This is a genomic window from Flavobacterium algoris (assembly GCF_048158525.1).
In the GTDB taxonomy this organism is placed as follows: Bacteria; Bacteroidota; Bacteroidia; order Flavobacteriales; family Flavobacteriaceae; genus Flavobacterium; species Flavobacterium algoris.
Window position 1 is genome coordinate 1 of the sequence record NZ_JBLNKT010000017.1, and the last position, 57,671, is coordinate 57,671.

Here is a 57,671-nt window from a genome sequence, read left to right on the forward strand (position 1 = left end):
CTCTAACAATTTGAAGCTTTAAAGACATACTGTAATCGCGTTGGGTGCGTTTTACATAATTTATGTTTTCTTCCATAACGATCTTTTTTGTGTATCGCTATTTCAGGACGGGACAGAGCATGAATTTAAAACGATTGTCCTTAACTCTTCAATTGTAAGCACGGGTGCCAAAATGAAAATCTTAAGAAATATTGATTCATTTGATAACAAAATGATAAGTAAAGTTCAAACTTTAATGAATACAAGAAATGCTTTTGCGCACCTGCCATTAGCAAAATCTGCAACAATAACTATTACCAATAAAGAAGGAAACCTTGTTTGGAATTTAGAGAACATATCAACTCAATTAGACATAATGAATTCAAGCGGTGAGATTAAGAAAAAAAATACTAAAGAATTAATTGTAGAATATCAGAATGTTTTAGCTGAAGTCAATACATACTTAGAATCATATTTTACACATAGTATTTAAATAATTAACCTTAACTCAATTTGTTATAGCCAATCGAGGTATATCGCATATCGCGATATGCGATATGAAATCGTAAGCTATTGTTTTATAAGTAAATATTAAGTAATATTGCATATCGCAATATGCAATATAAAGAAAATGTCACAAATAAAAAATAATCTAAAGCCACAAGACATAGTAATCCTCCTAAAGATTATCGCTTTAGGAAACAAAGACTGGTTTCACCATACACTGGCAGAAGAATTGGGAATGAGCCAATCAGAAGTCAGCCAATCTCTCAATCGTTCAAAATATGCAGGCTTAATTGATGACGCAAGAAAAAAAGTAAACCGTATAGCATTCAATGAATTTATTATCCATGGCATAAGCTATGCGTTTCCACAACACCCTGGACCAATAGTAAGAGGTGTGCTGACAGCGCATTCTGCAGAACCGTTAAATAAAATTATAAATGCCTCAGAAAAATATGTTTGGCCTTACGCTAGAGGAAATGATAGAGGTCAAGCCATCGAACCGTTATTCAATACAGTAGTAGAAGCAGTACTAAAAGACAACATACTATACGAATTACTAGCAATGGTCGATGCATTGAGAGTCGGTAGAGTAAGAGAAAAAGAAATAGCGAAAAAAGAACTGGAAAAAAGAATACTAAATGCACAATAAAATAATAAATCTAGCTTTAGTAGCTCAAGTAGCAATAGGCCTGGAAGAACTGAGAGAAAAAATGGTATTCATTGGTGGAGCAGTGATTAGCTTGTACACCGATGACCCAGCTGCAGAAGAAATCAGACCGACTTCAGATATAGACATGACCATAAACTTAGCTAACTATAACGAATGGGCACAAATGCAAGAACGCTTGGCAGAATTAAAATTTTATCCAGATCCTGAAGGACATTCTATTTGTTCATACAAATATGATAAAATAGCAATAGACATAATGCCCGCAGAAGACAGTAGCATCGGAGTTTCTAATATATGGTACAAGCCAGGCTTTAAATACCTACAACAAATTGAATTGCCAGAAGGAGTTAATATAAACATTTTACCTTCACCCTACTTCCTTGCCACAAAATTAGAAGCATTTAAAGACAGAGGCGCAAATGATTTCTACGGTAGTCACGATTACGAAGACATCATCTACCTATTAGACAACAGAACCTCAATTGTAGAAGAAATACTAACTGCCGATGAAGATGTTAGAACATACATAAAACAAGAAATAAACGTCATAAAAAACCATCCGCAAGCAAACGAAATTTTAGCTATGCACATCCATCCATTGGTAAGAGAAGAAAGGTTTGTAATGTTGATGGAGAAAATTGAAAAAATTACAAAATAAAAAAAATAACCCAGAAGCTTTTTACTACTGATTTAACGCTTTAAAAATAAAATAAATGAGTACAACTAGTATTATAAGATATGCTATTCTTTTTTACTAGTAAGCTACTAGTTCACAACTTATAGCCTGCAATATCGCTTTATTTATAAATGCGGTGATTAACGTACAGTTATCACCGCATTTTTGCGGTAAATATAAAATATAATCACCGCATTAGTACAAAAAACAAAGTATGCAATTCGGGAATTTCGCTATTCAATTCGGGAATCGAACACCACACCATTTGCAACCCAACCAACCATCAAATAGATTTGCCTCTCGATTCAATTACTGAATCAGTCAAATGTAAATCTAAAACAGCCATAATGAAATTGTTTGCTGAATCGTTGATGTCCGAGTTAGAACATCAATTAAAATCAATCCACCTGGAAACAGAAAATCAGTTACAATCCGCTGAGTTGGCAATAAAGAGTACCATTGCAGTCTTAGAGAAATTGAAGAGCTTTTTCATAAAATACAAACCGCTGAACAAAAAGGAGGAAATTGAATTCTTTCGGGACATCAAGCCAAAGTTTGCCAGCAAATTGATTTACTATAACAAAATCTATACTATCGAAACCAACAGGCCGTTGGGTTCTCAAAAAACAATACGCAAATATTACAAAGCCGAACTCCTTAAATTAAAAGTCTTTTTTGATGAGAATCAGGAGTTTTACCGTTACTACCGCACGGGTAACAACTACCTCGATAATAAATATTTCATAAGGGATAAATATGATCTAAAGCTAATGCTTGACAGTTTCTATTTTCAGGCAGACCACCGCTTCGCTACCTCACATGACTATAAAGTGGCACGTATACTGGCCAATGATGAGATAAAAAAATTTCTGGAAGAGCAAATCGCAAAACTAGGAAGAAAGGCAATAAAAAAACAATCACCTTCCCCATTCCCTAAAAATCAGAAATGGACAGGATCAAAAGTAGAACTGATCGAGTTGATTTATGCACTCCATACAGAGGGTGTTTTTAATAACGGAGCTACAGGACTCAAAGAAGTCACAACCTTTTTCGAGTCAGCTTTAAATATTAATTTGGGACAGTTCAACAGGGTTTTTCTGGAAATCCGAAACAGAAAATCCGAGAGAACAAAATTTCTGAATACACTCAAAAACAAACTCATAATCCGCATGGATGATGCAGATGAAAATTAAAAAAGGCTACTCAAAATGGAGCAGCCTTTTAGCTTTGCTTGTAAAAACTGCCTAAAAATCAGGCAATCAATCCTTTATTTAACACTTCAGCTTTTTAATTAGTACTTTCGGTACCGCCACCAATAATATGACCTACAAGTATACCCCAGTCAGGGTCAATCGCCATTACCGATTCCGTTTTAGTCAAAAATGTAGAATATCGGGCAATCGATGAAGTCGTCAGAATAATTTGTTTATCCATTTCGGTCAGTAGCGGATCAGTAAGAATACCTCTTTCATATTTGACAACAAAATCATACAGTACGTAATAGCGGTCTTCCTGCTTAGAAAGAAATAGCAAAGAATGAATAAAATCAGTAAGACTTAATTTCGCAACTGCTGTCATTTCAGAATTCGCAATGCTATCCGAAAAACTGGTAGTACTATGCGAAATGACATTGGCGATCCAATCTGCTGATAAAGAATGAAAGTCCGTTCCTTTTATATTATTAAATGCACTGTTGGTACGGACTATAGAATCAAGACGACTGGCGATAGTCGAAATACTTTTCGGCAAGCTATCTGATGCATAGTAGGTTTTAAATAACTCATTATAAATTTGCCCGGCTGAGTCATAGGGGTTCTCGGTATTGGCGGGCATTGCATCCCCTTTTCTGGTGGCATAATAATTAATCGCGCTCTTCGAATCGACCCTTTCTGAGGTATCACTCGATACAAAAGAAGTATCGGTTGTACACGAATTAAGAGAATACAAAAAGGAAACACAAATTAAAGTGTTAAGATAGGAATAGAATTTTTTCATCTTGGTTAATGTTTTAAATGTTACTGATTACTTTTCTTCATCAGTTCATTTCTCCCGGGGTAATCTGAACAGTGTTGGTGTTGGTTTTCCTCATAACAAAACCGTTTGAATTCAAGGCAAAACTAATGGGACGTTTTTCTCCTGACAAGCCAACAACTGTTCAATTCGAGAATCTACTATATGCAATTCCCGAATTAAACACAGAACATTTTACAATAAACAGTAACCATCCAATGGGTTACATTCAGAAAGACGAAAAGAGTATTTACTAAAGTAATTCTTGCATTTTTTAAATTATTTTAGTTACTTTTATTTTACCAAAATAGAGCCTTAGGCATATTAACGGTGTACTTTCTAATCAGTAAGCCCCCAATCTCTTAGAAATATGACGAAAAAATACTTACTTATACTATGGGTATGCCTGTATTATAATACCTATGCACAACAAAAGAATTTTGCCATTCCAGACAGTCTTTTAACTAAAGACTATGAATATTTTAGCAAAAACATAATCTATAAAGAAAAGGACAGTATTAAATAACGACTGTATGCACGGTCATGGTTAGCAAAAGCAAAACAGGAGAAAAACTTCGGTCAAATGGCGCTGGCTTATAAAGCTTTAATTTATAAAAACGACAAAAAGTTACGGCTTATATATGCCGATAGTATGGTGGCAATAGCAAAACGGACTAGCGACATTGAATTAATCGGATCGGTCTACATGACAAGAGGAGCTGTGTATTATGACCGTAAAGAGCAAATGAAAGCACTCGACAACTACCTGATAGCAGACGAATACATTTCAAAGACAAACGACCAATACCAAATTTACAAAGTAAAATATGGCATTGCTCAAATCAAATATTACCTTGGGTTTTACGATGAGGCAATAGCATTATTTAAAGAATGTCTTGGCTATTTTAAGGAAGAAAATAGCCGTGCCTATCTGAATACACTTCATTCTTTAGGGCTTTCTTACAACCGCATAGGTAAATATAAGTTATGCAGCCAGATGAATCAGTTGGGGCTAAGTGAGGGTCCGCGTTTTAAAAACGTAGAAATGCAGTCCTACTTCATCCATTCCGAAGGTGTAAATCAGTATTTCAAACACAATTATCCTGACGCAATAAAGAAATTGACAAAGGCACTTCCTACTGTAAAAAATAATAAAGACTTTACAAACGAAACGACCGCCTATTTTTACATCGGTAAAAGCTACTGGGCTCAAAAGTCACAGGAAAAGGCACTACCCTACTTAAAAAAGATTGATGAAGCGTTCCAAAAACAAAAGTACATACGTCCTGATTTACGGGAAGCCTATGAAATATTAATTGATTATTATCAGCAACAAAACGACAAAGAATTAGAGTTATATTATGTCACAGCTCTTTCAAAAGTAGACCAAGTGTTAATTAAGGATTACAAATACCTTTCAGGGAAAATACACAAAGAATACGACACAAAAAATTTAATTCAAACTCAAAGAAACATTGAACAATACTGGACCATTATAATTACCATAATGACAGTAATCATAGCGGTATTGGTGTACAGACACTATAAAAATAAAAGATTATTTGAAGAATTGATGAATCGCAAACCCGAAACGACCCAATCATTAGTTTCAAACAATACCAGTAAAGAAACCGAACTCGATATCAATCCTGAACTAGTTGTCGCAATTCTAAAAAATCTCGAAAAATTTGAGCGCAATAAAAAATACCTCGAAAAAGACATGACTTTAGCAAAAATGGCTTCCATATTAAACACCAATATGAAATACGCTTCAAAAATTATAGCACGCTACCGTGACAAAGGAACCGTTGACTATATCAGCAATTTAAAGATTGATCATATTATAGAATTACTCAAAAACGAAAACAAATACCGCAACTACACCAACAAGGCATTGGGAGAAGAATCCGGCTTCGGTTCCACCCAAAACTTCACACGGGCATTCAATAACCGAACAGGCCTCTCTCCCACCTACTTCATCAGTAAATTAAGAAGTCAATAGCAACATCTGGGACATCTTAGTCGTAGTGAGTAATCCCGGAACCGACTGCGTTTTGAAAACTGTTTTGAACAGTAAAAACGAAGCACAATAGAACTAAAATTTCCACTCTTAGGCTCGCCCTTAAATAAAAAGCATAGAAAACAACGAAGAAGTGAAGTGGCAGCACTCCGTGAGTTGAGCCCATAGGGCGAACGGCTCGGGGTGCGGAACATTTGAAATTAAAAGGAGGACTGCCAGTGGCAGTCAGGTAAATATCTAAGATTATTTTCAAGCTTTTCATTTTCAGGCTTGAAATCGAAGATTCACGAACTCCAATAAATTATTAACTCGTGAGTAATCAAGAAAAAATATTTTTCATATATGGAAATAGCAGTAAACTTAAAATAACGTCCTCAGACCGCCCTTATATTTTTAGGTCAGAAAATCACGGTAAGGATTTTAGCGTAGACCGTAGGGAGTGATCCCGGAGCCGACTGCGTTTTGAAAACTGTTTTGAACAGTAAAAACGAAGCACAATAGAACTAAAATTTCCACTCTTAGGCTCGCCCTTAAATAAAAAGCATAGAAAACAACGAAGAAGTGAAGTGGCAACACTCCGCGAGTTGAGCCCATAGGGCAAACGGCTCGGGGTGCGGAACGGAACTTCAAGGTAGTTTTCAAGCTTTTCATTTGCAGGCTTGATTTTTTTGTTACTTTTTTCATCAAGGAAAAAAGTAAAGATTTTCTTCAAGGAAAAATCAGTAGTAGCAATAAACCATATACATGCCCTTGTAGTTGCCATACCAAAAAATCACAGTAAGGATTTCAGCGTTGGCCGCAGGAGTGATCCCGAAGTTGAGTGCGCAGCATGAACGGCTGGAATCGCGATAAGAAAATGCGTCCGATGATTTTTGGTATAAAAATATTCAGGCTTGATTTTTTGTTTCTTTTATATCAAGACAAAAGAAAAAATATAATGAAACCCCAATAGTTATTTTAATAAAAAGAGCTCAATAACCTCAACCAATTCAAAATAAAAACCCGTTTTTTCTTTCACAACTTGTGAACCACTTGTGATATAAAAACAACCAATCCCACCAATTTTGCACCATAACAATATAAAACGAAAGTTATGGCAATCGAAATCCTCACTAAAGCAGACCTCTATGAATTTCGTAAATCTCTTTTAGAAGATATTACAAAAATACTTAAAGGCACAAACGAGCAATCCAAAAAATGGCTAAAATCAACAGAAGTCAGGAAATTACTCAACATTTCTCCCGGAACACTCCAAAACCTCCGCATAAACGGAACACTTTCCTATAGCAAAATCGGCGGCATTATCTATTATGACAATCAAGACATCGATAAATTACTGGAAAACAACAAAGTCAGTAATACACCTACTCTATTTAAATAGCCAGTCATTGCGGTGAACGAAGCAATCCACTCATCCCGACGAAGGAGGACACGAGGGCTTTGCCAGAATTGACGAAATAATCTAGTCAGCTTCGCACTTCTTGCGGTTATTGTAACTGAATACTAAAAACTGAACACTGAATACTTTCGCATGAATTACATAAAACACCTCACTGGTTTCTTTGACCGCATCATACAAGATCCAAACCTCAACCCTACTCATATCAGTTTATACATTGCATTATTCCAATATTGGAATATAAATCGCTTTCAAAACCCAATAAACATAACCAGAGATGAAGTGATGCTTATTAGTAAAATTTGCTCAAAAGCAACCTATCACAAATGCATGAGAGAACTAAACGAAAAAGGATATATAAAATACGAACCCTCATTCAATCCATTCAAAAGCAGCATGGTAATTCTATTAAATTTTTCAGAAGATCAAAACCAATTCAAAAAAGAATAAAAGCGGGTTTGTAATCCATGCACAATCTGAAAAAACTTTGTTACTGTATTTTCTAATTGAGATCAAATATCACTAAATGTGGGTATTGTGATTTCAGCTTAAAAAAATTTTATTTACAATCCAAGCTAAATAGCGTAAATCAGGTGCTCACTTTAAATTGAAATTGGATAGTCAATAGCAGTGGAATTTGCACCAAACTAAGCATTACAGAACCAAAACAATATGTCAAACAAGTTAATTTAGCAATATTAACTTAAAAGTGAATAATAATTTGGAAAATAACTTATAAGTGAATACTTTTGCACGTATAAAACCAATAGCACAATATAATAAGGTTTCTTATTATTCTGTCTGTATAGAAAGTAATGAAATTTCTCTTTTTGAGGAGTTTATAGCGCATCATACAATCACTAACAAAGAGAAATTAAACCATGTGTTGGATTGGATCAAACTAATAGGAAATAAATATGGCGCACAGTCTCATTTATTTAGACCCGAAGGAGAAACTGCTGATGCTTCGGCATTACCTCCCAAAGGTATCGAGAGAAAACCTCATTACACCGAGTACGGCAAAAAGAAAGCAAACAATATCCGTCTGTATTGCTTAAGAGCCAATGAAAATGTAGTGTTTTTATTTAATGGCGATATTAAAACTGCCCATTATGCACAAGATTGTCCAAATGTTCGAAAACATTTCAGATTAGCAAACAAACTTACAAAAGCGATTGACAGCGCTTTTGCAAACAAAGACATCGTTTGGAACGATGATTGTACAGAAATCGATTGTGAAGATGATTTTAAACTACAATTCTAAAAATTATGAAATTTCCCAAAAATAATAGTATTGACACTTGGCTTGATGAAAATGGAAGCCCTGAAATAGCAAAACTTGTAGAAAAGAATCTTGCTATTGCTAACAAAATTCAAGAACTACTTAAAGATCGAGGTTTAAAACCCGCTGATTTAGCGCGTATGCTTGTGAAAAAGCCATCTGAAATAAGCAAATGGCTAACAGGCACACACACATTTACTACCAAAACAATTACTAAAATTGAAACAGTATTAGGCGAAGACATTATTCATATAGAGGCTCAAAAAGAATATGTTTATTTAAAAGTTCATATCAATCAAGAAGAAGAATTGGAAGATACACTATTTGAAAATTCAGAGGTCTTTGCAACAGAAAGTGGTTTAGATAAGAAAGTATCATAATTTATGGATAATAATGAAATAGTACCATCTAAGATTCATTTAAATAATATTAGATGGGAAAAAGAAAATACTTTTTTAGTTTCTGAAAAATTAGAAAAAAAACCTACTTACGATATAAATATTGCTCATAACATGATGCATAACTTGGAAAAAGAGGTTGTTAAAATCAGACTTTTCCTGGATATTAGTGCAGTTATTGATGAAAAAACAATAAATCAAGGTGGTAATTATGAAGTTGATTTCTTTTTCAAAATAGAAGATTTGAAAGACCATTATCAAATAAATAATGAAAAACCATTGTTTAGTGGTGTTTTTGTTTGTACTCTTTTAGGGATTTCCTATTCAACTTTAAGGGGTATGGCATTTACTTTATGGAAAGACACATTCTTGAGTTCAATTATTTTACCTGTTATTGCAGTACCTGACTTATTAAAAAGTAAGAAATAATCAAACTAGAAAACAAGACCATAACTTATGTCCTCCACTAGTTTAAAGTATATTATGAGTTTGATCAACAAGCTATCCCACAAATAAAGAGCACCTGCCTTCTAAGCAGGCGGTCGAAGGTTCAAATCCTTCTGCTTTTACAAATAAAAAAATATGAGATACGTTTTAGTATTTTTTCTGCCATGGTTATCCTTGCTATTACAAGGTAAAATTGTATCGGGAATCTTTTGTCTAGTTTTACAAATCACAATTATTGGTTGGATTCCTGCTTGTATATGGGCTTTTAGTTCCTTAAACAGAATGTATGCTGATAGAAGAACAGATAAGATTATCACGGAAATGAAAAAAGCAAATTAAAGACCTTTGTACCCCAAACTGTGTGTCGAGTTCACAGCATGAGCGGCTAGGGTTGCGATAGAAAAATGCATTCGATACTTTTTGGGATAAAAAGACTCAGGCTTGAAATCGAAGATTCATGGATACCAAAAAACAATAATAACCCATGAATATTTTTTTGTTACTTTTTTCATCAAGGAAAAAAGTAAATTTTATTCTCGGAAAAATCAGTAATAACAATGAACCCTTAATAACGTCCTTTAAACCGCCCTTATATTTTCATACCAAAAATCACGGTAAGGATTTTAGCGTTGGCAGCAGGGAGTGACCCCGGAGTTGAGTGCGCAGCACGAACGGCTGGGGTTGCGATAGGAAAATGTGTCCGATGATTTTTGGGATAAAAATATTGAGGCTTGAAATCGAAGATTCATGAATACCAAAAAACAATAATAAACCATGAATATTTTTTGTTTCTTTTGAAATCAAAGATTCACGAACTCCAATAAATTATTAGCTAGTGAGTAATCAAGACAAAAGATAAAAAACTCTAAATCATCGTCCTCTGGTCGCCCTTATATTTTTATAACAAAAAATCACGGTAAGGATTTTAGCGTTGGCAGCAGGGAGTGACCCCGGAGTTGAGTGCGCAGCACGAACGGCTGGGGTCGCGATAGGAAAATACGTCCAATGATTTTTGGGATAAAAATATTCAGGCTTGATTTTTTGTTTCTTTTGTATCAAGACAAAAGAAAAGAATCTTTTTGATCAATAAAAAAGTACTGGCAACGGTACACCTACAATAATGTTCTCCACTTACCCTGATATCATACAGCAAATCACGGTAAAAATTTTAGCGTTAGCAACAGGGAGTGACCCCGGAGTTGAGTGTGCAGCATGAACGGCTGGGGTTACGATAGGAAAATGCGTCCAATGATTTTTGGGATAAAAATATTCAGGCTTGAAATCGAAGATTCATGGATACCAAAAAACAATAATACCCATGAATATTTTTTTGTTACTTTTCATCAAGGAAAAAAGTAAAGATTGTCTTCAAATAAAAAAATAGCAATACCAACAGTTTTTTGTTTCTTTTGAAATCAAAGATTCACGAACTCCAATAAATTATTAACTCGTGAATAATCAAGACAAAAGAAAGAGCAACCACTATCAAAACAAAGAAAAGCCCATTCCTTTCGGTTTGGGCCTTAACTTTGTTTTAACTTTAGATTACTATAACCGAAGCCAAACTATTTTTGGTACTTCTTAATTATAAATTTGAGCGCCATTGATATTCCAAAACTGACAATTGCTCCAATACCAGCCAATAAAACAGTTCTCAAAACATCTTCCGAATGCAAATTCGGTAAAACACTCAAAAAAGTGCCTCCTGCGGTACCCATCAGGGCAGGATTACTAGTAGTCATCCTCTACTCGATAAGGATTTTCCTCATAGCGCGTAGTAAGCTGGCTTACTGCCGATAGTACTCCTCCGACAACCGCCAAATACCCTCCGACCGAACCGATAACTACTGGCAAGGCAATGGGCGCAGTCAAAATAACACCTCCAACGGCTGCCAATGCCAATCCGATATTTCGCAATACTTTAAAAAATTTAGGAGTTCGAGCTTTCGCTCTTTTTACAATATTCATAAATATAAATTTTAAGATTGAACAATTAATGAAACTATTGAAGATTGCTCCAAAGCTTCATAAACTAAATTTTTCACTTTTGCAAAAGCCTGTCGCGATTGCAAACCTAAACCAACCCCAGAAAATTGCGTTACAGTAGCAATACAACCCTTCAATTCCTTCATGGCATTATTAGCAGGATGCAACAAAATAGAACTTCTGTTTTTTACAGCAACCACTTCAATATGCCATTGAAATTTCCGACTGTATCGCTTTCGCAATAAATAGTAGCCTTCCGGAATACAGGAGACCCGCTTTTCATTTTCTCTCCACGGCAATTCAATGGTACAACAAATCAACTCGCCATCACAAGCAAGTTTTCCGTTAGTTCCCTCAGGGAAATAAGTTCTGGACAATACTAGAACCACCTTAAAGTCCACTAACTTGTACCAATGCCAATGGATTATAGGAGCCATTTTTCAATGGATACATTCTACCATTTACCTCTTGATAAAATTCAACGCCAAGAGCTAAAAACAAAGGTTTTGTACTGTTAGGAGTTACCGCATTAGAATGAGTGATAGCAACAGTCGGAACCATATCCCAAGGAAGAATGGCAGTTTCTGAAGTGGCAGAAACAAAAACTTCTGCTTCAAAATCAATTTCAGCCCCGGCCGATATAATTTTGAAATGAGTTGTTCCTCTTGGAGCTGCAATCATATTAGCAGGTATAAAGGAATCCAAATCAACAGTGATAGCACCACTAATTCTATCAATTCCTCCAACGAACGGCACAAATAAAGTAGTACCCAGTTTTCCACCGATATTGAACTCAAATCCCACAAGCAACTCTGCTTCGCCATCAATTACATTACGTAAACCTCTCTCGTTGGTTAAATCCGCTTGGATTACTTTGACCATAGCTTGAGTGAGTCGGCTCACCATTCTGCTGTCGGCAGAATTCAAAAGTAAAGTCCGCAATGCGGTTCTCAAAGTTTTTCCCGCCTTCCCTGCTCTGCCAAATTCAGAACCATTTTCACGGGTTCTCTGGAACGCAGGGTCGTTTGCAATTCTGCTGGCGTCAATGCCGCCTTTTTCACGTGCCAAATGGCCATCTTTGGTTTTGTAAAATGTAATATCTCCGATAGTACCTTTCAATTTAATTATGCCTTTCTGTCTTGCCATATCACTAAAATTTAAGTTTGAAAATAATTTTACTACTCGTTCATCCTGAATATTCGTTGCAACTAAATCGGGAATGATTTCAACAAAGGTTCAATCAATTAAATCACTTTTCAAAAAGCAGATGTCAATAATGGTACTAAAACGCCTACAATTACCTGTTTTAGTCAACTCATAAGTAAGTAATTTTCATAACTTTACAAACAACAAAAAAGTCGATAGATTTTGATAACGTATTAAAAATAAAAAATGTGATTGCAAGTAACATCAGGGTATGCATTTATCCAAAAGATGTACAACGTATTACCGGTAAAACATACAGACAAGCAAGGTTATATCTGCATAAGATTAAAATCAACTTGAATAAAGAACCACACCAACTACTCTCAATAGAGGAGTTCTGTGACTATTCGGGGCTTCAAATGGAACATGTTTTACGTTGTATAATCGGATAGCGTTTTAAGCAATTAAAAACGGCTGATGTACTTTTCTAAGATGGCAACACCTGTTCAACAAGCAGTTCAAATAATGACTTTAGGGCATTCGAAATTCGAATCACGGAACAACGAAAAAAATATGGCAAAAGTAGTAGCACCCTTCTTAATCAAAGGAACCATAGACGACATTAACTTTGTGGTAACTGCAGACGGAAACAATTATGCACGAACGAAAGGAAAAACAGGTATAACAGCCAAAGAGTTTAAAAGCAATCCTATTTTCGACAGAATACGAGATCAGGGACAAGAATTCGGGCACTGTTCAAAAAAATCAGCGACATTTCGTCAACTGGTAGTTCGTTTCAATGAACTGGCAAAAGACGGAAGTTTTGCTGGTAGGACAAACAAACTCCTTTTCGAAATTCTCCAAGAAGACACAACCCAACCACAGGGAAAAAGAACACTGACAGAAGGACTAAAAACTAGTGATGGCAAGGAATACTTATTGCTTTTTGAAAGCAACAAACTAAGACCTCTTGATCAGATTCTTAAAATAAAGGAGCAATACAATCAGGACAGTCAAACGGTATCACTACCTGATTTCACAGCTAAAGAACATTTAGACTGGCCAGAAGAAGCTACCCATGTTCATTTGGCATCAGCCACTACCAATTGGGATTTCGAAAACGACACTTTCAATACTTGTTATAGCAACGAAATAATATTGGATAAAGAATCCGAAAACCAAACCATAACACTAAAGACGGATAAACCTATAGGAAACCAGCTCTATCTCACATTCCTATTCATTGGTTTTGCAAAACAAGAACGAAAAAAACACAAACTCCTACACCGAAAAAACAACACCGCAACCCTAATTGCCTACTACACACCCTAACGGTCAAAGAGAAAGCATACCTGAAATCTGATCACTGAAATCTGAATACATTTTTATAAAATGGTATCTAGAACTCTTATACAGCTAAACCCTACTCTAAATCATATCGCGTCAGTTCGAGTGATTTTATAAATTAGCGACAGCGTTTTTATAAAATGGCATCAAGAACTCTTGTACAGCTAAATCATACAGCGTCAGTTCGAGTGATTTTATAAATTAGCGACAGCGTTTTTATAAAATTGTATCGAGAACAGTTGTACTTCCTATACTTCTCGATACATTTTGACTTAACAAATCCGCACCTTCAAACACATCCATTCAAGTCAAAACACTCGAAGTGACGGTACCGAGGCACGCCGCATTCATTAATTCTAGTGGGTTTATAAAAGTACAACCCCATTTTCAGCTCCCTTTAGGGTCGGGGTAAAACGAAAATCAGAAAGTCTTTATAATATGAATTCTAGATTTTTGACTCCCTTTAGGGCTGACACGAAACGAAAACCATAAAATAGTATACTAATATCCTCTACTCGCCCTTAAATAAAAGCATCGAAAAACAACGAAAAAGTGAAGTGGCAGTGCTCCGCAAGTTGAGTCCGCAGGACGAACGGCTCGGGGCGCGGAACGGAACTTTGAGGTAGTTTTCAAGCTTTTTATTTTCAGGCTTGATTTTTTTTGTTACTTTTTTCATCAAGGAAAAAAGTAAAGATTTTAATCATTACCACAAATAGAAATAGCAAGAATTACATCCCTGATATTATTTTAACTTTTAGGAATTTTATAACCGCAAAAACACACCCCTAACCCCTCTCAAGAGAGGAATAAGTGAGCGATTTCTCTTTGAGGGAACATTGATTTTTAAAACTAAATTTTAAATCGTGCTTTTTAGCTTAAGTTGTAAGCCAAGTCTTTATCAGCACTCCTAATCCCTTTTTGACCGTCCCGAGTATTCTGGACGGCGGTGGGCTTACTCTTTTTCAATTATTTATACAAACTGTCATCCCGAGCTCAGTTGAGAAACAGGTTATTGTTAATGGTAGAGTTTTATAAAATAGCGATAGTGTTTTTAAACGTTTTATTTAAACGAAAAACCCTCAATTTTCGGCTCCCTTTAGGGCCGGGGCAAAACGAAATTAAATGGAAAGTCCTAAATCTTAGGCTCCTTTTAGGGTTGGTGGAATACAGCAATTTTATGAAATGAAACAAAAATGGTATCGAGAACGAGGGATTTTTATACAATAAAAACAATGTTATAAAAGAAATAAATACAAGTCAACATCCGTTACAAATGAGTAACTTTAATATACTAAAAAAACAAACTTAAAATACTAACAATAAGATGATTATATATTTTAAAATAAATTTAAAACGACCATGGACAATCAAAACATCAGCCAAAAATTGATTAGCAGTCATCTTCTTTCAGGTGAAATGAAACCGGGAAACGAAATTGGATTGAAGATTGATCATGTGCTACAGCAAGACGCTACCGGAACCTTAATTATGCTTGAACTGGAAGCTTTTCAATTAGAAAGAACCAAAGCGGAAATCGCTGTTCAATATGTCGATCATAATCTACTGCAGACCGATTACAAAAATATGGACGATCATCTCTTTCTACAATCGGCTGCTGCCCGCTTTGGGTATTGGTTCAGCAGACCAGGGAATGGAATCAGCCATGCCGTGCACATGGAACGATTTGGCAAACCCGGCAGTACGTTGCTAGGTTCAGACAGCCATACTTGCGCAGGTGGTGGGATAGGAATGCTGGCTATTGGCACAGGTGGATTAGATGTGGCTCTTGCTGCTGCCGGAGAGCCGTATTTTGTGAAGATGCCAAAAATCATGGGCATTAAACTCACGGGTAAATTACCGGACTGGGTCAGTGCAAAAGATATAATTTTAGAAATGTTAAGACGTTACGATGTAAATGGCGGACGAGGATATATTTTAGAATATTATGGCCCGGGACTCCAACACCTGAGTGCTTGGGATCGACACGTAATTGCCAACATGGGTGCCGAAATGGGTGCCACTTCTTCCATATTCCCTTCTGATGAAATCACAAAAAAGTTTCTCCGAAAAGAAGGACGGGAAGAGCAATGGATGGAATTGAAAGCAGATGAAGGGGCTACTTATGATCATAATGAAGAAATTAATTTATCTGAGTTAGAACCTTTAATTGCAATTCCCAGTAGCCCGGGGAATGTAGTCCCTGTGAGAGAAATGAGCGGCAGACCGGTAGCACAAGTGCTATTGGGTTCATCAGCTAATCCGGGACTTCGTGATTTCTGGATTGTTTCCCAAATTGTAAAAGGCCAATTTACATCTCCGGAGGTTTCCTTTGATGTCAACCCTTCCACACGTCAGATATTACAAAATCTGACCGAGATGGGGGCACTTGCTTCCTTGATTGCTGCCGGTGCCCGCGTCCATCAATCGGGTTGTATGGGTTGTATTGGTATGGGGCAGGCACCAGCTACCAATAGTATTAGTCTCCGCACGATGCCGCGTAATTTTCCGGGGCGTTCTGGAACACTCGACGACCAAGTATACCTTTGCAGCCCGGAAACGGCTGCTGCAGCTGCTCTCACAGGAAAAATTACCGATCCAAGAGATCTCGAAAAACAATTTAATATCGGGTATCCTAAATGGAAAGAACCGAACACTATTAAAGTGAACCAGCAAATGCTGATTGCCCCCAATGGAAAATCGGTTGAATTGATTAAAGGACCCAATATAAAAACCCTTCCCGAATTTGGTGAACTTCCGGACGAATTGGAAATCCCCATTCTTTTAAAAATGGGAGATGACATTTCTACAGATGAAATACTAAAAGCGGGTGCCGATGTATTGCCATTGCGCTCCAATATTCCCGAAATCAGCAAATATTCTTATTATGTTATTGACCAGCACTTTTACGATCGGGCAATAGAAAACCAAAATAAGTACAAAGGCTTTTGTATAATAGCAGGCGAAAATTACGCACAGGGATCCAGCAGAGAACATGCAGCATTGGCCCCGAGATATTTAGGTCAGCTGTTTACGATTTCAAAATCGTATGCACGAATCGGTTGGCAGAACCTGATTAACTTTGGTATTATCCCTTTCGAATTCCAAAATAAAGACGATTTTGACAAACTGGAGCAGGGGGATATAGTAAGAGTCGAAGGACTAAGATTAGCAATAAAAAACAGAAATGTTTTGATTGCGAAAGTAATTGGAAAACAAATAGAAATTCCGCTCGTCTTAAACATAAGTGACCGCCAAATTGAGCTAATCTTAAAAGGGGGAGCTATAAATTACGTAAAGAATAAGAAACACTTAAAGAAATAAAAATTTATTATTTATAACCCACTACTTAGGATTATTCAAAACATCAGTTCGTCCCTACGCTTCGGGATTTTGCATAGTAAAACGGAACAAAAAATGTATCGAGAACCCTTTTAATTCTAATTTTCTAATTCTCAGTACAATTTTCTGACGAAAATCATTTTCAAAAACGAATTACAACAGACGGGATAGGTATCGTTACAAAGCAAGTTTACCATAAGAGATGATAGACAAGTGACTACAACACTATACGATTAAAAATCTTAAATCAAGAATCATTACCTCAGCTTGAAAGAGCGAACTGGCAAATCACGTGATTCAATTTTTTATCAAGAAAATTTGTCATCTAGATGAAGGAGTGATTACACAATTAGCACGTCAATTCTAGCAAATTCAATTCTGATTAATGAAATCTACAAACTGAATACTAAATACGGAACACGCAATACTGATTACTTTTTTCTACCTTTGTAAAATGTTTTCACTATTCAAATCAAACCCCGTTCTTAAGGATCTAATTCCGGAAAACCATATCGATATTCACTCGCATCTTTTGCCGGGTATTGATGATGGTGCCCGAGTTTTTGAGGATACTTTAAGACTAACCAAAGCGCTTCAAGGATTTGGAGTTTCACAGTTTATCACAACTCCACATATTATTCAACACGTTTGGGACAATACGCATGAACAGATTCTATCCAATGCCACAACAACGGTATCAGATTTAAAAAAACAGACTATTACTGTTCCCTTTAAAGCGGCCGCTGAATACCTGATGGACGATCAATTTGTGCGCCTTTTTCAATCCCATGATTTATTGACATTGAAAGACAATTATGTATTGGTCGAAATGTCATACATCAATGCGCCAATCCAATTGTATTCGATACTGTTTGACTTACAGGTAGCAGGATATATTCCGGTATTAGCACATCCAGAGCGCTATTTATTCTACCATAACAATTTTAATGAATACGTAAAACTAAAAAGAGCAGGTTGTTTATTTCAGTTAAACTTATTGGCAGTTGTTGGTTATTATGGCACTGAAATCACTAAAATAGCAGAGCAATTGCTACAAAAAGGAATGTATAATTATGTGGGTTCTGATGTACATCATGACAGCCACATTGCTTCTTTTAACCAAAAAACAAAGATAAAAGATACAGCACCACTAAAAGAAATAATTGCCAACAATCAGTTTTTCAAGTTTGAATAATTCGTTTTTTAGAAATAAAACTTCTCAAAACAGCAATAGCCTGACCTGAGTTTTTATCGAAGGGTCAGTTCGATTTTATAAAGTAGTGATAGCGTTTTACAATCCTAACACTTCACGAGTATCGACCTCACGTTCGTCAGTTCGAGTGATTTTATAAAGTAGCAACTGCATTTTACAATCCTAACACTTCACGAGTATCGACCTCACGTTCGTCAGTTCGAGTAATTTTATAAAATAGCGATAGCGTTTTACAATCCTAACACTTCACGAGTATCGTCCTCACATTCGTCAGTTCGAGTAATTTTATAAAATAGCGATAGCGTTTTACAATCCTAACACTTCACGAGTATCGACCTCACGTTCGTCAGTTCGAGTGATTTTATAAAATAGCGAGAGCGTTTTTATAAAATTGTATCGAGAACCGTTGTATACCCATACTTCTCGATACATTTTGACTTAAAAAATTCGTACTTTCAAACCTATCTGTATAAGTCAAAATCCAGAAGTGTCGGGATGAAGTAAAGTTACCAAGAACCGCCTCAAAACACTCTAAGTAATTAAAAAACAAATTACTAAAATTTTTTCTTTGCCAGATTAACCAATTTATCAAAATCACCATTTATTAGTGCCTCTTTTTTAGCTCTTGACCATTTCTTAATTTGTTTTTCCGTTTCAATTGCCAAATTAATATCAGTAAACTCGCAATAGAAAACTAATTCCAAAGGCCTTTTATTAAAGGTATAACAATCAGGATAAAATCCTGTATTGTGCTTAAAGATTCTACTTGTCAAAGTACTGGTAACCCCTGTATAATAACTAGTATTTGAACACTTTAAAATATAAACAAACGATTGCTTCATGTACATCTTTTTTTAAAATCTTCTCAACCTCACGTTCGTCAGTTCGAGTGATTTTTAAAGCTAAGACAATATTCCTAAATAAACGACACAATTAGCTTTAAAAATTGTATCGAGAACCGTTATAAAACCAAAAACTTCCACGAAACAACCATCACGTCAGTTCGAGTGATTTTATAAAGTAGCGACAGCGTTTTTATAAAATTGTATCGAGAACCGTTGTACAAACTATACCTTCATCATTAGTATAAGTTCAAATTGAGCACTATTTTAAATTAAAAAAAGGGTACAAAGAATAGTTCTTTGTACCCTTTTTTTGAGCAAACCGTTATAGAAGAAATTGTTACTTATCTAACAACTCAAATGCAGAATTCATACTTTTAAACTCCGGCACTATTTTTTTCATTTTAGACACAATAGCATCATTATCAAAGTTATTTGCAATCGCTATTAGTTCATTAATATCAGTATTTAATTCTTCAAACTCATCTAAAACTTCTTCTGCAATCATTATTTTTTCGTGATGGGTAGGCAACGTTTTTGAAGTATCGTTAAGCAACTCTTCATATAATTTTTCTCCTGGCCTTAATCCTACAATCTCTATTTTAATTTCTTTATCTGGGATAAATCCGGCCAATTTAATCATCTTTTTAGCCAAATCAATAATTTTAACGGGTTTTCCCATATCAAAAATATAAATTTCTCCACCATTACCCATAGCTCCGGCTTCTAAAACCAGTTGACATGCTTCGGGTATGGTCATAAAATACCTAATAATGTCAGGGTGTGTAATCGTAACAGGACCACCTTTAGCAATTTGTTTGGTAAACAAAGGCACTACTGATCCATTGGAACCCAAAACATTTCCAAAACGAGTGGTAATAAACTTCGTGGTATTTTTCGTTATGGTATTCGTATTTTTAAATTGTAACGACTGAACATATTTTTCAGCGATTCGCTTACTGGCTCCCATTACATTACTTGGGTTCACAGCCTTGTCAGTAGATACCATCACAAATTTTTTCACATTATAAAAACAGGAAAGATCAGCAAGATTTTTAGTCCCTTCTATATTGGTCAAAATGGCCTGAGAAGGATTTTCTTCCATTAAGGGCACGTGTTTATAAGCTGCGGCATGAAAAACAACTTGAGGTTGATGCAACCTAAAAACATTATTCATGGCTTCTTTATTTCTTACATCGGCAATGACGGTATATATCGCAGAATCAGAACCTAAAACTTTCATTTCCAAACACATATGATGCAAAGGCGTTTCAGCTTGATCCAAGATAATTACTGTCTTAGGATTGAAAATCAATACCTGACGCACGATTTCACTTCCTATAGATCCTGCTGCACCGGTAATCAATATTGTCTTATCTTTTAATTGCTTAGAGATTAATTTACTATCCAAAACAATAGGCTTTCTTTCCAACAAATCTTCAATTTGAATACTTTTTACTTTTTGTGAAATCTCTTTTTGATTTTCCCAATCCGAAATCAAAGGAACCGTGTATACTGTATAGTTGAATTCTAAACATTGATCAACAATGATTAATTGTTCCTCTTTAGACAAACTCTTATCTGCTATAATAACAGCCTGTGCATTAACAGAGCGCATTAATGGCGGTAATTTTTTCTTTTTAACCAAAATTGGTAAATCCAACATCCGTTTGGTGGCATTTTGGTTATTCTTATCTACAAACCCAACAATTTTAAAACGGGAAGGAGTTTCAAATTTTAAAGCATTCGCAACTGATATGGCATTGGCATCAGTACCATAAATAATGGTTCGTATTAATTTATTTGTTCCTTGATCTGAAAAATAAAGTTCAAAAGTCTGTTTTATGATCACACGGTATAAAAATAACCCGCAAAAAGAGAGGACGATATTGATAAAAATAGCCGTATTTAAAAAAGCCTTCTGTCCATACAACAGCTCATAAGAAAAATTAAAAAAAAGAAATAGGAGAAGCACCGCCATTTGCGAAAACAAAAGCTTTACCGCATCAATATAAGAGGAATGCCTAATAATTCCAGAATAAGTCCTAAACAACCAAAAAAAGAAAATATTAACTCCAAAAAACCCGGCTATAAACCGAAAAGTATGTGGGGTTACAATGTAATCTAATCCAGTCCCTTTAAATAGTAGAATAGTAAAAAAAAACGAAAAAACTAAAATGGAAAAATCCATCATAACAATAATCCATCTGGGAAGATAGCTCAAGTTATGAATGCTGAATTTCAAGTTTTCTCTTGAAAAAAAATTAGAGTTTACCGACGTGGAACCAGAGTTTTTAGTAGTACTCAAAATTTATATTTTTTATAAGATTATAGCTTTTCAGTTAAACAAAAATACTATTAAATAATTTGAAAAAAGAAAACTAATCAAACCAATTCAATTATAACCATAATAAAACATGAAAATTCCGCTAATCTAATTTTGTAAAAATTTATATTTCATTTAGTTCTGGTCTCTTTTTACTTTTTAAATATTTTCAAAACAACCGATTTAATAGCGGCACAATCCTCTTGGGTTAGATTAGAACTGGATGGCAAACAAAGCCCCGTATTGAACAGCGTTTCGGCAATTGTAGCACCATAATAAGGATAGTTATGAAAAATAGGCTGCAGGTGCATCGGTTTCCACAAAGGCCTGGATTCAATATTTTCTTCGTGAAATGCCAATCTTAAATCCTCACTGGTAATTCCATTCGTTTCCAAAGGATTGATTAGAATGGTGCTCAACCAATAATTCGCAAAATAATTCGAATTCGGAACCGAAAAAACAGTAACTCCTTCAATATCATTGAATAATGCAACATAAAACGCATGCATCCTCCTTCTCAAAACAATATGATTTTCCAAAACTTCCATTTGTCCCCTGCCAATACCGGCACAAATATTACTCATTCTATAATTGTAGCCTACTTCACTATGCTGATAATAAGGAGCATTATCTTTGGCTTGAGTAGCTAAAAAAACAGCTTTGTCTTTTAGTGCTGCGGTATGGGTTACAATCGCTCCTCCTCCGGATGTCGTTATAATCTTACTCCCATTAAAAGAGAAAATACCTATATCTCCAAAAGTACCACATTTTTGACCTTTATAACTGCTTCCCAAAGCTTCGGCGCTGTCTTCAAGAATAGGAATAGAATATTTATTGGCAACTATTCGTACTTCATCAATTTTATAAGGAACGCCATATAAATGGACTGTTAGTATTGCTTTTGGTTTTTTTCCATTACCAATACTTGCAATAATAGCTTCTTCCAAAGCAATGGGACATAAATTCCAGGTTTCCGGCTCGCTGTCAATAAAAATAGGAGTTGCTCCTTGATACAAAATAGGATTGGCTGAAGCTGCAAAAGTCATACTCTGACAAATGACCGTATCTCCCGCCTGAACGCCCAAAAGTATTAATCCCAAATGAATCGCAGCTGTCCCTGAATTTAAAGCAGCGACATGACCGGAACCCAAATAAGTTTCTAAATCATGCTCAAAATTAGCTATATTAGCCCCAACTGGAGCAATCCAATTAGAATCGAATGCTTCTTGTATGTAACGCTGCTCACTGCCTCCAATGTGAGGCGAGGAAAGCCAAATTCTGTTTTTACGCATCTTTTAAAAATTAAAAAAATACAGCAATTATAGTGATACTACCTGCTGGGTGTAATCAATTTTTGATGATAATTTTAGTCAGTCCGAGTGATTTTATAAATTAGCAACCGTGTTTTTATAAAATTGTATCGAGAAAAGTTGTAAAAAACCAAAACCACCACGCAACAGCAATAGCCTGCCCTGAGTTTTTATCGAAGGGTCAGTTCGAGTGATTTTATAAATTAGCGACAGCGTTTTTATAAAATTATCTCAAAAACATCTAAAACTCCAATTCCCGTCAGTTCGAGTGATTTTATAAATTAGCGACAGCGTTTTTATAAAATTGTATCGAGAACAATTTGTAAAACCAATACATCTCGATTTTATGACAATCACTAACTAAGAATTTTTTAGAATCATTTTACGAATGACACGCTTCCGAACAAAGAGATAAATAAGAGTCAGTATTAATAAAAACGCACCCGTAAAAAACAAAGTGAGATAACCCTTAGTATTCATATAAATAACCAACACATTGATTACCAATTGAAATGCCGAATAAATAAAGGCTACCAAAATATGGGAATACCCCATTTCATTGGCTAAATATTGATACAAATGGGAGCGGTGTGGTTGAAAAATATTTTCTTTTTTAAGTAATCTATTAACGATGGTGATAATGGCATCAATACCATAAACAGAAAAGAATAAAATATACCCTAATTGTCCCGAATCAATAATCGTTTTTATCATGAAATAACCTAAAAATAATGCCATGCTAATACTGCCCACATCACCGGCAAAAGTTTTAGCCTTTTTTCGAACATTAAATAGTCCAAAAACAAAACAAGATAATCCCATTGTAATTAATAATGGCAAACTGGCTTCATTAGTCGGTAAAAAAGAAAAACTAATTATAGCTGTTACTGCATACAAAACAGTAATACCATTGATACCATCCATAAAATTAAAAGCATTAACCCAACCGATCAGTAATACAAATACAATGGGAAGCACCCATAAAGATTCATAAAACAAGTGTAAATCATAAAAAACCAAACCAACCGCAATTACATGTGAAACAAATCGCGGTAATTGAGATAAAGGTTTAATATCGTCAACAAAACTAACCACGGCAACCAATACCACAGCAAGTGTTACAGGCCAAGAAACATAACCCAAAAAAAAAGCAATACTAATCGCTATTGGAAAAATAATCCCACCACCTCTTAAAGTAACAGAAGTATGGGAAGATCTGATGTTGGGCTTATCGATGATATTGTATTTATCTGCTATTTTAAAATAAAAAAGCTCAATACCAACCAACAATATAATTAATGCAATATATATCATGTTTTAAACTATATCTAAGCTGTTATCTGATTAATGCGATCTGAAATCTATTCCTGAGTATTGAACACTGAACACTGAAACCTGAACACAGCCATCTAAAATTCTTACAACTTATGCTTCAATAATCCCAAAAGATACTCACCATAACCCGATTTTTTCAAAGGCTCAGCCAGATCTTTTAATTGCTGTTCACTAATAAAACCTTGTCTCCAGGCAATTTCTTCGATGCAACCTACTTTCAATCCTTGACGTTCTTCAATAACCTGAACAAATTGTCCGGCTTGCATTAAGCTATTAAAAGTTCCGGTATCCAGCCAAGCGGTTCCTCTGCTTAAAATACCCACTTTCAAAGCTCCTTTTTCTAAATATACTTTATTCACATCGGTAATTTCATATTCACCCCGAGCACTTGGCTTGATATTTTTGGCAATTGCTACTACTGAATTATCGTAAAAATACAAACCGGGAACGGCATAATTAGATTTGGGTTCCAATGGTTTTTCTTCTATGGAAAGTGCTTTGAAATTAGCATCAAATTCAACAACACCATAGCGTTCAGGGTCAGAAACATGATAAGCAAAAACAACCCCTCCTTCCGGATTGGTATTGGATTGCAACAACTCATCCATATTGGATCCAAAGAAAATATTATCGCCCAAGACTAGTGCTACGCTGTCTTTTCCGATAAATTCCTCCCCTATAACAAAAGCTTGTGCTAATCCGTTAGGGATAGCCTGTTCCGCATAACTGAATTTACAGCCAATAGAAGAGCCATCACCTAATAATTTCTTGAAATTAGGTAAATCATGCGGTGTAGAAATAATTAATATTTCGCTTATACCTGCCATCATCAAAGTCGATAGCGGATAGTAAATCATAGGTTTATCATAAACAGGCATCATTTGTTTGCTCATAGCAAGCGTTAACGGATGCAAACGGGTTCCGGAACCTCCGGCTAATATAATTCCTTTCATATATTGACTTTTTTGACCCCTAAGACTATACATCGCGAAGGGTATGCTTTTTTATACTAAAATAATCTTTTGACTTTTGACTTATACTTCACATAAACGAAATACTGAAACCTGATCACTGAAATCTGAATACTAATTATACTGTTTCTCGTAATAAGTTGCATATTCCCCAGAAGTGATATTATTCAACCAGGTTTGATTTTCCAAATACCAATTTACGGTTCTTTCTAATCCTTGCTCAAAAGTAACTGAAGGTTTCCATCCCAACTCTTCATTTATCTTAGTGGCATCAATGGCATAGCGCAAATCATGCCCGGGACGATCTTTTACATATGCAATTAATTGCTCTGATGTTCCAGTAGCTCTTCCTAATTTCTCATCCATTATTTTGCAAAGCAATTTAACCAAATCGATATTTTGCCATTCATTAAAACCCCCAATATTATACGTATCATGGTTTACACCTTCATGAAAAACCAGATCAATGGCAACGGCATGATCTTCTACAAAAAGCCAATCACGGGTATATTTGCCATCACCATAAACAGGCAAAGGTTTGTTTTGAATGATGTTATTGATAAATAAAGGAATCAATTTTTCAGGAAAATGAAATGGTCCGTAATTATTGGAACAATTGGTCAATACATAAGGCAAACCATACGTTTCACCATACGCTCTTACAAAATGGTCTGAGCTGGCTTTAGAAGCGGAATAAGGAGAGTTAGGATCATAAGCAGTGATTTCGGTAAATAATCCTTCGGCACCTAAACTACCATAAACCTCGTCGGTACTAATGTGGTAAAAGCGCTTCCCTTCATAATTTTCTTGCCAAGTAGCCTTCGCTGCATTCAACAAATTCATGGTTCCAATAACATTTGTCTTCACAAAAGATAACGGATCTGTGATAGAACGATCCACATGAGATTCAGCAGCTAGATGTAAAACACCGTCAAATTGATGTTCAGCAAATAACTGGTCGATAAATGTGGCATCAACGATATCTCCTTTTACAAAAGTATAATTGGGTGATTTTTCTATATCAACAATATTTTCGAGATTCCCTGCATAAGTCAGCGCATCCAAATTAAAAATTTGATACTGAGGATATTTGTTAACGAAAAGTCGTACTACGTGAGACCCAATAAAACCGGCACCACCTGTGATTAAGATTTTTTTCATTTTATTATATATTTTTACATTGGATTGGATTTATTTTATTTAGTAAAAAAACTTCCCGAAATTAATTTTTTGTTTACCCCAAAATTCTGAAGGTCCCAAAAAATAAATTACAAAAGATGCTTCTCTTAAATAAAAATAGAAGTTCTGGATTTTCGGCTCCCTTTAGGGGCGGGGCAAACCGAAAATTGTATGTTCTCTTTTTTAATTTCATTCTTTAGGGCGAGGTAAATCGGAAATTATATCATTTAAACATTTTTTTAAACTTTCGGTATAATCAGGGACACTAATCCCATAAGCTTTTTTAATTTTACTTTTATCCAATAAAGAATAGGCAGGGCGTCTTGCAGGCCTAGGATAAGCCGATGAGGGAATACCACTCACGTCACAAATATAGCCGCTAATTTCCTGAATGGCCAAAACAAATTCATACCAGCTGATTTCACCTTCATTCGAATAGTTATAGATTCCCGGCATCCACTCTTGGGCCGTTACTATGTCCATCAAGGCCTGAGCTAAATCGGCAGCATACGTTGGAGAACCAATCTGATCGTTGACCACTCCAATACTATCGCGCTCTTGTAACAAACGTTGCATGGTTTTCACAAAATTGTTTCCAAATCTACTGTAAACCCAAGAGGTCCTGATAATAATTGCATCCGAATTTGCTTTTAAACAAGCTAATTCACCTGCCCTTTTACTGGCGCCGTAAACATTAACAGGTTTCGTCAGTGCTTCTTCTGTCAATGCGACAGATGAGGTACCGTCAAAAACATAATCGGTAGAAATATGAATGAGTTTTACAGAATGATCTTTAGCATATTGGGCAATAATCCCAACAGCCAAATGATTAATAACATCCACTAATTCTTGTTCTGTTTCCGCTTTATCAACGGCAGTATAAGCACCACAATTCAAAATCACATTTGGAGAAATCACCTCCAACTGGTTTTGTAACACCTTCAAATCATCTAGTGAAACTTGGGTCCTATCTGCAAATATCCATTCAAATTGAGGATAATTATTGGACAACACCTTCAATTCCGAACCCAATTGCCCGTTTGCCCCTGTTACTAATATTTTTTTCATATTATACAAAGGTCCAATCAATTTGGTCAAAATTTGGCAATATCAAATCCTTTTCAGAAACAATTACTTCATCTGGATTCACTTGCCAATCAATGGCCAAAGTAGGATCATCATAGCGAATACCTCTTTCACTATCCTTGTGATACAATTGATCTACTTTATACATAACAGAAGCCGTTTCACTCAAAACGGAGAAACCGTGTGCAAAGCCATGAGGTACCATCAATTGTTTTTTATTTTCGGCACTTAAAACAACACTGAAATGCTGCCCATAAGTAGTGGAATTTTTACGTAAATCTACAGCCACATCAAGAATTTCTCCTTCCAAGACCCGTACCAATTTAGCTTGCGCAAAAGGATTAATTTGCAAATGCAATCCGCGAATCACCCCACGTTTAGAGAAAGACTGATTGTCTTGTATAAATTGATAGTTAATTCCATTTTCATGAAATTGAGCTTGATTGTAGGCTTCAAAAAAATACCCTCTTGAGTCTTCAAAAACTCTAGGAGTAATGATTACTAAATCCTGTATTGGTGTTTTTTCAATTGTCATTTCTAATTTTATTTTTTAAATGATTGAAAGGTCTTTAACAATCCTTCTTTCGAATCAATCGGCAAGGGTTTGCCTATTGCTTTTATAATTTTTTGGTTACTTACTACATAATCCTCCGTCAGCTTTTGCAAACGTTCTGAATTAAGCGGCAAATGCAAGGAGTCACCCAATTTTGCAGCACCTTTAATCCAGGAGGACGGTATATTAAAAATCCAATATTTTTTTCCTAAACTACTCCCTATTAACTGAATAAGTTCATTGGTTGATAACGACTTATCATCCGAAACTTGATAAACTCCTGAAGGGATTTTATCATTTCCTATTAGTTCTTGTATCACAAAACAAAGATTTTCGACACTTAAAAAAGAACGCTTATTTTGGAAATCCCCTAATGGCCAAGGTAATCCTTTGGAAACTATTTGGTAGAGTAAATTCAAATTCCCTTTATTTTCTGGCCCATGTATCATACAAGGCCGTAAGATGTACACTCTTTTTCCGGATGGTAATTCCTGAGATAAAATATACTGCTCCGCTTGCTGTTTCGCAATACCATAATGCGTTTTAGGGTTTGGCATTTCGTCTTCGGTCAATATACCTTTTACTTCATCAGCCACAGCTTTTACTGTACTCATGAAAATAAAAACGGAAGCTCTCGATTGTAAGAAAGAATCAAACAACTGTTTGGTCAATTCAAAATTGGCTTCGTAATAATCGGTAGGATTGGATACATTCTTTAAATCATGCGCCTTACCTGCTAAATGAATTATGGCATCCGTTTCCAAATCAATTTGCTGATGGGAAAAATAACGAACACTCAAAGGGCGTATCTCATGTGAAGTCTTCAAATAATTTTGAAGATTAGTTCCTACAAATCCTGTAGATCCTGTTATTATTATATCCATTTTAAATTTTCAAAATCTCTGAAATTAATTTCCATATCTTAGTTTGTTCAAAATTTTCTTGAACAAATAATCTCCCTCGCTTACCATGCTTTAATGCTACCCCATCATTTTGCAAATAATATAAAATTTTATTTGCTATATCTATAGGCTCATGAGTTATAAATGAACCCGTTTTATTGACTAAAATGGATTCTGTACAACCAGTAGCTTTTGTAATAATGACAGGCAGATTCATCGATGATGCCTCCAAAGCTACTGTTGGGAATCCTTCTCTATAAGTTGGCAAAACAAAAATATCCATTAGCGAAAAATATTGTGAAGCATCAATAACAAAATCAGTAAAAATAATAGATGGATCTTCTGAAATTTTATTTTTAGAATAATCCGATATAGAATCTCGCTGTTCGATCGGGCCGACTAATAATAATTTTGCATTTGAGTAATTTAACTTCACTATTTCCCAAGCTTGAATCAAATCATCAATTCCTTTATCTTTTACCAAACGACCAACATACCCTACTATCTTATCATCTCTGGAAATAGCATATTTAGATCTTAACATATTTAAACTAGCAGCATCTGTTTTACTGGGATTAAACTTGTTTTCAGTATCAATACCATTACAAGTCCCTAAACCTAAAATTACATTTTTAGCAGGATTATTTAACTTATCTTTTTCACTAATATCCTTTACTGATTGACTTACACAAACTACTTTTGACGCAAAAAAACCGGTCAATTTATCAATGTTTTTTAACAAAATTCTTTTAGCTCCTGAGCTGGTTTCATATATTATTCCATGACGAAAATAAATACGATCAGAAATATTTGCGAAAAAGGATGCAATCATGGCTACCATTCCTCCTTTTGGTGTATGCCCCACAACTTTGGTAATATTATTCCTTTTGATATATTGATAAATTCTAATTATTGCTTTAACATCTTTCAAAGGACTGATTGACCTTGTTATCTCAACTTCAAAAGGAATGTATTCTAATTCATTTGACAGTTCAAAAAATTCTTTAGATGAAGTACAACCTAAATGATACTCATTACCACTTTCATTTTTTAAATAAAAAAATTGTTTCCCAAAAAAATGATTAATAACAAAAGAAACAGTAATTATATGGAGAACTTTATCTCTTTTCATTTTATAATTTCAAAATTAAATTCTCAAATTCTTAAAATTTTTATAGTCAATCTATAGTAGTTTTTCATAAACCTTGATATGTTCATCAACAATATGATTTAAGTCATATTTATCTTTAATATTTTCTCTTAATTGTTTGCCCTTAATTATAGCGTCGTTATAATTAAAATATACGAATTTCATTTTATCTAAAAACTCATTTAATTCAACCAAATAACCCGCACTATCGTCTATTAATTCTGGGATACTTCCTACCGGTGTAGATATAACGGGCATTGATGAAGCTCCCGCCTCAAGTAAAGAAATTGGAAGTCCTTCCCATAATGAAGGCAAAACAAACACATGAGATTGATTACAAATTACATTTATATCTTTTCGATATCCTAAAAACTTAAATCTTGAATTTACATTTTTCTCCTTTATGTAAGCTATCAAATCCTTTTTAAGAAAGCCTTCGCCAACAATATGAATTTCAAATTCAAACTCTTTTTGTAATGCTACAGCGATATCAACTAAATATTTATGATTTTTAACGGGTTCTATTCTACCAATACATAAAAAAGTAAATACAGCATTCTTCTCTGCGTCTAATTCATATTGCAAAGTATCTATTCCATTAGGAATAATTATAGCATCCTTCTTGTATATACTTTTTTGCATATTTTTAGAGAAAATTATGTCACTATTCCTAAACGGCTTAAATACTTTTACTATTATTTCCCGCATACTAGAGCCTAAATTGAAGTTATGAGAAGTAAATACAATTTTAAGTTTTGGAATAGCTAACTTTATTAAAACGGACATAATTAAAGCATGCGCCATATGGGCATGAACGATTTTAATATCATTTTTTTTAATAAAAACATACAATTCTTTACAGCCCCTAATAAAAGATGGTACAGTTTTTACAACATTTAGTGTTCTAACATTAACATTTTGTTCTATAAATAATTCTCTAAGGCGATCTTTGTCACTAATTCCTATCACAAAGACTTCATGGCCTAGAGCTTTTAATGAACGTGATAAATCAAAAACTACTTTTTCTGCTCCCCCAACATCTAATCCTGTAATAAGATGCAACATCTTAATTCTATTCATACTTTGAAGTTATAAATTTTGCCACTGAACTCCATTCAAACCGTGCTGAAAAAATAAAATTATTTTCCTTCATAGTGTTATACATAGTGTTATCCTCTATTAATTCTCTTATTTTTTCAGAATATAATTCTGGGTTAAACTCTTTTTGAACACTTCCATTTGCCTCTCCAATAAAATTTGAAATACCTCCAACATCAGAAATAACAATTGGTAGTCCCATTGTTATTGCTTCCATCATAGAAGTTGGAGTTCCTTCTTCTAAAGAAGTTAATAGAAAAACCTTCGACTCGAACATCAAAACTGCTATGGCTTCATAATCTTTAAAACCTACACAAGAAACGTTAGACAAATTTCTTTTTTTAATCATGGTTTCAACATCTAATTGTGTAGGACCATCACCAACTAATATAAACGAATATTCTTTTAATATTTCGGCAATTTCTAAAATAAATTTTTGATTTTTAACCGGGAAAAAATTAGCCACAGAAACTACATCATATTTCTTATCTTCCTTTTTTTTATTTCTTGTCTCAAAAAAAAAGGGATTTACACCACTTGGTTGGAAATGTGTATTTGAATTATATTTTTTTAAAAACTGATAACTTTCATATCCTGTAGCAAAAGTAACAAAGACCTTTTTTAAAAAAAAGGGAAGTAATTTTTGATGAGAAAAATTATTTTGTATTCCTCCATGAAAAGTTAAAGCATCTTTTTTGGCAATTCCAAATAATACTATTAATCTTCCAATAAATATTGCACTCCAATCTCCATGAACATGAACAATGTCAAATTTTTTATTTTTTATTAATAAATCGAATATTGAAATTGCTCCGAACATTAACACTCCTATAAATTGAGGTTTTATAGCAAACCATTTTATTCTGGAAATTTTAATATCCTGAACTGAAACCTTTTCTCCAGCATTAAAAACTACGGTTACATCATGTTCATCATTTATCTGTTCATTTGTCAAATGGTAAATATGCGCTTCCATTCCTCCTTTAATAGGCGGTGTTTTCAAACAAAATCTTAATATTTTCATTTCATTGAAATGATTTCGTTTCTGTATTTATTAAATACAGAATTCCATTCATATTTTTCAATAACATCCTTTCGTGCTTGTTTTGCTAATTTTGAACGCAGTATTTCCGAACTGCCCATTTTCATAATTGTTCTAATAATTTCTTCTTCATCTGTTGAAACTAACAAACCATTTGTATCATTCTCAATTACTCCTTCAATAGATCCAACTTTTGTTGAAATAATAGGCATTTGTAAAGCCATGGCTTCTACAATAGTTCTTGGCATACCTTCACTGACAGAAGATTGAATATAAATATCACTGTTAATTAATATCTTTATAAAATCTTTTTGATCAATCCAATCTATCAGAGTTACATTTTTTTGAAGTTCTAATTCCTTTATTAATTTGGTATAATTATCACTTAACTCCCCTCCACCTATTAAAGTCAAATGATATTGCAATGGTGATTTACTCAAATATTTGATTAAATTTTCATAATTTTTTTCTTTCACAAATCTTCCAACTGAAACAAGTTTCAATACATCATCTTGTAGGTGATAGTCTGATTTAATTTGATTAAATAATTCTAAATTTACTCGATTATAAATCTCAACTACATTATCGCTAATCCCTAAATCATATAATTTTTTAGTCATAAAAGGATTTAAAGATCTCACTTTGTCCGCACTTTTATAAATTGAAATTAAAAATTTAGATAGTAATCTCAAATGTCTTTTTTGAATATTCATGATACGAAAATATTCTTCACCATGAATTTCTATCATAACAGGTATATTAAATACTTTTTTTGCAAGTATAGCAGCTGTTCCGCCAAAAATAGCACTTTGACAAAGGATATGGGTAATTTTTAGTTTTTTGAGGTAAAAAAAAATTAAAAAACTTGTTAAAATAAAAATACGTGCAGGATTTATAATTTTGGGAATTAAAATTAAAGTAATATTTTTCTCCCTAAATGTTTCAAATTTATTTTTGGAAGATCTTGCTAATAAATAATACTTATCAAAGTCCATTGCCAACTCATTCCAAATTTTATAATTATGATCTGCTTTGTTTATCCCATGATATATGTTAGCAGATAGGTGAAGTAAATTACTCATTAAAAATAGTTTTTATATACATTAAGGCCACTTTTTGAGTACTGTATTTTTTTATTTCTTCTAAATTTTCATCTCTTATTAGGTTCAACTCCGAAGACTCTAATTTAGCAAGCTTTACCAAATTAATTGCAAAACCATTCGAATCATTTATATCAGACATAAAATCAAGTTGTTTTTCACCTAAAATATCTTTAATTCCACCAGCATTGGTCGTTACTATTGGAAGCCCGCAAGCCATTGCCTCTATTAATACCCGAGGGAAACCTTCGGCATGAGTTGGATTTATAAAAATATCTGCAATTTGATAGAACTGATGTACTATTGCATTTGGTAAAGAACCTAAAAAAAAAACTTTATCCTCGTAACCCATTGCTTTTACCTCTTTTTCAATATCATCTTTATCTTTACCGTCTCCAATAAAATAAAACAAATAACTTTGCAACAGAGATTCGTTATAAAATTGCTTTATAAAATTACTCACATATAATTTTGATTTCCTTACTGGCGAAAATTTATGCACAAATAAAATTATCTTTTTATCACTTGCAATACCTAATTCATTTTTAATAGTCTCACTTTTTTGTTTTTCAACTTTATAAAACCTTGAAGTATCAATGTCATTATATAAGACTTTAATTTTATCATCGCTGATCCCAACCATATTGACATAATATTCTCTCATACTCTCAGGACCGGTTACAAAAAAAGTAACAAAACGCTTGATAAAATTGAAAGGCAATCTAGTTTTTAAATACCATTTAACTTTATCCAAACTAAACTTCTGTTCATTATCAAATTCGAAAACCGTACCGCTATGCCAATAATACACTTCTAATTTGGAAATAAATGAATTTAAAATAGCCATGATAGCTCCCCAATTAGTAATCCTAACAAATAGTTTATTATATCCTTCTCGTTGCATTTGAGATATCAATCCATATAACTCAAATAATCTATAAATTCCGATTTTCTTTAAACAAAAAACTTTAATATTAGAATTATTAACGATTGGTTTCCCCTCTGTTTTTTCAATAATTAAATTTATGTTAACTCCGTTTTGTGCTATCTCTTCTAATAAATTGAGAACATGAAAAAAATGCTGGCTACTATTTTCTGAATAGTGATTCAGTATGTATATTAATTTTTTGTCTGACATTTTTACTTATTCAATAATTTTTCCTTAGTAATAAATTCTTTGCCATGCCCCTTTTTATTGTAGACAAAAGGTTCTTGACTACTCGCCAACTCTTCAAAACGCTCTCTATTTCTATATTTTAAAACCTTGGCAGGGTTTCCTCCAACTACCGCATATTCTGGGACATCTTTTGTAACCACAGCACCTGCAGCTATAACAGCCCCTTTACCAACAGTAATTCCTGGTAAAATAATTACTTTTGTTCCCACCCATACATACTCCTTTATTACTACAGGAGCAACAACCATTTTCTGATCAAAAGGCAAGGCTTCTAAACAAGTACTGTCATAATTATGTGATCTGGTATAAATAGTAACTTCCGGGCCAAATATAACTCCATTACAAATTACTAAATCTCCGGTCGCATCAAAATAGGCGCCAGGACCAACATACACATTATCTCCAATTGAAATATTCTCTGGATAAATAAAACTACTGTTCCAAAGTTTAAATACCGAGTTCTTTCCAACATTTTGGAAAACAATTTTTCGGTATTTAATTTTCACGATAATTATTTCAATAAAACTTAACATAATTATTTTTTAATAATTTTTTTCAATAATAACACTCTGAAAATTGATGAAAATAAAACAAAACACAAACAGATAATAACAGTCCCTTGAATGAAGTATAACTTCATTAGACACATAAAAATAAACATAACAGACATTTCTATAATCATAGTAATGTTTATCGACTTATTATCGTAGTGAAGTATTAATTGAGATCTAATCATTAGTAATTCCAAATAAGAAATAGCACATGCACTTATCAAGAATGACTCTATTAAATATATCTTAGCGTTCAAAGAGTACATATATACAATAGAAATCAAAAAAGTCACCAATAATAAAAATATTCCTAAGAAGTATTTTTTATTATTAATTTTCTCGTAATGGGCATCATTATTATTTCTATTTATTAAAAAAGCTTCTAGTATTCTGAACAAAGAAAAACTAAAAGATTGTGCCTTTATGAACAAAGAGAATAACCCAAGTTGGCTTTTATTTAAAATTCCATTGAATAGAAAAATAAAAAAATTATCTGCCAAACTTTTGATAATATTATTAAAATAATAGCCTTTGAAATTATTAAAATTAACAATAATAAAACGTATAGTCTCTAGAAACATAATATCCGAAAAATAAGTTTTTCGGTATTTAAGAATTAAGCAAATCATACAAAGAGTATTTCCAATACCAATTACAAAAACGACTTCATTCATACCATGTATATATCCGATATAATAAGCTCCTAAAAAAATCAAAAGCTTCGTAATCGATATAATAAATAGAATTTTGAAATATTGTTTCAATTTATTGTCTGCCTGTAATGCACAATCAAAAAAATTAAGAAAAAACATTGGAAAGCTATAGAGGAACATAGAATATATAGGGAGATTTAAATATCCTATTCCGTAAAAAAGAAAAAGTAATAATAAAAAAACAAAGGTTCCAAAAACATAAAAAGAAAAATAAATAGTTTTAAATCCTTTTTCGTCTTGAAATCTAACAACAGCAAAATTTGATGGTATAATTATAAAAATCAATCCTAACAAAGCTATTTTGGCGTTATATAGAGAAAATTCACCAAAAAAAGCATTTCCTAGTTGTCTGGCTAAAATAAAATTGAGTCCGAAATTTAAAAATGCAGACAAAATATTCCAAGAAGCTATTTGGCTTATTTTTTTTAACATTATAGAAAAACTATTTTTTATATAAATTATTTAATTTTAAATTCAAGCCTACTAAAGTCAATATTAACAACAATAGAAAAGAGGCTGGTAAAAACCAATTAGCACTCAAACAAGTTATAATAAAAATTAATAACCACCCATAGGAAGCTTCTCTAAAATTTTGAACTAATATGGAACTAGTTTCTAATTTAATTTTTAATAATTTCAAGAAATTAACTATTAGATATATAAAAAAAGTCAATCCCACTAAACCTGCCTCACAAACAATTTGTAAAAAAGGATTATACGTCGAGCCAAGAATATTACCCGCAGTACTTTCAGACATTACATTTCCCGCACTTTCAATCAAACCACTATAACCAGCCATAACATTCTGATTATAAGACCCGTATCCTACCCCAAAAAAAGGCCTTTTCATAAACATCTCAAAACCATTTAACAACGACAAAACCCGCAATTGCCCAGTACCTTCCTCAGATCCAGAAAGGTTTTGGTTAATTCTGGAAACAACAGAAAGCTGCTGTAATTGACTGGAAAATACGATCAGAAAAAAAAGAAATAAGAATACAGACAAACCAGTCTTTATAATTAATGACTGGCTCAACTTAAGGTTTTTATAAAAATGGTAGAAAAACAAAGAAGCTGTGGTAATAGTTGCACCTATACCCCCTGTGCATATTATAGCCGCTAAAAATATAAACATTCCATATCTATTTTTTTTTACCAGCTCTGCATAAAGAAAAAAAGTCAGAAACAAACTAACCTCGTCTCCCATTAAACCAAATGATCGAGTAACTCCATCATCAGAAGTACTCGCTTCGAAACCAGAAAATAATATTGGAAAAAAATAAGATAAAACAACTAAAAAGGCATTGAAATAAGCAAAATAAGTTAATCCTTTTATGAAAAAAAACATTTGATTTATATTTTTTACATATAAAAAAACAAAAAATACAATATTGAAGTTTAAAAAAAAATGAATAAATTGTGAAAAACTACTTAAAAAATAAGACGCATTCAATAGTAATGTGTAGCAAGTTGACAGTAATAAAAACAAAAGAAATATACCTATAAAGACAAAGCACTTATTTATTTTCTTTTGTTTATAAATACAAATACAATTAAGAAAAAAAAATGCGGCTTTTATAATTAATGATGCTCTAATTTCTAAACCATCGGATATTTTAAATAATATTGCATTTTCTCCTAAGGTGTTTTCTAGCAATAATACCCAAAAGAACAACAATAAAAGATATAAAAATTTCATTTGAAATCTGTTGTTTTATTTGTGGGCTTTATAATTTACCGTCTGAAATTCCATTTGTAACTCCTTTTACATCATACACAATAGCCTTGTCACTTTTCAATTTATTAAAATCTAAACCTAAAAAATCTTTATGGGCTACACCCAAAACAATAGCATCAAATTGTTTGTCCGGTACTATTTTTGTTGTAATTAAACCATACTCATGTTTTACTTCAGAAGGATTTGCCATCGGGTCAAATATAGTGACTTGAATTCCGTAGTCGCTTAATGCTTTCACTACATCAACTATTTTAGTATTACGCACATCTGGACAATTTTCTTTAAAGGTGATACCTAACATCAACAAGCTAGCGCCTTTTATAGCAATCTCTTTTTTAATCATCAACTTCACTACTTGAGAAGCTACATAATCGCCCATACTATCATTTAATCTTCTACCTGCTAAAATAATTTCAGGATGGTATCCAAATTCTTGGGCACGTTGAGCTAGATAGTAAGGATCAACTCCTATGCAATGTCCTCCCACTAATCCAGGTTTAAACGGTAAAAAATTCCATTTTGTACCTGCTGCTTCTAAAACAGCATGGGTATCAATATCCATTAAATTAAATATTTTAGCTAATTCATTTACAAAAGCAATATTGATATCACGTTGTGAATTTTCTATTACTTTAGCGGCTTCTGCAACTTTAATACAAGGCGCTAGATGGGTTCCAGCAATAATGACACTTTTATACAAATCATCAACTAGAACACCAATTTCGGGAGTGGAACCAGCAGTAACTTTTAAAATTTTTTCTACCGTGTGCTCTTTATCCCCAGGATTGATTCTTTCAGGAGAATAACCCGCAAAAAAATCAACATTAAATTTCAATCCGGATATTTTTTCTAAAACAGGTACACATTCTTCTTCTGTTACACCAGGGTATACCGTTGATTCATAAATGACGATATCACCTTTTTTCAAAACTTTACCAACAGTTTCGCTCGATTTATACAGTGGAGTTAAATCTGGACGATTGTTTTTATCAACAGGTGTAGGAACAGTTATAATATAATAATTACAATCTTTTATCTCGTTTAGTGAAGAAGAACACAACAAGCCGTTTTGTCCTGAAAATCCATTCACCAAAACCTCTTGTAAAATAGCGTCTGAAACTTCTAAAGTACTATCTGTCCCAGAACGCAATCCATCGATTCTATTTTGATTAATATCAAATCCTACAACCTGATATTTTGTCGCAAATAATCTTGCTAATGGTAGTCCAACGTATCCTAAACCTATTACTGCAATTTTTTTCATACTTCAAATTTATACTCAATAATTAGTCAAAAGCGAGCTAATTATACCATTAGGTAGTTTATACTATTATTTTAAATTATTATAATACCAAGTGACGGCCTCTTTAAGACCCTCTTGAATTGAATATTGAGGCTTATATCCTAATAAAAGTTTAGCTTTATCAATACTAGCCAAAGAATGAGGTATATCCCCTGCTCTGTTAGGCCCATGTATAACCTCAATATCCCTGATTTTAGCATCAAAAGCCGACAAGTTTTCTTTCAATAAACGGACTAATTGTGTTAAAGTGGTTCTGTCTCCAAAAGCGGTATTGTAAACAGTATTTATCGCTTCCGGATTTTGAGTGGTCATAGCCAGTTCATTCATCTGAATCACATTGTCAATATAAGTAAAGTCTCTTGAATAATTACCGTCACCATTAATAACAGGATTTTCGTAATTCATAAATTGTATGACAAGCTTGGGAATCACTGCGGCATAAGCTCCATGAGGATCTTGTTTTCTTCCAAATACATTAAAATAACGAAGGCCTATCGTTTCTAAACCATATGTTTTGCTGAAAATTTCGGCATATAATTCATTGACATACTTAGTTATGGCATAAGGCGAAAGTGGTTTTCCTATTACTTCTTCCACCTTCGGCAATCCAACAGAATCTCCATAGGTCGAAGAACTTGCAGCATATACAAATCGTTTTACTTTTGCATCACGTGAAGCGGTAAGCATATTTAAAAATCCCGAAACATTTACGTCATTAGTTGTTATAGGATCATTAATAGAACGAGGAACAGAACCTAATGCTGCTTGATGCAAAACATAATCAACTCCATCAACAGCGTTCTGACAATCAGTTAAATTACGTATATCGCCTTCTATTAATTTAAAATTAAAATTATTAATAAAATTGTCCAAATTATGCCTATGACCTGTCGCAAAATTATCTAAACAAATTACGGAATATCCTACGTTCAAGAAATACTCACATAAATTGGAACCTATAAAACCAGCCCCTCCAGTAATTAATATTTTCATATCAAAATTCTTTAATTATTTTTCTAATTGACAACAACAATAAAACCAAAAATCCCACTAAAAAACCACCCAAAATAATCCCTTTGACTTTACCAAAACGCTCTTTAGCTAAAGGTAAAATAGGTCTGTCAATTACTTGAATCAAAGGTGTTTCTTTACGCAAGGTAACTTTAGCCAACTCTGTTTGTTTAACTAATTCAGTTAATATAGCAGTATTCGCTTGTACATCCACCTGTCTTCTGGCAGAGGGAGCGCGGCGCACATTGAGTGCAGGGTTTAACATAAAGGTATTGTCATTGGCAACAGCCACTCCAGTAATGGCTCCATTAAGTTCCCTCCGAATCGAATCGGTTTGTCGTTCTAAGATATCCATATTCATTCGTGCCTTTTTGCTTTTAGAAGTGATATAAAAATCCGACACCTCTTTAACTAAAGCTTCCGTAAAATATTTGGAAAACAATTCATTCGTAGAAGAAACATCAATAGTTATAATCGCTATTTTTTTGTCTTTTTGTCCAACGGACAATCCATTTTTTGATAAATCCTCATAAATCACACCCAAAATACTGTCATGCACTCTGCTAAGGTATTTGCGTTTCACATTGGGTAAAAACTGAATGTCTTTGAATTGAGGATTATCGCTCCATTTATCTCTCCATCCTTTATTTTGGATATACATTTCAGCCAAAGAAATACCTGTGTCGTAGGAACCAACAGGACTCAACAAAGTTTGTTCGACCATACTTCGTGACTTGAACAACTCCGTCAAATTAGAACCGGTAAAAATACTACCACCACCACCACCAAGATCTATACCAAATGAACTTGCCAAACCAAGCGCTCCTCCTAGTCCACCACCAGACTTTTCATCTTCCAGTGCAAACGATAAAGTAGCGGTGTAAATAGGTTTCTTGCTAAAGGAATAGGCCAAACCTAAACCGGCTCCAACAATCCCTGCCAATAGTATAATTTTCCATTGCGAAACTAAATAGGAGAACCATTCCTTACTCTTGATAATCAGTTCTTTTAACGAGATTTCGTCATTAGGTATTTCTTTATTCATTGTATCAAGATTTTACGCTTGTATTTTATTTAACTGTATTGAAATGTATCTTTTAAATGATGCCGACAAAAGCCTCATATTTATTTTCATTCGTCTCTAATGTCATTCTGACCAAGTCGAAGGAAGGGTACCCCCGAATACGGTACACGGACCACTTTAACCTGCAAACTGAAAACTGATCACTACCTCAAAATCGCAATAATAACCCCCGCTAAACTCGCCAATACCCCTGCTATACTTACAAATTCACCCGTACTCATCTTTTTTACTTCTGGTTTTTCAGGAACTATAATTTGAGAACCCGGAGTTACTCTCGGATAATTTCTAAAGAATAAAAATGAACTTGTTACTGCCGCCTTACCATTAGGATAAATGATATAGGCTTTCTTTTTCCAGCCTTTATTATCCACTCCACCCACTGCATTCAGGTAATAGCCAAACCCTTTACCTCTATCATAGGGAATCTCAGAAGTCAACAGTACATTACCGGTAACTTTTACACCTTCATTGAAAATCGCCACTTCTATTTCATCTCCAGGAAATAAGGTAACATTGGTATTGCTTTTCGGGTTTTTGACAATAGATTTCCAATCTACAGGTATGGTCGCAAATTTTAAATCTTCTTTTAATTTTTTGGTCAATTTTTTTTGAATACTGTCCTTTTTACCCAAATTCAAATCGACACTTTCTACCGCTTCAATTTGTTTGGCTTGAATTGGTCGTTTGATTTTAACACCCTCAACATTAGCTAATGAGGTTAAACCACCCGCTCTTTCAACAATATCATAGACTTTATCTTTCTTGTTTGCCAGAACATATTTACCGGCGTAATTAACAGCACCACTTATAGTTACAGTTTCTGGCTTATCATAAACGGCCATCCTGCGGATATTAATTACATCAAAAGGCATCAATTCAAAATTTCTGGCCTGCTCATTATTAGTGGCTGTAATTTCTATATTAAATATTTGTGCTTTATTAGGATTGGCATCATCAATTTCCTCAGACTGAATCATTCGGGCTATTTCAACTCTTTTGGATGCAGAACCGATTAATCCGCCAGCTTGAACTAATAAATCGTTCAAAGTTAGATTTTCATAATAATTATATATTCCCGGTTTTTTTATCTCACCGTCTATTGTAATTTTATATTCCTCAACAAAATCCAAAATAGAATACACCGTTACGACATCTTCTTTCTGCAATGAAATATCTGCTTCTAAATCGCCATCTAATGCTTTAATCAAATTGACGTTGACAATCTGTGTTGTCAAATCCGGTTTTAAACGAATTATCTTTGCTCTGGTGGCGTACGCATCTTCTTTAAGACCGTCAGCCTTGACAATCAAATCAGAAATACGCATTCCTTCGTAAAAAGAATAGGTATCAGGTCTGAACACAGCACCGTCAATTTTGACACGATTTTCAAAACGGTTTAAAATTTTAGTTACACTGAAAACATCACCTGACAATGGGGTATAGGTATTAAATTCCTCGAATTTGACATCGCGAACTTTAAACTCTTTATTTGTTTTCTGCAATACATTTACGGATGCAGTGTAAGCAAACTCATTAAATCCTGAGGCAAAAGACAATAAATCAGTAAAAGTTTCTCCTTTTTTCATTTCAAATATCCCGGGACGTTTTACCTGACCTTCCACACTTACACGTTGCATATAGGCTGGAATTCTGATGACGTCATTGTCTTTCAACCCCACATTATCCGATTGATCGCCATTGACCAAAAAATGATAGATATCAATAGTGCGATAGACTTTATTCCCCCTTAACAACTCGATGTTTCTATAACTCCCATTCTTTCCGGGGCCTCCACCTAAAAACAAAGCATTATAAACAGTAGCCAATGAAGATATAGAGTAGTTTCCAGGTTGTTTACTTCCAATTATAGTAACGCGAATGGTTCGGATACGACTCAAACTAACTCCTACTTGCGATTGCCCGGAGGCAACAGTGCTGTACACTCTGGCTATAGCTCCTCTTATTTTCTGGGTTGCTGCTTCGATAGTCATCCCCGAAACCGGAATCTGCCCTACATATTGAATCGTCACTTTTCCTTCTATGGATACGGGCACACTGGCATTAAATTCCTGCACTCCATAAACACTAATTTGCAATTCATCACCAGGCCCCAATACATAATTCACCGGGGTAGCCAATTTCAAATTAGGTTCAAAATTCAAGGTGGGGTTATCAAACAGTTCTGAACCGAAAACAAGCGCATTAATCGAATCCTTAACTTTAGTGTTGACTATCTTTTCCTGTTTTCTTCCAAAAGTATCTGTTTTTCTACTATCATCTTCATCAGTTTTGTCAGTTTCCTTTTTTACTGCTTCATTTTTTGTTGCCGGCATAGCCAAACGCTCTTTCAGTTTTGCAAATTCACTTGCTGACATCCCTTTGGCCAAAGCCATAGGCTCGGCTTGTTCAATAGTTACATTATTCGATTGCAACTGTGTTTTTATTTTTACAATATCGGCATCCGATAAATAATCCACTTTAAGGGTGCTTAAGTCTGTACTTTTAAGCAAATCTTGCGCCATAAGAGTCGATGTTTGAAAAAGAGCAACAAACAATACAATAGCCGTAATTATTTTTTTCATATTCAATCTAAATTTTTACTTTTTACCAAATTTGTCACCTACTAACCGTTATTTTAAATTATTAAGTCAATAGCTACCCTAATTATTAAAAACTCCGCACAGCTTCGCAATAGTAAGCCACATAAGAAGCATACTCTTTTAATTTATTTGCAAAGCTATAGTAAAAATATAGGATAATCTATGTTTTTGACAGGAAATAGAAAACAAAAAAAGCAGGAAACTTCTTTATATATTCTCACTAACCCGCTGTAAGAACAATATTTTTTTCCAAGTTGATGCTCAAGCATTGATCTTCAAAAAAAATTAAAAAAACTTGAAGTCAAAATAAAAAAAGTTTACAAAATAAAATACTTTGTAAACTTTTTTAATAGAGAATGGTAAACTTAAAACTTAATTATTTTTTTATACCAAGGTTCTTTTTTAACTTTTACACCATAACCGTACCCATAGCCATAGCCTTTAGTTGAGTCAGTGTCATTAAGAAGTAGGCACATATTAGGCAATTTTTTTTCTTTAAATAGGGTGTTAGCAATGGCAAGCATACGTTTTTCTAAAAAGTTAGCGCGAGCTACGTAAATAAAACAATCTGCATTTTTAGCAATCAATAAAGTATCGGTCACTAAACTTACTGGAGCGGTATCTACTATGATGTAATCGTACTGGGTTTTTAAGGTTTTAAAAACCTCATCTACCTTTTTACTCATTAACAATTCGGCAGGATTTGGAGGAATTACACCTGCAGGGAGCACATGAAAATCTTCATAACCATCATATTTTACAATCAAATCCTCCAGAATCAAATCTTTGGAAGATAAGTAATTCGTAAATCCTCGGTCAGGCAAAGTTAGATATTCATCCAGCCTTGGATTTCTGATATCCATTCCTATCAGCAACACTTTTTTACCGGATAAGGCAAAAGTGGCGGCAAGATTAGCCGAAACAAACGTTTTACCTTCTTTAGGAAAAGTAGAAGTCAAAAATATAGTTTTAGCTAAACCATCAGGAACCTTACTCAACATAAATTCCAGATTCGTTCGAATAATTCGCAAAGCTTCTGCTGAACTGGTACGGCTTTCTGATTTTATAATTTCAGAAGGACTATCCGAGGTAGGCACATCTCCTATAAAAGGAATCAGTGTTTTACCCTCTAAATCCAATCGGCTTTTAATTTTAGTATCTAATAAATCGTCCGTATAAATAATCCCAAAAGGAACCAACAATCCTAGCAACAAACCTGCTAAATAAATGATGCTTTTTTTCGGAGAAATGGGTTTTTTTTCCGCTTTTGCAGCATCAATAACTCTGGCATTCGGTTCTGTGGCAGATAAAGAGATGGCGGTTTCTTCTCTTTTTTGCAATAAATACAGATACAATTCTTCCTTAACTTTTTGTTGTCTGGCAATGACTCTAAACTGACGTTCTTGAACGGGTATTTTCCCAATTTTGGTATTCAGCATCCCTTCGTTTCTGCTCAAATCTCTTTTTTGAATAGACAAACTGGATTGCAATCGCAATAAACTGGCAGCAACAGTAGTTTTTAACGAGGAAATTTGCTGATCGATTTTAACCACCGAAGGGTTAGCAGTGGTGGCTGATTTCAAAATACGGTTTCGATCCAAAACCAACTGATTATAAGAACTGATCAATCCGGAAGTATCGCCCTGCCCTGCAATAATATTGCTCGGAAGCAAATCAGCATTGGTACTTTTTTTCATAAAATCCAACATGGAAGAAACTACGTTCAACTGTATTTCAGTCTCCACGCCTTTTTTTTCATACTCATTAGAACCTTCTATAAAAAGCTTGGCTTCTGATTCGATATCAGTCAGTTTATTAGACTTTTTAAAACTTTCAACATCCTGCTCCACGCCGTCCAGCTCTTGGGTAATCAACGTCAACCGGTTCGCTATAAACTTAGAGGTATTTTCTGAAATAAAATTTTTATCCTCCGCTGCATCTTCATTGTAAATCTGAATCATATTGTCTAGGAAAGCCTCTGCTTTTTTGACCACAGCATCAGTAATAGAAATGGTGACAACACTACTCGTTTTACTGATAGACTCCACTTTTAATTCTTTTCTAAAACCTTCTACTGCATCCTCCAGAGGACTGACAACAATACTGATTGATTTCTTCTTGTCTTGGGCATTCACAACAAACTTTGACTTATTTATCATAAGCCGTCCGTATTTCGTAGGTATTAATTCCCCATATCGAAATACTTTTTTATCATTTAAGATTATCTTCGAGGTATCTTTTACTAATTCGTTTTCCAATCCAAACGTATTGGACGTTAAGCCTGTAAACTTTAAATCTATATTATGTTCGTAAAATGGGTCTGTTTTATCAACAAAATAGACTTCAATTGGGGCTTTTTGATAAATTTCTCTATCAACGACCTTACCTCTAACGATTAGAGCAATATTAAGATTTAACTTTTTTACGGTACTCTCGACTAAAGTTCTGGATTTTAAAATTTCAACTTCATTATCTACATTGCTTTTTAGGCCTCCGCCCATACCCAAATCAGCAAAAGCTGACAATTCAGAAAGCATCCCGCCTTTTTTATCATCTTTTACTAAAATGGTAGTCGTAGCCTGATATTGAGGTATAGTATAGCGCAAATACAAAAAAGCTAAAAATAAACTAATACAAGCACAAATCAGGAACCATTGCCAATGTACAATATACTTATCTAAAACTTCCTTTAATTGAAAATCATTTTCCTGATCGTCGTCAAACCTATTATTTTCCATGCAATAATTTATTTTGTAGTAGTAATAATCAATGTAATCAAAGTAATCAATAAAGAAGAAATAGAAATAATCACTCCTGTATTAGGACCAATCGCAGCTCCATTTATTTTATTCTTATTGGGTTCTACATAAACCACATCGTTTTGGGCTAAGTAATAAAAGGGGGAATTAATAAAATCCGATTTGGTAATATCCACTCTATTATACGATTTGACCCCATCAATTTCTCTTATGATCAAAATATTATTTCTTTTGCCATAAATCGTCAAATCCTTTGCCATTGTTAAAGCTTCAATCAAAGTAATTCGTTCCGAAGCAACTGGATAACTTCCTGGTAAATTAACTTCCCCCTGCACCGAAATTTTAAAATTCATGACACGAAGATTAACAATAGGACTCTTAATATAAACTGCAATTTTATCTTGCAGCATTTTCAAGACTTCGGATCGGGTTAATCCACTCACTTTCAATTTACCCAAAACAGGAAAATCAATCGCACCCTGTGCATCTACCAAATACAACTGAACCGTCTCCTGTCCACGAACAATATCAAGTTTACTGGCATTTGAAACGCTAAACGTTTTTAAATTGAATGGCATAGCAATTTCAGGATCTTCAGCAGACACAATAATCATCAGCAAATCATCCGGCTGCATTTTAATTTCATACGAATTTGATTTTTCTTGAGGCGTTGCATCATCAATACCCTGATAATACACGACATCTCTTCGGGAAGCGCAAGAAAAAAGGAACAGTACAAAAAACAAAGGGATTGTTTTTTTTATTAAAAATAAATAGTTCATAGGGTTTTAATTTTAAAAGCAGCAAATATAGGCATTAAAGTTATATTAAGGTTTAAAAAGAAGCAATCAGGCAATCCGCTTTTGAAGAATAGAGCAGTGAAAATTGCTAGTTTTAGAATTTGGAATTTGTTTTAACCGTGAATAAATGAAAATAGGATTGTCGGCTAAGCAAACTACAATTATTTTTCAGCCACGAATTTCCACAAATCTCACGAATTAGTGTTTAATTTTTTTTAAGGAATAAAATTCGTGAAATTTGTTCCTGAATTTTCTTTAGTATTATTTATGGAAAAGCAGGGACAGATTCCTCAATTGAACGATTAACCGATAAAACGGTTAAACAACTAACCAATTAAACCAACCCAACTAGTACGCATTCTCCTCTCCACGAAACACATTGAAAACCGTTCGATAAATAATTTTCAAATCCAATAATAAGCTCCAGTTTTCGATATACCAAATATCATGATCCACTCGATCCTTCATATCAATAAGCTCCTTCGTTTCACCGCGAAAACCATTGACTTGCGCCCAGCCTGTAATACCTGGCTTAGCATAATGACGGACCAGATAATTATTGATTAATTCTGAATATTGTTCCGTATGCTTCAGCATATGGGGACGGGGGCCTACTACTGACATAGTTCCCCAAAACACATTAAAAAACTGCGGCAATTCATCCATATTGGATCTGCGCAACAATGCGCCAACTTTAGTGACGCGTTTATCCCCAAGAGTGGCTTGCTTCTTATCCGCAGCAGCATTTACTTTCATAGTTCTAAATTTAAGACAAACAAAAGCCCTGTTATCTCTTCCGGAGCGCTTTTGTTTAAAAAACACAGGACCTGACGAATCCATCTTGATAAGGAGAATCAGAATGGGAAACAACCATGGAAAAAGCAACACGATAACCAGAAAGGAAAAACAAATATCAAATACTTTTTTTAAAAGAAGATTGAAGGTTAACTCCAATGGCTCCTTACGCAACATTAATACCGGAGTATTTTCATAAAAACTAATCTCAACCTTACGCGATTTAGTATATAGCTGAAAATCAGGAATAAACTTAATCCGCACCATATAACGTTCACAGAGTTGTGTCAGCTGATTAATTATTTTTATATTATCGATATGCAAGGCAACGTACATTTCATCCACATTTTCTTTAATAATAAAGTCTGCAATGGCATCAAACCCACCTAAAATTGGGGAAGAAATAAAAGTAAAAGGATCCACTCTGTCATCAAAAAAACCCAACACTCTGTAACCGTAGGTAAGATCTTTAGATAAAATCTTACGCATGTGTTCACCGGTATCATTAGCGCCTATTATTATTACGTTTTTAAAATTGTATCCTTGAGATCGAATATACTTCAACACTTTCATAAAAAGCACTCGGGAAACAAAAAGCAAGATCAAAAAGATCAAATAGAAATAAGACAAACGTAAACGGGAAATTTCATTATATTTCAAAACAACGACAAAGGCAACAATCAATGCTACATGAATAGCAATCATACGGATGGTTCGCATTAATATCATTTCAATTCGTTCGATACGAATGATGCGATACGAATCTTTACGAAGCAATAAAACAATCCAGAAAAGATTCGATAACAGGGAAATGGTTTGAATTTCTTTCAAATCCAAACGAACTAAACTATCATACCGAAATAAAAAGGAAAGAATAATCGCTACATTCAACAATACAATATCCCACAGGAGAAAACAAAGTTTAAAATAACGCGAAAAACGGTAAGCAGCTAGTTCTTGTAAAAGTGACATATAAAGACAGATAGGTTTTATTTATTTTTTTGCATGTTCTGATTCACAGTTTGCAAATTAGGAAATACTTTTAAAAAAAGTAGAGTGTATTTTTTTTTCTAAAATCAACTTGATAAAAACAGGTCCGTAATATAGGTATCTTTTCCACATTCGCCTGGGCTCTTTTACCAAACGAATAAACCATTCCAACCGTAGTTTTATCCAAAAGGAATGCGGACGAACTACGGTTCTTGCATAAAAATCGAAAACTGCTCCTATGGAACAAATAATTTTGGCATCCAATTGTTCTTTGTGTTCAAAGCTCCATTTCTCCTGTTTGGGTGCAGTCATACCAACGAATAAAACATCTGGTTGAAACGCATTGACCGCCTCAATCATTTGCTTGTTTTCAGCAACAGAAAACGCCGTTTTATAAGGGGGCGAAAAGGTCTGTACTTTGATATTAGGAAACTCTTTAGAAAGTCTTATTACAATTTTATGGAGCGTATTCTCAGAAGAACCCAAATAAAAACAAGTTCCTCCTTTTTTGTTTAAATTGTCTAAAAGATGATGATGAATATCTGCACCGGCAATTTTTTTTATTTTTGTTCTATTTAATAGCTTAATCGCCGCTACAATAGCCATACCATCAGGCAATAGAATATCGGATTGTTGTAACGCTTTTTTAAATGCAGTATCTTTTTCGGCAATACAAAAAGAATATTGGTTGATCGTATTGATTAGGGTTTTGCCAGTAGCAATACATTCCTCTAAATCACCACTGTAGATGGAATAGTTCATTAATGGAATAGAGGGTATTGATTTAGTCATTAACTTGATAAATATATTAGATTCTACTATAATTTTAAGCAAATCCGTTCAAAAAATTCACTCATTTTTTATTTAATTTCAAACTTACTTGTCAAAAAACGTTCCACAATGTTTTTCTAAATCTTCTGTAGATTCGAAACGACTTGTAATTTTTCTTGCAGGATTACCACCATAAATACTAAAAGCATCTACATCTTTTGTTACGACCGAGCCAGCGGCAATAATAGCTCCCTCATTAATTTGAACACCTTGGATTATAGTGGAACCATATCCCACCCATACATCATTACCAATTTTTGTAACAAGATTTAAACCTTTCCAAGCGTAATCGATATCTCGAATAGCAGAAGCTAATCTAATAGGTATACCAATTTGTTGATAATGGTGATCATATTTCCCTACAACTGCAACTCGATTACCAAAAATCACGTTATCACCAATAATACAATCGGTCTCAATGAAAGAATCTCTACCGATATAAAAATCTTTACCAATCTCCAATGTTGATTTGGCCCAAAGACGAACACGTACTCCTGCATAAAAACCATATCCTATTGAATACTTGCGATATTTTATCTTAGCAAGGTATTTATTTCTTAATGCTTTTAGAATCTTAACTAATGTCATAATCCGAGATAGGTTTCGATTTTAGATTTTAAACGAGATAAATACCCCATTTTTATTTGAAATTTTTGTTGGGCTGTTTCTGTTATTTCTACTTTAGAAGGAAAATCAAATAATCTTTTATTTTCGGTATCTAAGATAGGTACATATCTGCGTGAAGATCCTTTTGTATGAGTTGCATTGATACCAAATCCTTCATTCAGAATTTTAGATTCCACCGGATAGACAGTTAACCCTCTTATTTTAAATTGATTATAAAACCAACGTATTGCCCATGAATCAAGATTATTATTCATTTGTTTTTTTAGCATTCCATTTAGATCAGATCCTCCTTTTGCAAATGCTTTTTGTGCTTTATTATTTTTAACAAACTGATTGTAATCTTTTATCTCCCAATCTGTTTTATTCCATCTATCAGCCCAAGTTGCCCAACCCCATGACCATCCTCTGTTTAAAAAATAAGTATCATACACATATTTTTCCTCTATTTGTAGATTGAATGAAAAACCTGAAATAGAAAACACTTTTTCGTTATCTTTATAATTTGTAAGGGTTTGATTCATAAAGTCTAAAAAGTTACTGGTACTAGCCAAATCATCTTCTAAGACAATTACGGATTCATAAATTTTTAATATTTGACTAACTCCTTCAATAATCGAACTAGCCAACCCCTTATTGAATTGGGATTCATAGATTGTAACCATTTTAAAACCATTAATAGACTTAATGTATTCTCTAACGGCATTAACTGAATCTGCATCTTGTTTGCCTTTTGCGGCATCCGAGAAAATATATAAATCGGAATCTGTTGCCAAATAATTTTTCTGCAGTCCAGCCACCGTTTGCTTTAAGGTATCAAGACGTTTATAGGTAAAAAGGACAATGGGGGCTAATTTTTGCATTTAGTATTATGATATTTCTTGATATAATATTTGTGTGTATTACCAATAACAACCTTATTCCACTTTTGAAGCATTCTTGATTTTATAGGTGTTGTTAGGAAAAACGAAATAATTGTTGACAATGTCATTAAAATTTTCATTTTTAATCTATCTTTTACCTTTTTTTATACTAGATAGCATCCGGCTCGAGCTATCCAAATGACCTCCTTTGTCGATTTTTATAAATTGTCTAAATTTCATGCCCTCTTAATTCGTAAAAAAACATTGACAGCAAGAATCTTACAAAAAAATAACCGATAATGAAAACGTATCAAAGTTTATATAACAACTATATTTTCTCTTATTTTGTTGATGCTTAAATTTTTTTTGGTTTTTCTTAAGATTAAACTTGCTTTAGAGATCTAGATAAATTGAAAGTTCAAAACAAGTGTCACCAAAAGTTAGATTGTATTTGTGATTAAGAAACAAGAATTTGGAATATTACCAAGCAATTAGGCATGAATTCATCGTTTATTAATGATAATAAGTAGATTAGGATAATGAATAAGTAGATTTTTTAGTTGTATGTCATTAGCTTCTCCATGAACGTTTATTTTAAATAATGACTTTTCATTTGTCTTACCCCTACTTCTTTCAGGATTAACGTCAATATTTTCGTAGATGTTATTCTTAACGACTGTGACCTTTCTTTCATTTAATACTACCATTGCCCAAAACCATATATCATCAGCGGTAGGACATAATTTCATGAAATATTCTTTAGTAGATACATCATGATAAAAGCAACCTGGAGGATATAGCACTCCCCCACAGCCGGTTAAAAAGTTGAGATATGATGCCGATTTACTTTTAATCTCTGATTGCCAATGCTTATAAGGTAGAATATCTTTAGCGTCATCAAATTGTATTCTACTTGCTCTATGACAGTGAATGTTCAAAGGTTCTCTTTTGTAGGATTCGTATAACAGTTCTAACCATTTTTTCTGATAATAAACATCATCATCTGCGGTTACTATGATGTCACGAGGATAATTATTTAATGCATAGATTAATTTTTTGTATGATTTTATATCCTCACACCACTTAATGGTTAATCCATTTTGTTTCATATTTAGCACCATTTCAGGAATATCTTTTTCTTTGTTAGGGAATTCCTCCTCACCTAACCATAAAATTATTTTATCCGGTTTTAAATTTTGATTTAATAAAGAGTGTAATGTAAAATGAATATCATACATTCTTTCAGGAAAAGAGGTCAGGGAGACAATGATTTTATCTTTTCTTGGTACCGAATTGATTCCAATTATCGTATTTTTTTTAATTTCATTTTCAATTTTAATTTTATCTTTTCGTGTTAAAGGTGATGGGATTAATCCGCATAATCTATATACTTTACGTATCCCTCTCCTATAAAAAGAGAGTGTTTTTTTTATTATATTATTCATTTATTTATTGTAAATAAAAAAGTTATTAAAAAGGCATCGAGTTTATGTTTTACGATTTAAACATTATTGTCGCTTAAAAGGTAACTTAACTCATTTACAATTTACCCTTATTTAAAAACATCTGTTTTCTTTTTTTAATTATTGAAACAACACTTTGTGGCAATATTTTTTTCATTCCCATTTTAGAGGCAAAAGCAACAATTGAAATCATAAACTTAATCTGCCAACCTTTTTTTTTATGCAATCCATACATATGACCTCTTTCGTATCTCTTCCTTATAACATCACTTAAAGCTTCACTCGAAGACACCCCATTTATAGCGTCGCATTTGGATATAATTACTGGTATGTACTGGAACTTATATCCGAGATTATAGACTGTATAAAAAAAATTATGATCTGCACAAATTTTGTAGATTGTTTCAAATCTATTGATTTTTAAAAGATTAGTTTTAGAGAAAACCGATTGATGCACAAAAGGCATGTGGTTTTTATTAGAAGGAGGCATTGCTTTTCTTATGTAATTTCCTGTTTCCAATATCATTTGCGAATCTCCAAAAACTATGTAAGAATCTGGATTAAGGTTTTCTAAAAACTTAGTGATTATACTATAATCATAAAAGCAATCTCCAGCATTCATAAAATTTAGCCACACTCCTGTTGCCTTTTCAATTCCCTTATTCATCGCATCATAAATCCCATTATCAGGTTCACTTATCCAATATGCAATCTTGTGTTCATACTTTTTGATAATCTCAATAGTGCCATCAGTAGATCCTCCATCTATAATAATGTATTCAATATTAGAATAGGTTTGATTAATGACACTAAGAATCGTTTCTTCTAAAGTGATTACAGCATTATATACTACAGTGACGACTGAAATCAAGGGATCTATCTCTTGCTTATTAGTGGCATATCGATTTGTCATACTAATTGATGAAGTATGAATAACATTATTTTTTACCTCTGTACTACCTTCGTTGTCTTGCATAAATTTTTTTATAAATTAATTAAACATTGGAGCGTAGCTCTTTTGAGGATACCTCTTTATATATTGATAATAAACTATTTTTTATAATGCTTTTATCATGTCTTTTATGTGCGGTTGAAATGGCATTTGAACTTATTCTCATTAAATTGGTTGGGGCAATAGTTAATTCAATAATTTTATAAGCCAACATATGTGGTTCATTGCTTGGTACCAAAAAACCATCAATTCCATCTTGTATAAGCGAAGATATACCGCCAACATTTGTTGAAATTACGGGGAGACCAATCAATTGAGCTTCGCAAATACTGTTGGGGCTATTGTCTATATAAGAAGCGTGAACAAAAAAATTTGAACGTAATAGTCCTTGCATCAGTTCTTCTCCCAAAGTCACACCTTTCAATATTACATTATTATCATAAAAATTAATCCCAACTAAATTTTTAATCAATTTTGCATATTCCGAATTGGGTGTAATCCCATAAATATTCCATTCAAAATCGAAATTTGCGTTTTGTTTTAAAAGAACAGCGGTTTTTAAAATTAAATCTAGTCCTTTATAAATATCTGCATTTATAGTTGTTGCAATGACTAATTTATCATTTTGAGGCATTTCCCATTTTGCTTTATAAAAAACATTTCTAATCATTTCGTCACAATGATAATAATTAGCATGAGGAGCATAAAGTTTTGTAATGGACTTGTCCCAATTTGTACGCCCTATAAAGTTTGAACAATTTTTAAAAATGTCTAATTCGCGTTGAGCCATTTTTTTAAAGCAACAGTACTTGTGAAAAAGACCACGCCCTTTAGCTAATAACGATAAATTTAAACTCTTCAATAAAGAAGTTTTTTTGAAACCTGGAAAAAACCATGCGTTTAAATATGGATTTATTATTCCTTGTAAATGAATTACCACAGGAACATGAGTATGCTTCGTAATTTCTCCTAGCATTGTTTCTGTTCCAAATATATGTATAACGTCAGGAGCGAAATCTTTAATTGGTGATATAAGTTTTTGTACTTGTTTTTTACTGCCAATTTTATGCATCCAACCATTGTAAACATTTACAAGCTTTGCTCTTTTTTCATTCAATTGATAATACTTTATCCCATCATCATCTTTAAAAACAAGATTGCTATCACCCCAATATACTATTGCAAGTTCAATGTCTTTATCATTAACGAATAATTCTTTGAGTGAACTAATCCAATTACCTCCTGGATAAAAGGATTTTCCGTTTACAACTGGCTTCATTGAAACGTGCGAATACCACAGTACTTTCATAAATAAATTTATTTAAACATGTTAAGTTTTAGTAAAATAAAATTTCACTTGCTCATTAGTTATTAAACGCCAATTTGATGATTCACAAATAGCAAATGAAATCCATACAAAAAAATATTCTAAACCAAAACTTGGCAATCCATAAGGGATTAAAAAAACAACATGAAAAAACATAAACAAAGCAAGAGCTTTAGTGAACCTATTTCTAGTTTTGAAAAAACCAATATAAGCAGCATGCAACAAAAGGTAAACATAAAATACTAAATATATTATTCCACCTTTCAGAATAAAATAAAGCCACCCGGATTCATGAGTATATCTGGGCTCATCGAAGAAGGACGATTTGTAAGTGCCTTCGATTCCTTTTCCAAAAAGCCAAGCGTTTTCTGCAGTTAAATTTTTAATTAATTCCATATCCACCCCAGACCTTGTATCTTCGTTAATTCGATTAAGTAAAATTGAAAAAATAGAATTCGAATTATTTTGTACTAGTATAAAAACTATTGAAATGAGTGCAAAAATAAATACAAACTTTACAATACGGTTTTTGCTTTTTGACTGCTCAAGATATAAATAAAACATCCCTAAAAAATATAAAGCAAACATAAAAATCCCACTCCGTCTAGCAAAATATGTCATTAAAAACATCATAAATAACGAAGAGAAAATGGCAACCCATCTATATTTACGAGGAACAAACTCGTAACACAACAATGATAAACTTGAAATACTAAACCAATAGTAGTACTGATTAGCTAACATGGCTAATCCAATTTCTCCATCTGTATTCCATGTTACCCCACTGAACACAACTGCTTGCATTGCACTAAAGTTTAACACAAAAAAGATATAGCCTATAAAAGAGAAAACAAAGATTATATTAAATAATTTTGGTAGCGAAATGATGCTTGTACCTAGCAAAACAATAAATGGTAATAAATATGAAGTTAAGCCATAGATCTTATAAGGATGCAAACTATCTTCACTATAATCTTGACCTAAAAAAAAAGGACGAATAATTATTAAAAAAGTCCACCATAAATAAGCATTGAATACGATTCTTATTTTCCCCTTCAATAGATTAACTCTCTTATATCTAAAATAAAATGGAGATACAAAAATGAATAACAAGCCGATAAAGGCAATAGTACTTTGTAATGGATGATATAATAGTTCAGCAAATTCTTTTAATCCAAAAAGAAGGAATCCAAATAGAATAATTGAAAAAACTCGATAATTGGTTTTAGAAAATTGCATTAAGTTTTTTATAAAAAATTTAAATTATTAATTAGAATTATTTATTCCATATACCTTTAGCGGTATTATTAATAACCTTATAATACTGCATTGGAGCTAAAATCATACTCGGAATAAAACAAATTATCGTTGCAAAAATGACCCCAGCAGCTCCCATTTTTAAGTTACTAGCAAAATAAATGGATAGCGGAATATTGATTAAAGAACAAAATACGCTTTGTAAAGCTTGAATTTTTACTTTTCCGATACCATTTATGAAAAAGGTATATGGTGTCACAAATATTGATGACATTATAAAAATTCCCATTAAAATGGTTAAAGATTTTGTAACATAGACTTTGGAACCAATCCAAAAATGATAAAAAATATTGGATAGAAACATCATAATCAAAACACAAAAAATAAAAGCAAATGCCATTCTGTTAAAGTTTTTCATAGATTTTCTAATCCATTCAAAATCATTTTTTATATAGGCTTCAGTAATACTAGACCAATAAGGGTTTGCGATAATATTGAAAAGCATTGTAGCAATACTAAAATATTTATATGAAATATTAAAGGGTACAACTTCAGCAGGAGAAAATAAATTAGAAATAATCATATTATCAGTAGAATATAATACTATCCCTGAAATTTGAACTATAAAAAATAGGAATCCCAATCCAAAAATATCTTTTAGATACTTTTTTTTCCATAGAGAAAGACTCGGTTTATACTGTTTGTATGTTTTTGAAAATGCAAATACATTCAATCCCAGTAGTAGTAGTACGGGAAAGGCAGAAAAGATAGTACCAAAAACCAATAAGGAACTCTCTCCTGTATGTGTCATCAACCAAATAACCAACAAAGATCCAACGGATGTAAAAAAGTTAATTTTCCCCTGCATAGAATGGTGTTGGTCTGCCGTATAAATAGTAGTTATTAGTTTTACCACCAATTGTAAGCAGAAAAAAGCAAATACTATAGGCATAAGAATTCCCAGTTCTTTTTGTGCTGCAGGATTAGCATTAAATACACGTGTCCAATCTATAAAAAAATTGAGTCCAAAGAACACCAGTGTTAATAACAAACAAATACTACCAATGGTGTAATAAGCAGAACTTACGTAGGCTTTGGCAAGAGTTAAATCGCCTTTAGCCTTAGCAACAGTAAATTTGTTACGCAATCCATTGCCCAAACCAATATCAAAAAAGGAAAACCAGGCAATGAAAGAACTCAACGTAAGCCATATTCCATAATTTTCGGGGTCTAAATAGTTTATGGTTAATGGAACTATTAGAAAACTAGACACCATGCTTCCTCCTTTATAAATAAACGACAAAAGAACATGTCTTGTGATTTTCTTAGTGCGGTCACTTTTAATTCCAACTTTATTGTAAACTTTATGGATTGTCTGTTTCAATTATTAAATATATTTTAAAAAACTGTAAAATAACGATGCCCCTACATTATTAATGAAAAGGAACAGATTTAATTTATTTTTAAATTTAAGAATGATATTTCAAAAATAATTCTTTTATTATTTTTTGTTTTAATAC

General features: G+C 33.4%; 51 protein-coding genes and 1 pseudogene. 15 read left to right on the plus strand and 37 right to left on the minus strand.

All coding sequences use genetic code 11. From position 1 onward, the window contains the following. The first annotated feature begins 235 nt into the window (after positions 1 to 235). The 4 genes from ACM55I_RS10055 to ACM55I_RS10070 all read left to right on the plus strand — a co-directional run bounded on the left by ACM55I_RS10055 (position 236) and on the right by ACM55I_RS10070 (position 3,025). Entirely contained in the window at positions 236 to 472 is a 237-nt protein-coding gene (locus ACM55I_RS10055) for a hypothetical protein (RefSeq protein WP_416846629.1), read from the plus strand. Positions 473 to 610: 138 nt separating this feature from the next. After that, entirely contained in the window at positions 611 to 1,135 is a 525-nt protein-coding gene (locus ACM55I_RS10060; RefSeq protein ID WP_416836371.1) for a hypothetical protein, read from the plus strand. After that, positions 1,125 to 1,814, plus strand: coding sequence for a nucleotidyl transferase AbiEii/AbiGii toxin family protein (locus ACM55I_RS10065; protein ID WP_416846630.1), 690 nt, complete (start codon positions 1,125 to 1,127; stop codon positions 1,812 to 1,814). Before ACM55I_RS10060 ends, ACM55I_RS10065 begins: the two co-directional genes overlap by 11 nt. A gap of 365 nt (positions 1,815 to 2,179) precedes the next feature. Beyond that, positions 2,180 to 3,025 carry an RteC domain-containing protein gene (locus tag ACM55I_RS10070; RefSeq protein ID WP_416846631.1) on the plus strand — a complete coding sequence of 282 codons (846 nt, stop codon included), beginning with the start codon at positions 2,180 to 2,182 and terminating at the stop codon, positions 3,023 to 3,025. A gap of 94 nt (positions 3,026 to 3,119) precedes the next feature. Here the strand turns inward: ACM55I_RS10070 and ACM55I_RS10075 are convergent, their stop codons facing one another. Beyond that, positions 3,120 to 3,827, minus strand: a complete 708-nt coding sequence (locus ACM55I_RS10075) for a hypothetical protein (RefSeq protein WP_416846633.1) — start codon at positions 3,825 to 3,827, stop codon at positions 3,120 to 3,122. Between the two features lie 80 nt (positions 3,828 to 3,907). On the opposite strand from ACM55I_RS10075, the gene ACM55I_RS10080 reads away from it, so the two are divergent. From ACM55I_RS10080 to ACM55I_RS10115, 8 genes are all read left to right on the plus strand, one after another. Continuing rightward, complete coding sequence (locus tag ACM55I_RS10080) at positions 3,908 to 4,099, plus strand: hypothetical protein (RefSeq protein WP_416846634.1); 192 nt, start codon at positions 3,908 to 3,910, stop codon at positions 4,097 to 4,099. Positions 4,100 to 4,425: 326 nt separating this feature from the next. Then, positions 4,426 to 5,844 (plus strand): AraC family transcriptional regulator, encoded by a 1,419-nt coding sequence (locus ACM55I_RS10085; RefSeq protein WP_416846635.1) that lies wholly within the window; start codon positions 4,426 to 4,428, stop codon positions 5,842 to 5,844. A gap of 1,111 nt (positions 5,845 to 6,955) precedes the next feature. Further along, positions 6,956 to 7,243, plus strand: coding sequence for a helix-turn-helix domain-containing protein (locus tag ACM55I_RS10090; RefSeq protein ID WP_416846636.1), 288 nt, complete (start codon positions 6,956 to 6,958; stop codon positions 7,241 to 7,243). Positions 7,244 to 7,393: 150 nt separating this feature from the next. Continuing rightward, positions 7,394 to 7,711, plus strand: coding sequence for a hypothetical protein (locus ACM55I_RS10095; protein WP_416846637.1), 318 nt, complete (start codon positions 7,394 to 7,396; stop codon positions 7,709 to 7,711). A gap of 289 nt (positions 7,712 to 8,000) precedes the next feature. Continuing rightward, a complete protein-coding gene (locus ACM55I_RS10100; RefSeq protein WP_416846639.1) occupies positions 8,001 to 8,525 on the plus strand; it encodes a hypothetical protein in 525 nt (174 codons plus the stop codon). A gap of 5 nt (positions 8,526 to 8,530) precedes the next feature. After that, a complete protein-coding gene (locus ACM55I_RS10105) occupies positions 8,531 to 8,923 on the plus strand; it encodes a helix-turn-helix domain-containing protein (RefSeq protein WP_416846640.1) in 393 nt (130 codons plus the stop codon). Between the two features lie 3 nt (positions 8,924 to 8,926). After that, entirely contained in the window at positions 8,927 to 9,370 is a 444-nt protein-coding gene (locus tag ACM55I_RS10110; protein ID WP_416846641.1) for a hypothetical protein, read from the plus strand. Positions 9,371 to 9,523: 153 nt separating this feature from the next. Next, entirely contained in the window at positions 9,524 to 9,727 is a 204-nt protein-coding gene (locus ACM55I_RS10115; RefSeq protein ID WP_416846643.1) for a YqaE/Pmp3 family membrane protein, read from the plus strand. 1,226 nt (positions 9,728 to 10,953) lie between these two features. On the opposite strand, the gene ACM55I_RS10120 is transcribed toward ACM55I_RS10115, so the two are convergent. Genes ACM55I_RS10120 through ACM55I_RS10135 form a run of 4 tightly spaced genes read right to left on the minus strand, consistent with a single transcriptional unit; the run spans position 10,954 to position 12,520 of the window. After that, complete coding sequence (locus ACM55I_RS10120; RefSeq protein WP_416836377.1) at positions 10,954 to 11,130, minus strand: hypothetical protein; 177 nt, start codon at positions 11,128 to 11,130, stop codon at positions 10,954 to 10,956. Next, positions 11,120 to 11,356 carry a hypothetical protein gene (locus ACM55I_RS10125; protein WP_416846644.1) on the minus strand — a complete coding sequence of 79 codons (237 nt, stop codon included), beginning with the start codon at positions 11,354 to 11,356 and terminating at the stop codon, positions 11,120 to 11,122. Before ACM55I_RS10125 ends, ACM55I_RS10120 begins: the two co-directional genes overlap by 11 nt. An 11-nt stretch (positions 11,357 to 11,367) precedes the next feature. Continuing rightward, positions 11,368 to 11,763 (minus strand): DUF5675 family protein, encoded by a 396-nt coding sequence (locus tag ACM55I_RS10130; protein ID WP_416846706.1) that lies wholly within the window; start codon positions 11,761 to 11,763, stop codon positions 11,368 to 11,370. A gap of 1 nt (position 11,764) precedes the next feature. After that, positions 11,765 to 12,520 (minus strand): hypothetical protein, encoded by a 756-nt coding sequence (locus tag ACM55I_RS10135; RefSeq protein ID WP_416846645.1) that lies wholly within the window; start codon positions 12,518 to 12,520, stop codon positions 11,765 to 11,767. Between the two features lie 477 nt (positions 12,521 to 12,997). Here ACM55I_RS10135 and ACM55I_RS10140 point away from each other — a divergent pair, with 477 nt between their 5' ends. From ACM55I_RS10140 to ACM55I_RS10150, 3 genes are all read left to right on the plus strand, one after another. Next, positions 12,998 to 13,852, plus strand: coding sequence for a hypothetical protein (locus ACM55I_RS10140; protein ID WP_416846646.1), 855 nt, complete (start codon positions 12,998 to 13,000; stop codon positions 13,850 to 13,852). Positions 13,853 to 15,226: 1,374 nt separating this feature from the next. Next, positions 15,227 to 17,188, plus strand: coding sequence for an aconitate hydratase (locus tag ACM55I_RS10145; protein WP_416846647.1), 1,962 nt, complete (start codon positions 15,227 to 15,229; stop codon positions 17,186 to 17,188). 472 nt (positions 17,189 to 17,660) lie between these two features. After that, positions 17,661 to 18,401 (plus strand): tyrosine-protein phosphatase, encoded by a 741-nt coding sequence (locus ACM55I_RS10150; protein WP_416846648.1) that lies wholly within the window; start codon positions 17,661 to 17,663, stop codon positions 18,399 to 18,401. Between the two features lie 572 nt (positions 18,402 to 18,973). Here ACM55I_RS10150 and ACM55I_RS10155 read toward each other — a convergent pair. From ACM55I_RS10155 to ACM55I_RS10310, 32 genes and pseudogenes are all read right to left on the minus strand, one after another. Next, positions 18,974 to 19,261 carry a GIY-YIG nuclease family protein gene (locus tag ACM55I_RS10155; protein ID WP_416846649.1) on the minus strand — a complete coding sequence of 96 codons (288 nt, stop codon included), beginning with the start codon at positions 19,259 to 19,261 and terminating at the stop codon, positions 18,974 to 18,976. 340 nt (positions 19,262 to 19,601) lie between these two features. After that, positions 19,602 to 21,569, minus strand: coding sequence for a polysaccharide biosynthesis protein (locus ACM55I_RS10160; protein ID WP_416846650.1), 1,968 nt, complete (start codon positions 21,567 to 21,569; stop codon positions 19,602 to 19,604). Between the two features lie 170 nt (positions 21,570 to 21,739). After that, positions 21,740 to 22,879 carry a DegT/DnrJ/EryC1/StrS family aminotransferase gene (locus tag ACM55I_RS10165; protein ID WP_416846652.1) on the minus strand — a complete coding sequence of 380 codons (1,140 nt, stop codon included), beginning with the start codon at positions 22,877 to 22,879 and terminating at the stop codon, positions 21,740 to 21,742. A gap of 378 nt (positions 22,880 to 23,257) precedes the next feature. Further along, positions 23,258 to 24,211, minus strand: coding sequence for an MraY family glycosyltransferase (locus ACM55I_RS10170; protein WP_416846654.1), 954 nt, complete (start codon positions 24,209 to 24,211; stop codon positions 23,258 to 23,260). Positions 24,212 to 24,315: 104 nt separating this feature from the next. Then, positions 24,316 to 25,185, minus strand: a complete 870-nt coding sequence (rfbA, locus tag ACM55I_RS10175; RefSeq protein WP_416846655.1) for a glucose-1-phosphate thymidylyltransferase RfbA — start codon at positions 25,183 to 25,185, stop codon at positions 24,316 to 24,318. A 132-nt stretch (positions 25,186 to 25,317) separates the two neighbouring features. Further along, positions 25,318 to 26,364 (minus strand): dTDP-glucose 4,6-dehydratase, encoded by a 1,047-nt coding sequence (gene rfbB / locus ACM55I_RS10180; protein ID WP_416846657.1) that lies wholly within the window; start codon positions 26,362 to 26,364, stop codon positions 25,318 to 25,320. A 207-nt stretch (positions 26,365 to 26,571) separates the two neighbouring features. Beyond that, the gene (gene rfbD / locus ACM55I_RS10185) at positions 26,572 to 27,450 is read right to left on the minus strand and encodes a dTDP-4-dehydrorhamnose reductase (RefSeq protein ID WP_416846658.1); all 879 of its coding nucleotides are present in this window, start codon (positions 27,448 to 27,450) and stop codon (positions 26,572 to 26,574) included. Between the two features lies 1 nt (position 27,451). Next, complete coding sequence (gene rfbC, locus ACM55I_RS10190) at positions 27,452 to 28,003, minus strand: dTDP-4-dehydrorhamnose 3,5-epimerase (protein WP_416846660.1); 552 nt, start codon at positions 28,001 to 28,003, stop codon at positions 27,452 to 27,454. 8 nt (positions 28,004 to 28,011) lie between these two features. Then, positions 28,012 to 28,905, minus strand: coding sequence for an NAD-dependent epimerase/dehydratase family protein (locus tag ACM55I_RS10195; RefSeq protein WP_416846661.1), 894 nt, complete (start codon positions 28,903 to 28,905; stop codon positions 28,012 to 28,014). Position 28,906: 1 nt separating this feature from the next. Beyond that, positions 28,907 to 30,055 carry a glycosyltransferase gene (locus tag ACM55I_RS10200; protein WP_416846663.1) on the minus strand — a complete coding sequence of 383 codons (1,149 nt, stop codon included), beginning with the start codon at positions 30,053 to 30,055 and terminating at the stop codon, positions 28,907 to 28,909. Between the two features lie 51 nt (positions 30,056 to 30,106). Next, positions 30,107 to 31,153, minus strand: coding sequence for a glycosyltransferase family 4 protein (locus ACM55I_RS10205; RefSeq protein ID WP_416846664.1), 1,047 nt, complete (start codon positions 31,151 to 31,153; stop codon positions 30,107 to 30,109). Further along, positions 31,146 to 32,195 carry a glycosyltransferase family 4 protein gene (locus tag ACM55I_RS10210; RefSeq protein ID WP_416846665.1) on the minus strand — a complete coding sequence of 350 codons (1,050 nt, stop codon included), beginning with the start codon at positions 32,193 to 32,195 and terminating at the stop codon, positions 31,146 to 31,148. The genes ACM55I_RS10205 and ACM55I_RS10210 overlap by 8 nt, the downstream gene beginning before the upstream one ends. After that, positions 32,192 to 33,295 carry a glycosyltransferase gene (locus ACM55I_RS10215; RefSeq protein ID WP_416846666.1) on the minus strand — a complete coding sequence of 368 codons (1,104 nt, stop codon included), beginning with the start codon at positions 33,293 to 33,295 and terminating at the stop codon, positions 32,192 to 32,194. The genes ACM55I_RS10210 and ACM55I_RS10215 overlap by 4 nt, the downstream gene beginning before the upstream one ends. Then, positions 33,288 to 34,451 (minus strand): glycosyltransferase family 4 protein, encoded by a 1,164-nt coding sequence (locus ACM55I_RS10220; protein ID WP_416846667.1) that lies wholly within the window; start codon positions 34,449 to 34,451, stop codon positions 33,288 to 33,290. Before ACM55I_RS10220 ends, ACM55I_RS10215 begins: the two co-directional genes overlap by 8 nt. Positions 34,452 to 34,453: 2 nt before the next feature. Further along, positions 34,454 to 35,023: an acyltransferase gene (locus tag ACM55I_RS10225; RefSeq protein WP_416846669.1), complete on the minus strand. Its 570-nt coding sequence runs from the start codon at positions 35,021 to 35,023 to the stop codon at positions 34,454 to 34,456. A 2-nt stretch (positions 35,024 to 35,025) separates the two neighbouring features. Next, positions 35,026 to 36,186: a hypothetical protein gene (locus tag ACM55I_RS10230; RefSeq protein ID WP_416846670.1), complete on the minus strand. Its 1,161-nt coding sequence runs from the start codon at positions 36,184 to 36,186 to the stop codon at positions 35,026 to 35,028. A gap of 10 nt (positions 36,187 to 36,196) precedes the next feature. Then, complete coding sequence (locus ACM55I_RS10235; RefSeq protein ID WP_416846672.1) at positions 36,197 to 37,453, minus strand: O-antigen ligase family protein; 1,257 nt, start codon at positions 37,451 to 37,453, stop codon at positions 36,197 to 36,199. 28 nt (positions 37,454 to 37,481) lie between these two features. Beyond that, positions 37,482 to 38,756: a nucleotide sugar dehydrogenase gene (locus tag ACM55I_RS10240; RefSeq protein WP_416846674.1), complete on the minus strand. Its 1,275-nt coding sequence runs from the start codon at positions 38,754 to 38,756 to the stop codon at positions 37,482 to 37,484. Between the two features lie 66 nt (positions 38,757 to 38,822). Next, complete coding sequence (locus ACM55I_RS10245) at positions 38,823 to 39,788, minus strand: SDR family oxidoreductase (protein ID WP_416846675.1); 966 nt, start codon at positions 39,786 to 39,788, stop codon at positions 38,823 to 38,825. Position 39,789: 1 nt separating this feature from the next. After that, complete coding sequence (locus ACM55I_RS10250; RefSeq protein WP_416846676.1) at positions 39,790 to 40,851, minus strand: Wzz/FepE/Etk N-terminal domain-containing protein; 1,062 nt, start codon at positions 40,849 to 40,851, stop codon at positions 39,790 to 39,792. Between the two features lie 182 nt (positions 40,852 to 41,033). Further along, positions 41,034 to 43,472 carry an SLBB domain-containing protein gene (locus ACM55I_RS10255; RefSeq protein ID WP_416846677.1) on the minus strand — a complete coding sequence of 813 codons (2,439 nt, stop codon included), beginning with the start codon at positions 43,470 to 43,472 and terminating at the stop codon, positions 41,034 to 41,036. Between the two features lie 383 nt (positions 43,473 to 43,855). After that, on the minus strand, positions 43,856 to 46,228 hold the full coding sequence (locus tag ACM55I_RS10260; RefSeq protein WP_416846678.1) for a GumC family protein: 2,373 nt from the start codon (positions 46,226 to 46,228) through the stop codon (positions 43,856 to 43,858). An 8-nt stretch (positions 46,229 to 46,236) separates the two neighbouring features. Further along, on the minus strand, positions 46,237 to 47,031 hold the full coding sequence (locus ACM55I_RS10265; protein ID WP_416846679.1) for a polysaccharide biosynthesis/export family protein: 795 nt from the start codon (positions 47,029 to 47,031) through the stop codon (positions 46,237 to 46,239). 366 nt (positions 47,032 to 47,397) lie between these two features. Next, positions 47,398 to 48,816, minus strand: coding sequence for an undecaprenyl-phosphate glucose phosphotransferase (locus ACM55I_RS10270; RefSeq protein WP_416846680.1), 1,419 nt, complete (start codon positions 48,814 to 48,816; stop codon positions 47,398 to 47,400). Between the two features lie 57 nt (positions 48,817 to 48,873). Further along, positions 48,874 to 49,626 carry a WecB/TagA/CpsF family glycosyltransferase gene (locus ACM55I_RS10275; RefSeq protein ID WP_416846682.1) on the minus strand — a complete coding sequence of 251 codons (753 nt, stop codon included), beginning with the start codon at positions 49,624 to 49,626 and terminating at the stop codon, positions 48,874 to 48,876. A 135-nt stretch (positions 49,627 to 49,761) separates the two neighbouring features. Next, positions 49,762 to 49,926: pseudogene (locus tag ACM55I_RS10280) on the minus strand (DapH/DapD/GlmU-related protein); the annotation flags it as partial. Positions 49,927 to 50,249: 323 nt separating this feature from the next. Further along, positions 50,250 to 51,152, minus strand: coding sequence for a glycosyltransferase family protein (locus ACM55I_RS10285; RefSeq protein ID WP_416846683.1), 903 nt, complete (start codon positions 51,150 to 51,152; stop codon positions 50,250 to 50,252). 503 nt (positions 51,153 to 51,655) lie between these two features. Beyond that, entirely contained in the window at positions 51,656 to 52,597 is a 942-nt protein-coding gene (locus ACM55I_RS10290; RefSeq protein ID WP_416846684.1) for a hypothetical protein, read from the minus strand. 94 nt (positions 52,598 to 52,691) lie between these two features. Then, complete coding sequence (locus ACM55I_RS10295) at positions 52,692 to 53,591, minus strand: glycosyltransferase family 2 protein (protein ID WP_416846685.1); 900 nt, start codon at positions 53,589 to 53,591, stop codon at positions 52,692 to 52,694. Between the two features lie 19 nt (positions 53,592 to 53,610). Beyond that, entirely contained in the window at positions 53,611 to 54,876 is a 1,266-nt protein-coding gene (locus ACM55I_RS10300) for a glycosyltransferase (RefSeq protein WP_416846687.1), read from the minus strand. Positions 54,877 to 54,897: 21 nt separating this feature from the next. Continuing rightward, the gene (locus tag ACM55I_RS10305; protein ID WP_416846688.1) at positions 54,898 to 56,133 is read right to left on the minus strand and encodes a hypothetical protein; all 1,236 of its coding nucleotides are present in this window, start codon (positions 56,131 to 56,133) and stop codon (positions 54,898 to 54,900) included. A gap of 37 nt (positions 56,134 to 56,170) precedes the next feature. Next, positions 56,171 to 57,535: a lipopolysaccharide biosynthesis protein gene (locus tag ACM55I_RS10310; protein ID WP_416846689.1), complete on the minus strand. Its 1,365-nt coding sequence runs from the start codon at positions 57,533 to 57,535 to the stop codon at positions 56,171 to 56,173. Positions 57,536 to 57,671: the final 136 nt, after the last annotated feature.

Bases quoted from the DNA above. Each gene is read 5' to 3' on its own strand.
- ACM55I_RS10275 (WP_416846682.1), bottom strand. From the start codon at position 49,626: ATGACTAAATCAATACCCTCTATTCCATTAATGAACTATTCCATCTAC.
- ACM55I_RS10265 (WP_416846679.1), bottom strand. From the start codon at position 47,031: ATGAACTATTTATTTTTAATAAAAAAAACAATCCCTTTGTTTTTTGTA.
- ACM55I_RS10110 (WP_416846641.1), top strand. From the start codon at position 8,927: ATGGATAATAATGAAATAGTACCATCTAAGATTCATTTAAATAATATT.
- ACM55I_RS10170 (WP_416846654.1), bottom strand. From the start codon at position 24,211: ATGATATATATTGCATTAATTATATTGTTGGTTGGTATTGAGCTTTTT.
- rfbB (WP_416846657.1), bottom strand. From the start codon at position 26,364: ATGAAAAAAATCTTAATCACAGGTGGTGCCGGTTTTATTGGGTCTCAC.
- ACM55I_RS10245 (WP_416846675.1), bottom strand. From the start codon at position 39,788: ATGAAAATATTAATTACTGGAGGGGCTGGTTTTATAGGTTCCAATTTA.
- ACM55I_RS10205 (WP_416846664.1), bottom strand. From the start codon at position 31,153: ATGAATAGAATTAAGATGTTGCATCTTATTACAGGATTAGATGTTGGG.
- ACM55I_RS10105 (WP_416846640.1), top strand. From the start codon at position 8,531: ATGAAATTTCCCAAAAATAATAGTATTGACACTTGGCTTGATGAAAAT.
- ACM55I_RS10250 (WP_416846676.1), bottom strand. From the start codon at position 40,851: ATGAATAAAGAAATACCTAATGACGAAATCTCGTTAAAAGAACTGATT.
- ACM55I_RS10270 (WP_416846680.1), bottom strand. From the start codon at position 48,816: ATGTCACTTTTACAAGAACTAGCTGCTTACCGTTTTTCGCGTTATTTT.
- ACM55I_RS10140 (WP_416846646.1), top strand. From the start codon at position 12,998: ATGTACTTTTCTAAGATGGCAACACCTGTTCAACAAGCAGTTCAAATA.
- ACM55I_RS10135 (WP_416846645.1), bottom strand. From the start codon at position 12,520: ATGGCAAGACAGAAAGGCATAATTAAATTGAAAGGTACTATCGGAGAT.
- ACM55I_RS10235 (WP_416846672.1), bottom strand. From the start codon at position 37,453: ATGAAATTTTTATATCTTTTATTGTTGTTCTTTTGGGTATTATTGCTA.
- ACM55I_RS10165 (WP_416846652.1), bottom strand. From the start codon at position 22,879: ATGCGTAAAAACAGAATTTGGCTTTCCTCGCCTCACATTGGAGGCAGT.
- ACM55I_RS10285 (WP_416846683.1), bottom strand. From the start codon at position 51,152: ATGCAAAAATTAGCCCCCATTGTCCTTTTTACCTATAAACGTCTTGAT.
- ACM55I_RS10210 (WP_416846665.1), bottom strand. From the start codon at position 32,195: ATGAAAATATTAAGATTTTGTTTGAAAACACCGCCTATTAAAGGAGGA.
- ACM55I_RS10305 (WP_416846688.1), bottom strand. From the start codon at position 56,133: ATGCAATTTTCTAAAACCAATTATCGAGTTTTTTCAATTATTCTATTT.
- ACM55I_RS10220 (WP_416846667.1), bottom strand. From the start codon at position 34,451: ATGTCAGACAAAAAATTAATATACATACTGAATCACTATTCAGAAAAT.
- ACM55I_RS10195 (WP_416846661.1), bottom strand. From the start codon at position 28,905: ATGGATATAATAATAACAGGATCTACAGGATTTGTAGGAACTAATCTT.
- ACM55I_RS10065 (WP_416846630.1), top strand. From the start codon at position 1,125: ATGCACAATAAAATAATAAATCTAGCTTTAGTAGCTCAAGTAGCAATA.
- ACM55I_RS10215 (WP_416846666.1), bottom strand. From the start codon at position 33,295: ATGAGTAATTTACTTCACCTATCTGCTAACATATATCATGGGATAAAC.
- ACM55I_RS10095 (WP_416846637.1), top strand. From the start codon at position 7,394: ATGAATTACATAAAACACCTCACTGGTTTCTTTGACCGCATCATACAA.
- ACM55I_RS10145 (WP_416846647.1), top strand. From the start codon at position 15,227: ATGGACAATCAAAACATCAGCCAAAAATTGATTAGCAGTCATCTTCTT.
- ACM55I_RS10155 (WP_416846649.1), bottom strand. From the start codon at position 19,261: ATGAAGCAATCGTTTGTTTATATTTTAAAGTGTTCAAATACTAGTTAT.
- ACM55I_RS10150 (WP_416846648.1), top strand. From the start codon at position 17,661: ATGTTTTCACTATTCAAATCAAACCCCGTTCTTAAGGATCTAATTCCG.
- ACM55I_RS10240 (WP_416846674.1), bottom strand. From the start codon at position 38,756: ATGAAAAAAATTGCAGTAATAGGTTTAGGATACGTTGGACTACCATTA.
- ACM55I_RS10085 (WP_416846635.1), top strand. From the start codon at position 4,426: ATGGCGCTGGCTTATAAAGCTTTAATTTATAAAAACGACAAAAAGTTA.
- ACM55I_RS10120 (WP_416836377.1), bottom strand. From the start codon at position 11,130: ATGACTACTAGTAATCCTGCCCTGATGGGTACCGCAGGAGGCACTTTT.
- rfbC (WP_416846660.1), bottom strand. From the start codon at position 28,003: ATGACAATTGAAAAAACACCAATACAGGATTTAGTAATCATTACTCCT.
- ACM55I_RS10290 (WP_416846684.1), bottom strand. From the start codon at position 52,597: ATGAATAATATAATAAAAAAAACACTCTCTTTTTATAGGAGAGGGATA.
- ACM55I_RS10125 (WP_416846644.1), bottom strand. From the start codon at position 11,356: ATGAATATTGTAAAAAGAGCGAAAGCTCGAACTCCTAAATTTTTTAAA.
- ACM55I_RS10200 (WP_416846663.1), bottom strand. From the start codon at position 30,055: ATGAAAAGAGATAAAGTTCTCCATATAATTACTGTTTCTTTTGTTATT.
- rfbD (WP_416846658.1), bottom strand. From the start codon at position 27,450: ATGAAAAAAATATTAGTAACAGGGGCAAACGGGCAATTGGGTTCGGAA.
- ACM55I_RS10070 (WP_416846631.1), top strand. From the start codon at position 2,180: ATGAAATTGTTTGCTGAATCGTTGATGTCCGAGTTAGAACATCAATTA.
- ACM55I_RS10090 (WP_416846636.1), top strand. From the start codon at position 6,956: ATGGCAATCGAAATCCTCACTAAAGCAGACCTCTATGAATTTCGTAAA.
- rfbA (WP_416846655.1), bottom strand. From the start codon at position 25,185: ATGAAAGGAATTATATTAGCCGGAGGTTCCGGAACCCGTTTGCATCCG.
- ACM55I_RS10225 (WP_416846669.1), bottom strand. From the start codon at position 35,023: ATGTTAAGTTTTATTGAAATAATTATCGTGAAAATTAAATACCGAAAA.
- ACM55I_RS10230 (WP_416846670.1), bottom strand. From the start codon at position 36,186: ATGTTAAAAAAAATAAGCCAAATAGCTTCTTGGAATATTTTGTCTGCA.
- ACM55I_RS10260 (WP_416846678.1), bottom strand. From the start codon at position 46,228: ATGGAAAATAATAGGTTTGACGACGATCAGGAAAATGATTTTCAATTA.
- ACM55I_RS10075 (WP_416846633.1), bottom strand. From the start codon at position 3,827: ATGAAAAAATTCTATTCCTATCTTAACACTTTAATTTGTGTTTCCTTT.
- ACM55I_RS10295 (WP_416846685.1), bottom strand. From the start codon at position 53,591: ATGCAAGACAACGAAGGTAGTACAGAGGTAAAAAATAATGTTATTCAT.
- ACM55I_RS10300 (WP_416846687.1), bottom strand. From the start codon at position 54,876: ATGAAAGTACTGTGGTATTCGCACGTTTCAATGAAGCCAGTTGTAAAC.
- ACM55I_RS10255 (WP_416846677.1), bottom strand. From the start codon at position 43,472: ATGAAAAAAATAATTACGGCTATTGTATTGTTTGTTGCTCTTTTTCAA.
- ACM55I_RS10060 (WP_416836371.1), top strand. From the start codon at position 611: ATGTCACAAATAAAAAATAATCTAAAGCCACAAGACATAGTAATCCTC.
- ACM55I_RS10115 (WP_416846643.1), top strand. From the start codon at position 9,524: ATGAGATACGTTTTAGTATTTTTTCTGCCATGGTTATCCTTGCTATTA.
- ACM55I_RS10055 (WP_416846629.1), top strand. From the start codon at position 236: ATGAATACAAGAAATGCTTTTGCGCACCTGCCATTAGCAAAATCTGCA.